This is a genomic window from Teichococcus coralli, from assembly GCF_009829925.1.
Lineage (GTDB): Bacteria > Pseudomonadota > Alphaproteobacteria > Acetobacterales > Acetobacteraceae > Pseudoroseomonas > Pseudoroseomonas coralli.
Genome location: NZ_SNVJ01000023.1, coordinates 1 through 52,183, shown reverse-complemented (window position 1 = coordinate 52,183; position 52,183 = coordinate 1). Strand labels below are relative to the sequence as shown.

The window sequence follows — 52,183 nt, the reverse complement described above, 5'->3', positions numbered from 1 at the left end:
CGGCCTGATTCCCTGCCGCGGATGCGGCCCGATTCCCAGCCGCGGATGCGGCCCGAACCTCCGCTGCGGAGTGCCCCCCGATGAAAGCTCCCGAATCGCGCCGCGCGATGCGCCCCGTCGAGAAGGCCGATCCCCTGGCCGACGTCGCCGTGCTGTTCATGGCGCTCGACGAGGAGCGCATCCAGAATCTGTTCGACCGGCTGGACGAACCCGAGATCCGCGTCGTCAGCCGCGCCATGGCCAATCTCGGCAAGGTGGACATCGAGCAGGTGGAGCGGGTGATCGGCCGGTTCCGCAACGAGGTCGGACGCACCGGGGCGGTGATCGGCACGGCCGAGAGCACCGAGCGCCTGCTGCGCCGCCTGCTGCCGAACGAGAAGGTCAGCGAGATCATGGACGAGATCCGTGGTCCCGAGGGCAAGACCATGTGGGAGAAGCTGGCCAACATCTCGCCCGAGGTGCTGGCCACCTACCTGCGCACCGAGCTGGCGCAAACCGCCGCCGTCATCCTCGCCAAGCTGCCGGCCCAGCACGCCGCGCGCGTCCTGGCGCTGCTGCCCAAGGCCTCGGTGGACGAGATCATCCTGCGCATGGTGCGGATGGACAGCATCCAGAAGGGCGTTCTGCAGGACATCGAGCAGACGCTGCAGAAGGAGTTCATCACCAATCTCAACCGCAGCTACGAGCGCGACAGCTCGCAGATCGTGGCGGAGATCATGAACCGCGCCGACAAGTCGCTGGTGGATCAGCTGATGAAGCAGATCGAGGCGCGCGAGCCGCATGCCGCCTCGCGCATCAAGCGCATCATGTTCACCTTCGACGACCTGATCCGCGTGGACCGCTCGACCTTCGCCACCCTGGTCGCCGAATGTCCGGTGGACAAGCTGCAGATCGCCCTCACCGCCGCCTCGCCGGACCTGCGCGAGTTGTTCCTCGGCAGCATGTCGGCCCGCGCGGCGACGCTGATGCGCGAGGAGATCGAGAACATGCCGGGCCAGCGCCGCAAGACGGTGGAAGACGCGCAGACCGACATCATCACCATCGCCAAGCGCCTCTCCGATGAAGGCCGCATCTTCATCCTGGAGGAGGATGAGATCGGCGGCGAGTGAGGGGGCACGGTGCCATGAGCTCGGAAAAGGCACTCTCCCCGGTTTCGCCCGTCGCCGCGCCGGCCGAGCGCGAGGCGGGCGCCGGCTATGCCGCCGCCGCCCGCGCGCTGAGTGCCCTGCCGCCGCTCGGCGAGGCGGATGGGCCGCTGCAGCCGGCCGCGCATCCGCGGCTCGACGCGGCGGCGCTGCGCCGGGCCGGGCTGGAGGCGCTGCTGCCGGGCGGCCCCGCCGGCCTCGTGCTGCCGCTGGCGCTGGCGATGCTGCGGCCGGACGTGCGGCGCTGGCTCGGCGCCGGGCGCCTGCAGGCCCTGGCGGAGTTGCTGGGCCAGCCGCCGCAGGAAACCGCGGCGGTGCTCGATACGCCCCCCCTGCCGCCCGCCACGCTGGGCGACCCTTCGCGCTGGAGCGGCCGGCAGGTGCCGCTGCTGACGCCCGAGGGCGGCCTCGCCTGGCTGGACCTGTTCTGGCGGCCGGACCAGGCGCGGCGGCAGCGGCTGCGGGACCGGCACGTGCTGGCGGCGCGGCTGGACCTGCCGGCCAGCGGCCGCGTCGAGATCCGCGCCCGGATGGAGGATGCGCGGCTGGACGCGGTGCTGGAAACCACACGCGCCCTGCCGCGGGTGGTGGCGGCCGACCTTTCGGACGCCTTCGCCGCGCTGCTGCAGCGGCTGCGGCTGCAGGGCAGTCTGACGGTGCGGCACACGCAACAGGATCGTGGCACTTGAAATGCGAAAAATGACGGATGTAAAGATAGGCCTCGCCCCGCAGAGAGGCCAGCCCGCCGCATGAGCGCCGACGACCACCCGAAACGCCCGATCATCGTCAAGCGCCACCATGGCGACCACGACGACGAGCATGGCGGCCAGTGGAAGATCGCCTACGCCGACTTCGTCACGGCGATGATGGCCTTCTTCCTGGTGATGTGGCTGCTGTCCTCCACCACGGAATCGCAGCGCGAGGGCATTGCGCAGTTCTTCACCGCCTCCAGCATCCTCGACCTGCCCGCCGGGAACGGCGTGCTGGAAGGCGGCCGTTCGGTGCTGGTGGCCGGCGAATCCCACCAGGACTCCCTGACCCCGGTGAGCGACGGCGGGCTGCGCCAGGACCGCGAGGGCGGCGAGGCGGCGGGCGAGGGCGAGGCGCCACAGGCCGCGCCGTCCCAGGCGGCGGCGCAGCGCGACCCGATCGAGCGGCAGCGCTTTGACGCGCTGAAGGCCGAGCTGGAGCGGCAGATGCAGTCCGAGAGCCTGCACGAGTTCGCCCAGAACATTCAGCTCGAGATGACGCCCGAGGGGCTGCGGCTGCAGATCTTCGACCGCGACGGCGCGGCGATGTTCCAGCCCGGCGGCGCCGAGCCGACGCCGCGCCTGTCGCGCATCCTGGAGGTGGTCGGCAGCGTGCTGGTCAGCGTGCCGAACGAGGTGGTGGTGGCCGGCCATACCGACGGCCAGTCCTTCTCGCGCGGCAGCTACGGCAACTGGGAACTCTCCGCCGACCGCGCCAACAGCGCCCGCCGCTCGCTGGAGCGGGTCGGCGTGCCGGCGCGGCGGATGTTCCGCGTCGAGGGCAAGGCGGCGGTGGAGCCGCTGCTGCCGGAGGCGCCGGAGGATCCGCGCAACCGGCGGATCGCCATCACCGTGCTCCGGTCCGACGTGGTGGCCGAGGCGCGCGCGGCAGCACGCCGCAATTCTGGTGAGGCGCGGCGGTGAAGCCCCGCGCAGCCTCCGGTCCGCCGGCAAAAGCCGGCGCCGGTCCCCGACTGAATCTGGCCGGCTCCACGCCGGCCGCTCCCGCATCCTTTCGTTTGCTGAGGGACCGCCGATGACGGCCATCAACGCACTCCGCACCAGCACCTCCGGCCTGAACGCCCAGGCGCAGAAGCTGGCCGGCATTTCCAACAACATCGCGAACAGCTCGACCGTCGGCTACAAGCGGGTCGACACCCAGTTCGAGAGCCTGGTGCTGGAAGGCACCAGCAGCGGCTCCACCGCGCTGGCCGGCACCGCCGCGCACAACCGCGTCGAGATCAGCAAGGTCGGCCAGGTGCAGAGCACCGGCATCGACACCGACATCGCGGTGAACGGCAACGGCTTCCTGGTGGTGAACGAGGGGAGCGCCAGCGGCGGCAAGTATCTCGCCACCCGCGCCGGCTCCTTCCGCCCCGACGCCAACGGCAACCTGGTGAACGCCGCCGGCTACTACCTGCAGGGCGTGCAGCTCGGCGCCGACGGCCTGCCGGTGGGAAATCTCGGTGACAACAACCTGGAAAGCCTGACCACGGTCAACGTCAGCAACACCTCCGTCGCCTCCTCGCCGACGACGAAGATGACCTTCTGGGCCAACCTGCCTTCGACGGAAACCGCTCCGAGCGACATCAAGCCCGACCACAACGCGTTCGTCAGCAGCGTTGACTACTATGACGCGCTCGGCGCCAGCCAGACCCTGACCTACCGCTTCACGCCCGTGGTGGCCGACGCGACGGTCACGCCGCCCGCCACGCCGCCCACCCAGAACTCCAACCAATGGACGCTGGAGATCTTCGACAGCGCGACCGGAACGGGCGACGCGACGGACAGCAGCCGCCTGGTCGGCTCGATCGGCATGGAGTTCTGGAACGAGACGGCCGGCGCCAACAAGGCCGGAACCATCAAGTCGCTGGTTGACGAGACCGGGGCGCAGACCAGGGCGACCGGCACCGTGCTGAGCACCGTGCCCAATCCCGGGGACTACGGCGCCACCCCAACAACCGCCAAGGGGATGTACAGCATCATCGACGGCACGCTGACCGTGAAGGTCGCGGGCGGCGCGGTGGACCTGCCGATCAAGGTCGGCACGCTCGACAGCATCTCCGGCGTCACCCAGCTCGCCGGCAACTACACGCCGGTGAAGGTGGAGAAGGACGGCTCCGCCTTTGGCCTGCTGGAGCGCGTTTCGGTGCAGGATGACGGCAAGGTCGTCGCCACCTTCTCGAACGGCCAGTCGCGGGCGATCTACCAGCTCAAGCTCGCCGTTTTCCCGAACGCCGACGGGCTGAACCCGGTGCGCGGCGACGCCTACGAGATGTCGCGCGAGGCCGGCGCGGTGCGCCTGCTGACGGCGGGCGAGGGCGCGGCCGGCACCACCTCGGGCGGCGCGCTGGAATCCTCCAATGTCGATATCGGCACCGAGCTGACCAACCTGATCGAGACGCAGCGGGCCTACAGTTCCAACGCATCGGTGGTCCGCACGGCCGACCAGATGCTGGAGGAAGCCACCAACCTCAAGCGTTGAGCCCGCCAGGGCATGGCGGCGGCCCCTCCGCCGCCATGCCCTGCGAAAAATAATCGCAGGACCAAGACCAGCCACCGGAAGCCGAGACATGAGCATTCAAGGCGCCCTTTCCAACGCCCTGTCCTCCCTGGCGGCCGAGCAGCGCCAGTCGATGATCCTGGCGAACAACATCGCCAACGCCAACACGCCGGGCTATGTGCGGCGGGAGATGCCGCGCAGCGAGCGGCTGGTCGCCGGGGCCGGCTCGGGGGTCAGCACCGGCGCCACCACGCGCGCCGCCGACGCCGCGCTGGCCGCCACCTCCCGCACCGCCGATGCCAGCGAGGCCTATGCGCTGCGCATGCAGGGCACGCTCGAGGCCTACAACAACGCCATCGGCCAGCCCTCGGACGGGCGCTCGCTGTCCTCGCGCCTCGGCGCCTTCCGCGAGGCGATGACCACGCTGTCCTCCGCCGCCGACAACACCGTGGCGCAGGCGCAGGCGCTCGCCGCCGCGCAGGACCTGGTGGACACGCTGCACGGCATGGACGGCGCCGTTTCCGGCGCGCGCGCAGGCGGACCTCGACATCGCGCGCGATGTGGAGGCGGTGAACACCGCCCTCGACCGCCTGGCCGAGGTGGACCGCAACATGGCGCAGGCCAGCGCCCGCGGCGCCTCCACCGCCGAATACGAGGACCAGCGCGACACCCTGCTGGCCGGGATCAGCGCCAAGCTGCCGGTGCGCGTCTACGACAACGGGCCGGGTCGCCTCGTGCTGATGACCGAGGGCGGCAGCACGATCTACGACAGCACCACGGTCCATCACCTCGACTTCACGCACACCCCCGCGATCCCGGCCGAGGCGCGCCATCCGGCGCAGCTCTCCGGCATCACCGTCGGGGGGCAGACGCTGCGGCTTTCCGACAGCGGCTCCATCGCCGCCTCGCTGAAGCTGCGCGATAAAACCCTGCCGCAGTTCTCCGACATGCTGGACCAGGTGGCGGGCCGGCTGGTGGACGCCTTCCAGGAAGCCGACCCGACGCTTGGCAGCACCGCACCCAAGCCCTTCGGCCTCTTCACCCGCCCGACGGTGTCGAGCTGGGATCCGGCGAGCAGTCCGGTGCTCGGTCTGGCGCGTGACATCGCCCTCAACCCGGCGGCCGATCCGGAGCAGGGGGGCGCGCTCTGGCGCCTGCGCACCGGCATGGGTGCCGCCGGCGCGGGGCTGGCCAGCGACAACAGCGTCATCCTGGGCGCGCTCGACGCCATGGATGCCGACCGCGGCTACGCCGCCGCGAGCGGCCTGCCCGGCAGCATGACGCTGTCGGAGGCGGCCTCGCAGAGCGTCGGCCTGATGCAGGGCACGCGCGCCGTCTGGACCGACCGGGCGGAGACGCGCTCCAGCCTGGCGCTGGAGGCGCGCCAGGACCTGACCAACAAGACCGCGGTGAACGTCGATGACGAGCTGCAGCGCCTGCTGCTGGTGCAGCAGACCTATTCGGCCTCCGTGCAGGTCATCAAGGCCGCCAGCAGCATGCTGGACGAGCTGACGCAGATCCGCTGACGGCGTGGCAAGGGGCAAAGGTGATGGTTGATCGTGTCGCTCCCATGGGGGTTTCGCTCGGGCGCCAGGCCCAGCTGCGCGACCTGCAGAACAACCTCGCGGTGCTGACCGCCGAGATGTCCTCCGGCCGCAAGGCCGATCCGGCGCGCGAGCTCGGGGTCGGCGCCTCGCTGCTCTACAAGCTCTATGACGACGTCCAGCAGGGCGAGGCCATCAAGAACGGCACGGGCCTGGCCGGGCAGCGGCTGACGGCGATGCAGACGGCGCTGACCTCGGTGGGCGGGTTGATGGACCAGATGTCGCCCGAGATCCTCAAGGTGGATGCGCTGAAGGGCAACGGCTACGACATCATCGCCAGCAATGCGCGCGAGATGCTCGCCAGCATGACCAACCTGCTGAACACGAGCTGGAACGGCCAGAACCTGTTCGCCGGCACCGACAGCGCCGCTCCGCCGCTGGCGGATTCCACCCGCCTGACAGACTGGGCGGCGGCGCGGCTGGACGCTGCGGCGAGCGTGGCCGGCGCGCTGGACGGGGCGGAGGCGGCGGCGCTGATCGGCGACTTCGACGCCATGTTCGCCAATGCCGACCGCGACACCGGCGCCGGAACCTCCTTCTACGGGCTGGTCTACCAGTCCACCAGCCGCACCAGCATGGCCGGCAGCAGCGACGCGGAATCCGACGCACCCTCGCTGATCCGCATCGGCGCGGGCGAAACGCTGAGCTACAACATGCGCGCCGACAACCCGGCCTTCAAGGACGCCTTCAAGGCGCTTTCGCTGCTCTCCACGCTGGACGCGCCGGACAGCAAGCTGTCCGGCGAGGCGAAGCAGGCGCTGCTCGACCAGGCCGGCGAGCTGATGCGCGGCGCCCGCGCGCAGCTCACCGTCGCCGCCGGCATCCTCGGCAGCAAGCAGCAGCGGCTCGACAAGGTGGCGGAGATCCAGGACCGCGCCGTCACCGCCGCGACCGCGCAGATCAACGATCTGGAAGGCGTCGACTACTACACCGTCTCCGACCGGATCAGCACGCTGCAGATCCAGCTGCAGGCGACCTACTCGATCACCGCCCAGCTCTCGAAGCTGAGCCTGGTGAACTACCTCTGATCCCTCATCCCGAACGGAGAAGCCGGACATGAACACGCTCCCCGCCCAGGCCCCCGAGCAGGCCTTCGTTCCCCTGGCGCTGGAGGTGGACGACATCGCCGTCTATGCCAGCATCGGCGCCGCGCTGGACTGCGGCACCGAGGCCTGCGCGGAGGCCTTCATGCTGGCCACGCCGGCGGCGCGCGACACCGCCGTGCGGCTCTGGCAGGCGATGCAGCGGCTGAACGCGTCGCGCCCGAGCGCTCCCGGCCTGCGGGCGCAGTGGCAGCTGCAGGCGCGGCAGGCGCTGGAGGCGATGCGCGCGCTGCTCGGGCTCGATCCCGAGCGGATGCCGACCGCCGCCCTCGCCGCCGCCGGCCTGCGCTACAGCGCCTGAAGGGGGGGTGGCCATGCCTCGCCCCTCTCGCGCCGCGCTGCTGCTGGCGGCGGCGCTGTCCTTCGGGGTCCTGCTCCCGGCGGGGGCGGCGCTGGCCCAGGTCCGGCTCAAGGATGTCGTCACCATCGAAGGCGTTCGCGGCAACCAGCTGATCGGCTACGGGCTGGTGATCGGCCTGCAGGGCACCGGCGACCAGCTGCGCAACACCCCCTTCACCCAGCAGAGCCTCGCCGCGATGCTGGAGCGGATGGGCATCAACGTGGCGGATGCGCGGGTGCAGACCCGCAACACCGCCGCCGTCATCGTCACCGCGACGCTGCCGGCCTTCGCGCGGCAGGGCACGCCGATCGACGTGCAGGTTTCCTCCCTCGGCGACGCCAAGAGCCTCAACGGCGGCACGCTGATCGTCACGCCGCTGATGGGCGCCGATGGCGAGGTCTATGCCGTGGCGCAGGGGCCGGTGGTGGTCGGCGGCTTCCAGGCGGCCGGCCAGGCGCAAAGCATCTCCAGCGGCGTCACCACCCAGGGCAAGGTGCCCGGCGGCGGGCTGGTGGAGCGCGAGGTGCCGGTCAACCTGCGCGACTTCGAGACCATCCGCCTGGCGCTGCGCGCCCCGGACTTCACCACCGCGGTGCGCATCGAGGAGGCGATCAACGGCCGCTTCGGCACCGGCGCCGCGACGGCGCTCGACCTCGGCACGGTGGAGATGCGGGTGCCGCCCGGCTTCCGCGACCGGCTGCCGAACCTGGTGGCGCAGATGGAATCCCTCACCATCCGGCCGGAGACGCCGGCCCGCGTGGTGGTGGACGAGCGCACCGGCACCATCGTCGTCGGTGCCCAGGTGCGCATCGACCCGGTGGCCATCACCCATGGCAACCTGGTGATCCGCGTCACCGAGAGCCCGATCGTCAGCCAGCCCGCGCCCTTCTCCAACGGCGAGACCACCGTGGTGCCGCGCACCCAGGTGGAGGTGGACGACCAGCGCGGCAAGCGCCTCGTCTCCCTGCCGCGCGCCACGACGCTGAAGGACGTGGTGGACGGGCTGAACGCGCTGGGCCTCGCCCCGCGCGACCTGATCTCCGTGCTCACCGCGCTGAAGGCGGCCGGCGCGCTGCACGCGGAGCTGCAGTTCATCTGAGCCGGCGCGGCGCCCGGCCGTTCATCCCCAGGCGGCCAGCATTGGCCGGTCAGCGTTGGCCGGTCAGCATTGGCCGGCGGGGCGCTTCCAGCCCGGATGCGCCAGCTCGCCCAGATGCGCCTCCAGCCCGGCGGCGCGCAGGGCGGCGATGCTGGCCCAGCCGCCGGGGCGGTCAATGGTGACGGGATGCAGCACCAGCTCCGCCTGCGCGTCGTCCTCCGGCCAGCCGCCTTCCCACAGCTCGACATGCCACCGGGCCAGCGCCTCGGAGGGGAAGGTGGCGACCGCGTCCCGCCCGCCGGCGTCCAGCTTGGACCAGTAGGACAGGCTCGGCGTGCGGCCGACATACAGCCCCAGGGCGGCGTGCACGACCACGAACCCTTTTCCATAGACCTGCGGCATTCCGTCTCCCCTGACGCGTAAGGACCGGGGCCGATCCGCGCCGGCCCGGCAACCCGTGCCATATTGGCGGCAGCAGGGCGGAGCAGAAATAGAGACAGTGTCTCAAATTTTGTATTGTCCGCGCGGCATCCGGCTCGGCACGGAACCCCTTTCCCGCCCGGCGGCCCCTCCAGCCTGTTGCGGCTCAGCGCAGGCTGCCGAAGCCGTCCCGGGTCCAGCCGTTGCTGAACATTCCCGCGGCCTGGCCAGGCGTGGCGCCCACCGGCCCGGCCCCCGGCAGCGCTGCCAGGATTGCCTCCTGATGGCTTTCCTGTTCCGTCTTGCGCGGCGCCTCCCCGGCTTTCGGCGTGGCCGAAGCGATCGCCGGGGATCGGACGGCCGGCATGCCCAGCGGATCAAAGGCGCGCACGTCGAAGCTGTCGGGACGGAGCGGGATGGAGGCGACGGGCGGCAACTGGTGCGGCACTTCCGGCCCCTGCGCCCAGGCGCTTCCCGTTGTGGCCAGCAACAGGGTGGCCACGGCGGCCCGCAGGCCATGGGTCGGAACGAAAGGAGGGGTCACGCGGGGCATGATCGGCAGTTGCTCACTGGGTTGGTCGGCGGCAAGGCGCGCTTCCGCGGCCCCCTGCAGGTTGGAAAAGGCAACGCCCATGGTCCGCCTCTCGTTCCGGCACCTCACACGGCTTTGTGCCGGCCTGCGCGACCCGCGAGGATGATCAGCCTTTGTTAAGGCTTGTTGGTCATACTTCCATCATTCGCTGAAAGCGGATGAGCAAGCCAGAACGGCGGCATACCCGGCCCCTCTGCGCCCTCTTTCGCGTCAGGCATGGAGGTGATGATGCCGCTCGGTCTGAACCTGTTGCTGAACGCTGCCAACAGCGCACTGGACCAGCTCTGGATGCTTCGGCTCGGGCGCGACATCGGTGTGCTGCTGCCGGACTACCTCGATCCGGGCCGGGTTTGCCCGGTGGAGGGTCCGGCCTCGGCCGAGGAGGCGGCGCTGCGCGACACGCTGCTGCAGATCGGCCGGCAGATGCGGGCCGTCGGCGTGGCCGCCGCGGCGCGGGCCGTGCTGCAGGCGCCGCTGGCGGAACGGCGGCGCGCCGCGCTGCTGGCGCTGGCCGGCAGCGCGGCCTGGCAGGAGGTCGAGGGGCAGCCAGGGCTGCAGCAGCGCCACGCGGCCGGCGGGCGGCGCTACCTGATGTCCAGCCGGGCCGGAGGCGGGGCGGCCCATGCGCCGCATGCCATCCGCGCCTATCGCCAGGAACTCTGGGTCCTGCACGATGCCGCCGCGCCCGCCGGCCCGCCGCGTTCCGCACCCTGCCTGTCGCGGGAGGACGCGCCGGACTGCCTGTCGCTCGACCTGGCGCTGCAGGAGGTGGCCCTGGCCCTGCGCGAGGCGGGCGAGGACGGGCTGGCGCTGCAGGTGACGGCGCTGTGCGGGCGTGCCGGAACGCTGGCCCTGCCGGCCCCCGCGCCCAGCCTGCCGGACCGCCGCGAACCGGCCGCCGCCTGAGCGGCCCTCGCCGCTCCGCCTCAGCACGAGATGCGGTGCGTCGCCTGCGCGGCCCGCGCCTGCACGGCCTGCCAGTCCGGCGCCGCCGCCGCGGTGCGGAACAGCGGCGCCACGCCGGCACGGGCCAGGAACTCGCGCAGGTCTTCCAGCGGCACGGCCGAGGTGAGGCCGCGCGCCCCGGCATAGACCACCCCGACCACGTTGCCCGCCGCGTCCAGCACCGGGCCGCCGGAACTGCCGCCGCTGGAGGGCGCGTCGATCTCCAGCCGCCAGCGCAGCCGGTCCGCCTTGTCGGCGCCGAAATAGCGCAGCCCATCCTCCCAGCGCGCGGGAACCTCGTGGCCGCTGCGGTCGGTCATGACGAAGCTGATGGCGCGGCCGGTCTCGGGGTCGTGCACCGTCAGCGCGGCGCGGCGGATCTGGCCGGGCCTGGCCTGCAGGGCGCCGGGGTTGCCATCGCGGAGGGGATAGCCCAGCACCAGAACGGGCAGGCCGGGCGGCAGGCGCTGCGCGGCGGAAAGGGACAGCGGCGAACCGCCCAGGCCAGGGCCGGCGAGCAGGGCCAGGTCGGTGCTGGAATCCTCGGTCAGGACCCGCCAGGCGCCCGGCTGGCCTGCAACTTCCAGGGAGCGGCCCTGCGCGCGGCAGCGCAGCGCCACATGGGCATTGGTCACCAGCAGGCCGGGCGCCACCAGAAAGGCCGAGCCGCCGATCCGCTCGGGGCCCTCCGCCTGCGGCAGGGCCATCGGCCGGGCGGCACGGCCCGGTCCCGCCAGGCCAAGCGCAATGGCCGCGACAACCATTCCCCCCACGCCCGCAACCAGCCAGCGCAGCCAAGCTCCCATTCGGCCTCGACCTTCTTGCGAAAAACGCATATTACCTACCATGACATTTCGCGCAGGGCTAGGGCTGCCCTGCGGCCCGCACGCCGAAAGGGTTTTCGCATGCGCAGCTTTCCCCTGCTGATTCGCCTGGCCCGCCAGCGGGCCGACGAGCGCCGCCTGGTGCTGGCGGCGGCCGAGCAGGCGCGGCTGACGGCGGAGGCGGCGCTGGCGGAGCAGGATGCCCGGCTGGCGGCGGAGCGGGCACGCGCGGCGGGCGACCCCGAGGCCATGGCCGGCTGGGCGGCATGGTCGCGCGCCGCGGCGCGGCAGCGGCGGCGTCTGCTGGAGGAACTCGGCGCGCGGCAGGAGCGCGAAGAAGCGATCCGCGCCGCCCTGGCGGAAGACTTCGCCGCCTTGAAGCGACTGGAACTCGCGTTGCAGGCGCAGCGGCACGGCGAGGCGCGCGAGGCGTCGCGCAAGGCGGAGAGGGCCGCGGAAGACATGGAGTTGCGGCGGCTCCGCTGAGGCGGGCCGGCGCCGGCTCCGCTGCCCCGTCAGGCCGTCGCGCTCAGCCGCTCCAGGTCCGGCTTCTCCTTGAACCGGCTCCAGGCGCTCATCAGCTCGCGCAGCTGCTCCTCCTGGCTGGTCCGCTCGCGCCGCAGGATCTGCATGCGGCGGCGCAACTCCAGGATCAGGTGGCCGCGCGGCAGGTCGGCGCCGCTCTCGAAGCGCTCCAGGAAGATGCGGCCGAGCTCGGGGTCGTCGCGCTCGATGCAGTAGGCGGCATAGGTCAGCACCGAGCCGCGGCCGAACTCGATCATCTTGCGGCCGAAGGTGCGCAGCTCCAGCAGCCGCGGGTGCTGCTCGACGATGCGCATCACCTCCGCCGGCGTCGGCTTGGCGTTGCGCGTGCCGGCCGGCTTCAGCTCATGCTTCCACAGCAGCACGGCGGCGGCGGCGATCAGCGGCTTGTCGCCGAAGCTGTCGAAGGCGGCGCCGAGCTGCGGCCCCTTCTTGGCGTGGATGTCGTAGGTGTCGTAGGCCTCCTCGGGGAGGTTGCGCATCACCGGCACCTCGATCGCCTCGCCCGCCTGGATCACGGCGGAAAGCCGGTGCTGGCCGTTCAGCAGCCGGCCCGAGCGGCTGAAGCAGATCGGCTGCGCGTTCATCATCCAGTTGCCGGCGCGGATGTCGCGGGCGATGGCGTCCACATGCGCGGCGACGATCTTGCGGTTGCGCGTGTTGTGGCCGAGATAGGCCTCGGCCGTCTGCGGCGCGATGGTCTCGATCACCAGCGGATAGACGTTCTCCTCCTGCGCCAGCCGCTCCACCGCGTCGCGCAGCTTGCGCGCGGTTTCCTCGGTGTCGTCGGCATGGCCGGGGTCGTTCAGGCCGGAATAGCCCAGCAGCGCCGGGAACTCCTCGCCCTTGGTCGGGTTGGCGGTCCGGTCGATCCAGGTGTAGGAGCGCGGGTGCTCGCCGCTGAAGGTGGCGTTCAGCGCCTTGATGCAGAGGGCGAAGAGCATCACCGGCTTGAGCCGGGTCGCCGGGTCGCCGCGGGTGATGTCGATCAGGTCGCGGATGCGCGCGCCCGGCTCCATCGGCGAATACTTCTCCGGCCAGGCGATGGCGTCGAGAAAGCGGCGCGTCGCCGTCTTGTCCACCCGGAAGCCCATGAACAGCAGCGGCGTGCGCACCGCCTCGGAGAGCACGGTGGCCTCGCTCTCCAGCGACATCTTCACCGCCTGCTCGAGGTCGGGATTGGCGCGCAGCACGCGGTCCATGCGCGACCAGGAGGCGGTGCCGGCGCCGCGCAGCATCTTGCCGTCGTCGTAGCGGATCAGCTTCACCAGGGCGGACTGCAGGGCATGCGCGTGCGGCACGCCGCGCGCCTCCAGCACGCCGGCGAAGGAGCGGCGGCGCTGCTGGTCGATGGTGTGCAGCACGTCGTCGGGGATGTTCTGCGCCAGCACGGTGAGAAAGGGCACGCCGGCCTTGATGCAGGCGCGCAGGCGCTGCACGCCGTCCAGCAGCACGCCGGTGCGGGAGAGGATGAGCGGCATGCCGTTGAGGATCCAGCGGCCCTCCCCCATCGCCTCGGCATAGGCGTTGATGGCGTTGAGGTTCTCGGCGGCGCTCGGGCGCTTGCGCTGCAGCAGCTCGGTCGCGCCCGCCGGCGTCACCAGCTCGATCGAGAAGGCGGGACCGTCCGGGTTCTGGCCCTGCACCTGCACGATCCTGCCGCTCTGCATGCGTGTCGCGGCCTTGGTCTTGCGTGCCGCCCCGTTTGCCCGTGCCATGGGTGTTCTCTCCGTCCGCTACACTTGTCCGGTCAGGCCCCTGGGCGGGGCCGGCTGGTGGATGTTCGCCTGATGGTCACCGGCAGCCTGCTGCCCGTTTAGAATTTTTTCGCTCTTTAATCTAGATGCAAAAATCCTCGCCGCGAGAAGTTTCCCGCGTAAGTGATTTTCGCACCTTGGCGGCGCCGCTCCTGGACGAGGCAGCAAGATCAAGGGGTAACCCACTCGTATCGGCGGGCGCCGAAAGGAATCCTTCACCATGTTCTCAAACCCCGGAATGGCGAGGCGGCTCCGGCTTTGCTAAACATCACAAGCTTTGTGGCGAAAAATGCATCGCGCGCAAGGCAGGCCCCGTGCGCGCCCCGCGCCCCATTTTCCCGTTCCCGCAGGAAGGAGAATCCCTCCCGATGACCGGATCCGCCCCCTTCTTTGTCAACCACACCATTCGCCTGAGCCGGGCGGAGGTGCTTGAAGCCCTGCGCGGCGCGGCACTGGCCCGCGCGCGCGAGGCGCTGCGCCTGGTCGAGCCCGCACCGCGCGGCGTGGAGATGGAGACGCGCCTGCTTTCCGGCTCGGTGGTCGAGATCGACGGCGCGACCATTGTGATCGAGGGCCGCCTGCCGGAGGATCTCGCCGCGCTGCTGCGCACGGCGCCCGCGATCACCGTGCCGGCGGCCACTTTGCCCGCTGCCGGCGTGGAGATGGCGGACGAGCCGCTGGTCGCCGCCTGACGGCATGGCCCGGCCGCGCCCGTCCTGACGGGCGCGGCGGCCTTCCAGCCTGTTTGCATAACGCCGGCGGTGCTGTGCGTTGGCGATCATGGTTATGCGAAATACTACAGATTGACGATCTGCGCGCCTCCTGCTGGGGCTCGGCCGTGTTTTGCGGTGCTGATCGCATAAGCCTCTTGCCTTGGCGCATCCGGACCGGTCTTCTGCTCGCGGTAATGTGAGGTTGCGCCATGCTGACGCGCGTGCGTCCGGGACAGGATGGAGGCTGGCAGGTCCTGGTGGGTCAAGGCGCCACGGGCTTTGGCCGTGACGGCTTTCCCGACCGCGCCGCGGCGGAGGATTGGGCGGGGCGAGCCGGCCTGGCGGCCCGTCAGTGCACCATCCGCATCAGCAGCAAGCGCTTTCTCGGAACCGCCGGCGAGGCGCTGCGCCGCTGGGCGATCGACCAGGGCACCTTGCCGCGCGCCGAGGGCGGCACGCAGGTCGCGCCGCTGCAGCGCCTGATGCCGCTGCTGGAGGAGCCGGATTGCGCGCTTCCCCTCGCCGTTCTGTCGCCCGAGGATCTGGCGGCCCTGCGCGGCCGGCGCCGGGCCGCCCTGCCAAGTCCCGGCGCCGCGCTGGCCGAGCAGGCCGCGCTGGCGGCGGCGCTGGAGCAGTTCCGCGACTTCCATCTGCCGGCGCTGGACGATCCCTTTGGCGAGATCGCGCCGGACGGGTTCTGCGTCCTGGACGAGGCAAGCTGCGCCCAGGCCATCGGCTGGGCCGGGCAGATGAGCGAGGCCTGGGGCCGCCTGGTCGCCCTGGTGCTGACCACCGGCGCGCCCGTGGCCGCGCTGCTCGCCGCCTGCTGCGGACATGCGGATATCCGGGCGGGACGCCTGCACCTGCCGGGCGGGCCGGTGCTGACGCCGCCGGCCGACCTGCTCCCCGACCCCGCCGCATCTCCGGAAGCGCCCCTGCTGCCCGGGCTGCGGGAGGCGGGGGTTGTTGCCGCCGGAATGCGGGAGCTTGGCAGCCGCCTGCGGCGCCCGGGGTTGCAGGCGGACGCGCTGCAGCTGACGGCCTTGGTGGCTGCCCTCAACCAGGGGCAGCACCTGGATGAGATCCTTGTTCTTGCCGGCGCGCTGGAGGCGCGACGGTGAGGGGTGTTTTGTCGCCATACACTGTGCGAAAAAGTTTGCGTACGGTCTGCGAAAAAAGTAGAAGGACGTGACGGTGCAGCCCACCTGCGCCGGGCCTCCTAGAACGGGATTGCAGATGAGCCTCTTCGGAAAGCCCAGCGGTGGAGAGCCGCGCATCACCTACGAGCGCATCGACCTTGCGGCCGAGCCGTTCGGCGAACAGGCGGAGCCGCTGCCCCTCGGCGGCATGCGCAGCCCGGTGGAGCGGCTGGAGCCGCGCATCGAGCGCGCGAAAGGCGGCCCTGATGCGCGCGCCGAGGCTGCGGTGATGCTGGTGGCGGCCGACAGCGAGATGGAAGGCGTGCTGCGCAGCCGTGGCGTGGTGCGTGTCGAGGGCGTGCTGCGCGGCACGCTGCACGCGCCTCTGCTGCTGCTGGAGCCGGGCGGGCTGGTCGAGGGCACCGTGCATGTCGAGCGCGCGCGTATCTGCGGCACGCTGCGCGGCAGCGTGACGGCCCGCGAGGTGGAGGTGGTCCGCACCGCTGCGCTGGATGCTGAGCTGGTTTATGACGAGATCAGCATCGAGCGCGGCGCGCGGGTGCGGGGCCTGCATCGGCAGCGCGACCCGGAGCCGCCGGCCGCCCGGGCGGTCACGCCGCAGCCGGAGGCCACGCCCGACATGCCGGATCCGGCGCTGCTGGCGGCCGCGGCCGCCAGCACGGCGGCGCTGGTGGCGGAAGCCGAAGCCGCCCTGCAGGAACTCGCGCAGGCCACCCAGGCCGCCGCGGGCGCGGTGACCGATCTGGCGCAGGACGGCATCCAGGAACTGGTCGAGCTGGAAGCCGAGCTGCGCGACACGCCCGAGGCGATCCTGCGCGACACGCTCGCCGCCTGAGGTCGTTGCGGCTTTGGGCGAGGCCAAAGGCGCCGTGGCGATGCCCCGGACGCCTTTGGCTTTTTCGCCGCCGGGCGGTTCAGCGGTACAGCGGGGTCAGCCCGGGATAGGGGATCTCCGCCAGACCGCGCTCCCGCAGCAGCCGGTTGGCCGCGCGCGCCACTTCCTTCGGCCCGGCCTGGAAGCCGTCCAGCACATAATAGCCGTTGCGCAGCGGCCGCACGCGGCTGCCCAGCAACCCGCAGGCATACTGCAGCGGCGTCATGTCCTCGTCCGCCTCCTTGGCGCCGCCGATGAACGGCGACTGCTCGCTGCCCTGGCTGGCGCGGCTCAGCACGCGCTTGGCGCGGCGCTGGGCGTACCAGGGCTCGATGCCGAAAGCGCGCGCCAGGCTATTCACATCCTCTCCGGACAGCAGGCGGCGATCAAATTCGCCGCGCAGCTCGACTGCCAGCGCACGCCTGCGAATCTGGTGGCGCCGCCTCGGCCCGGACTCCATCAACAGACCTTCTTCCTCGCCCACGGCGTCGGTTCCTCATTTCCGCATTTCGCGGCTGGGTCTGCTCCTTCTGGAGACGCAAGGAGCCATCGCTTCTCGAGGCCGGTTCAATGCGCGACGTTATGCGAAAATTTGCTGATGGCTCGCTAAGATCGGGGCGGGACGCAGCGAAATCATGCTGCCCCAGGCAGGAGGCCGGACCCGATGGAGCCCGTAACCCTTTCCCCCCCGCCACAGGCGCGGAAGCTGGCGCGGCAGCTGGAGACGAGCTTTGCGGCCGAGCTGCTGCGCGCGGCGCGTCCGCAGCAGAAGGCTGGCGGCCTCGCCGGCCGCGGTGCCGGCGGCGACGCCTTCGACAGTTTCATGGATGAGGCGCTGGGCGCCGCCATGGTGGCCCGTGGTGGCCTTGGCCTGGCGCCGATGCTGGAAAAGGCGATTGCCGGGCGCGCCGCGGGAGCGCCGCGATGAGCGCGCTGCTGGACGCCGCCAACCGGCTGCGGATGGTGCTGCTGCAGGAGGCGGCGGCGGCACGCCAGGCGATGTTGCCCGAACTGGTGCAGCTGATCGGGGAGAAGCGCGTGGCGCTCTCCGATCTTGCCGCGGCCGGCATGCCGCGGAGCGAGGCCGAGCGGCAGGCCCTTGCCGCCATGATGCGCGCGGCGGAGGAGAATGCGCTGGCGCTGGGCGCCGTGGCGGGGGCGTTGGAGGGCGTGCGCGACCGGCTGCGGCGCGACGTCTCGGAGGCGGCGGACCCTGGCGTCTATGGCCCCGCCGCCGCACGCCGGCGGCCGCTGCGCCACACCCTGGCGGCCAGCCTCGACCAGCAGGCGTGAGACGCTGATGCGGCCTGCGGTGTTCCCCTCGGCGCGGTTGAGGCACCGACCGGCTTGCGAAAAATTTTGCCGCGACGCTAGAAATCCTTGCCGCAGTCGGACCGACCCTGGGCCCTGCGCAGCGAGATCCGCGTCAGAAGGCGCTCCCCAGAACCGGAACCCTTGAAGGGCGCAATTATGGTCAGCTCGATCCTCACCAATAACGGCGCGATGACGGCGCTGCAGTCGCTGAAGGCGACCCAGAAGAACCTGCTCGACACGCAGAACCGCATCTCCACCGGCCTCAAGGTGGGCACGGCGAAGGACAACGCGGCGACCTGGGCGGTCGCGACCTCGATGCGCGGCGACATCGCCAACTTCAAGCAGGTCAGCGAGAATCTTTCGGTCTCCTCCGGCGTGGTGAAGACCGCCTCGACGGGCACCGAGCAGATCGCCAGCCTGATCTCCAAGATCCGCGAGCAGGTCACCTCCGTTCAGGACGGCGTGAAGAACGCGGCGACGGTTCAGGCCACCATCGACGAGTATGTCGGCCAGATCGAAGGCATCATCGGCAGCTCGTCCTACAAGGGCGTGAACCTGATCAACAACAGCAAGAGCGGCAACACGCAGGTCCTGGCCTCGGTCAACGCCGATGGCGACAAGCTCAACCCCGCCTACATCAGCATCGCCTCGCAGAACCTGACGATGGAGGCCGGCGGCGCGCTGGAAGGCCTCAGCCGCCTGACGGTGGACCGCGCGAAGGACAGCTACAGCTACGCGCCGGCCACCGGCGTCGCGGTGAGCGACAAGGTGAGCTTCACCTTCAAGCTGAACGGCGTCGAGAAGCTGGCCAGCTTCACCGCCGCCACGACCTCCGCCTCCGACCTGATGACCGGCCTGAAGGACGCCATCAACGCGCAGGCCGGTGCGGGCAACGCCTTTGCCGACATCGACGTCAACGGCAAGCTGGTGGTGAACGCCGAGATGGCCACCGATGTGGTGACCTTTGACGGCGAGACGGCGCTGGCCAAGGTGTCCGGCTCCCTGACGCTGGGCGCGGCGACCAACAACGCTCCCCCGGCGCCGAAGTATTCCTACGGCCTGACCGCTGCCCCGGCCGCTGGCGACGTTTACTCCTTCAACTTCAAGGTTGATGGGCAGGACAAGGTTGCCACCTACACGGCGCTGACAGGCGAGTCCCGGTCGGACGTGCTGACCGGGCTGAAAAACGCGATCAACTACGCTGCCGGAACCGGTAATGAGGTTGCCTCGGTTGATCCGAACACTGGCAAGTTGGTGGTCGACGCTGCGCTCGGCGGGAGTGCAATCGAGTTCGACGGAGCAACTGCTCTCTCTAAGGTGAACAGCACGGCTGGTACTGGCACGCCTTCTTTGAACGGGCTGTACGTCTACTCGGCTGTTACTGGCACCGCTTCTGCCAACGACACTCTGAGCCTGAGCGTGACGCTGAATGGAAGCACGCAGACGCTGACCACGGGGCCACTTGCGGCAGGTGTTACTGCCGATGCGGCCCTCGGAAACCTCGCCTCGCAGCTGAACACTTTGGCGAATGGCGCGGTGGCCACCGTGTCCTCCGGTGTGCTGACCATCGACACCTCGAAGTCCGCCGGCGGTGTGCTGCTGACGATGGGTGGACTTGCGGCTGATATTACCGCAAGCGGCGGCTTCACCGTGTCGGGCACCGCGCCTACCAATACCGATGCGACGACGCTTACCGGTAACCTGAACCGGCAGAATTTTGACTTCAACACCACCAACGCGGTGAACGACGTTGTTTCCTTCTCCTTCAAGCTGAATGGGGCGGACAAGGTCGCCAAGGTGACTGTCGAGGCTGGTGAGACGCATGCCGACGTCATGACCAAGCTGGCCAATGCAATCAATGCGGAGGCGGGCAGCACGGTCGCTTCGGTAAAGGGTGCATCCGGCAGCGAGGTTCTTTCCGTTGCGGGTTCCAACACCGCGAACACGGGCGTTGAGTATACTGCGGCTTCCGCGATCTCTGTGCAGACGCATGACGAAACCGCGGTGGCGGCAGACAAGAAGACCCCCACCACCAGCACCGACTACAAGGAGCTGCTCGGCCGCCTGAAGACGATCGAGTCCGCGGTGCTCGCCGCCGGTGCGGCCTTCGGTGCCGCGCAGACCCGCATCGACCTGCAGAAGGACTTCATGGACAAGCTGGTCGACACCCTGACCAGCGGCGTCGGCGCCCTGGTGGATGCCGACATGTCCGAGGAGGCCGCCCGCCTGCAGGCCCTGCAGGTGCAGGAGCAGCTCGGCACCCAGGCGCTCTCGATCGCCAACCAGGCGCCGCAGAGCATCCTGTCGCTGTTCCGCGGCTGATCCCGATGGGGGCGCGGCCGGTGCCGCGCCCCCGTTCCGGAAGGCAGGTCCCGGCCGCGCGGCCGGGGCCGCTTTCCGAAGCATTGCCCAAGGCACCCGCGCCCGGCCGCATCTCGGCCCCGGCGTGACTGAGGAAGAATCCGATGCTGAGCGTCGTCCAGGACTCCCCCTTGCCCGCGCCCGTCATGCGGCCGCGCGGCATCGCCGCCGCCTACAGCTCCGTCATCCGCGGCACCGAAGACCCGCGCGAGATCGAGTACCGCGTGCTGGCCCGGGCCACCGCGCTGCTGGAAAGCGCCAGCTTCCCGACCGCCGGCCCCGCCGAGCTGCCCACCGCCATCCACGAGAACCGCATGGTCTGGACCGCCTTCGCGGCCGATCTCGCGACGCCGGAGAATGGCTGGGAAGTGGCGGCCAAGGCCCGCCTGCTCTCCCTGGCCCGCTGGATCTTCGCCGAGAGCGACCGGGTGATCCGCGAGAACAAGCCGTTGCAGGCGCTGATCGACGTCAACCGCGCTGTGATGGCCGGCCTGAAGCCCGGCGCCGCGGCGCAGCCGGAAGCCAGCTGATGTCCCTGATCCTGAAGCTCGCTCCCGGCGAGCGCCTGTTCATCAACGGTGCCGTTGTCACCAACGGCGACCGCCGGGCCTACCTGATGGTGGAAACCCGGGCGCAGATCGTCCGCGAAAAGGACGTGATGCTGCCGGAGGACGCCACCACCCCGGTGCGCCGCGCCTATTTCGCCGCGCAGAACGTGCTGCTGAACGCGCAGCCGGCGCTGGGCTCGATGGAAGCCTTTCACGAGCACATGGCGCGGCTGCGCACCGTCTTCATCAAGCGCGAGCACGTGCAGCAGCTCGACGAGGCGGAGCAGCACATGCGCGAGGGCAACACCTACCGCGCCCTTTCGGCGCTGCGCGACCTGGTGCTGTACGAATCCGCGCTGCTCGACATGGAGCCGCCGCCGCGCTTCCGGCGCAACATGCCTGCGGCGCGAGCGGAGGCCAGCGAGGCCGTGCCGATGCGCAGCAGCACGCTGCGCCTGCCCGCCAGCGGGAGTGAGGCACACTCAGGCTGACGCGGGCCCCTCGGTCTGCGCTAGAAACGGATCGCATCCGATGCGCCCATCGGGCTGTGCGAAAGGCAAGGAACACCGGCGATGATCGATCCCACTCCGGCGCTGAAGCCGCGCCATGGCGGTCCCGAGGCGCCTGCCGTGTCCGCTGGGCGCTCCGAGGCGGAGGACCCCAGGGCGCCGGCCAGCCCCGCCGGGGTGCAGACCGCGGAGCGGCAGAAGCAGGTTGTTCCCGCCGGGCCGACCTTTGACGTGCGCCTGGATGGCGAGACCATGCGGCTTTACTCCGAACTGCGCGACCCGGTGACCAACCGCGTGCTGATGCGCTTGCCCGCCGGCTACGAGCCGAGCGAGGACGCGGCGGCGGGCGCGCCCGGCGTCTCGACCGAAGCATGAGCATCAGCCTTGTCGGCGTCGGGCTGCCGACCGGCATGGCCGGCTGGAAGCTGCTGCAGAACAAGACGCCGGCCGACTTCAAGGCCTTCAGCAAGGACCCGATCCTGCAGCGCGACGTCGGCTATCTGCGCGAGAAGCTGCCGTCCAAGCTGAGCTCGAAGGAGCTGCTCGCCGACCGGCGCCTGCAGGAGATGGTTCTCAAGGCCTATGGGCTGGATGCGCAGGTCGGCATGAACGCCCTGATGGGCAAGGTGCTCGACAGCGACGTCACCGATACCGGCTCGGTCGCCTACCGCATGACGGACAGCCGCTACCGGCAGATCGCCAGCGATTTCAACTATGGTGGCCTGGCGGTGCCGGAAGTCCCGGCGGTGCCGAGCACCGCCCGGGTGATGGTCGAGGGGCTGCGCGCCGGTGCGGGCTTCGCCACGTTCAGCGGCAGCTTCGGCGGCATCGCCGTGAAGGATCTTCCGCTGCGCGACGTGCAGAGCTATTCCCAGCTCGCCGAGCGCCTGCAGGCCGCCTTTCGCGCCGCCGACGGCGGCAACGGCGACATCCGCGTCGTGGCCGCCGGGCCCGAACTGGTCTTCACCGACGCGAAGGCGCGCGCGCAGACCCCCGCGTTGGGCTTCGTGCCGGCCAGCGGCAGCCGCGCCGCCGCGACGGTGATCGAGAGCACCCGCGGCACCCCGGGCAGCGCCGCCCAGGGCGGCCCCAACGTGGCCAAGCCGGATTTCATCGAGCAGATCGTCCAGCGCTACACCCAGGCGCGCTTTGAGGAATCCCTCGGCGACACCTCCGGGACCTTGCGCAAGGCGATCTACGCCAAGCGCAGCCTGCCGCAGATCACCAGCTGGTACAGCATCATCGCCGACCGCAACCTGGCCGAGGTGGTGCAGTCGACCCTGGGGTTGCCGGACAGCTTCGGCCGGCTCGACGTGGACCGGCAGAAGCAGATCCTGGAGAGCCGCATGCCGCTCTCGGACTTCAAGGATCCGGCGAAGCTCTCCAGGCTGCTCGACCGCTATGTGGCGCAGACCAGCGTGGCGGAGGCCCGGGCACTGAGCAGCAGTTCGGGCGTCGTGTCGCTGGTGCAGCCCGTGAGCTGGGGGCAGGACAGCGTCTCCGGCGCCAGCGGTGCGGCCATATTCTCCATCCTGAGCGGCCGCTGACCGGGCCTTCCCGGGGCCTTCCCCGAGGCCTTCCCCGAGGCCTTCCCCGGGGCGCGCGGCCGGCCGCCCCGGGTGGCGCCGGCCTCAGCCGGCCCGCAGGATCTGCCCGAGCTGGGCGAAGGCGTCCGGCGCGGCGCTGCGCTCCTCCAGCCCCTGGTTGAGGAAGCCCTCCAGCGCCGGCTGCAGCCGGATCGCCGTGTCCACCTGCGGGTCGCTGCCGCCGCGGTAGGCGCCCAGCCGGATCATCTCCGCCATGTCGGCATAGCTGGCGAGGTGCCGCCGCGCTTCGGCCAGCAAGGCGTTCTGCGCGGCGTCATGACAGCGCGGCAGGGCACGGCTGACCGAGCGCAGGATGTCGATCGCCGGCCAGCGCCCGCGTTCGCCGATGCGGCGGTCGAGCACGACATGGCCGTCCAGGATGCCGCGCACCGCATCGGCGATCGGCTCGTCGTGGTCGTCGCCGTCCACCAGCACGGTGAAGATGGCGGTGATGTCGCCCTCCCCTTCCGGCCCCGGGCCGGCGCGCTCCAGCAGGGCCGGCAGCTCGGTGAAGACGGAGGGCGTGTAGGAGCGTGCCGTGGCCGGCTCGCCGGCCGCGAGGCCCACCTCGCGCTGGGCATGCGCCAGGCGGGTGACGGAATCCAGCAGCAGGAAGACCTGCTTGCCCTCGGCGCGGAAATGCTCGGCCACGGCGAGGGTCGCCTGCGCCGCGCGGCGGCGCGACAGCGCCGGCTGGTCGGAGGTGGAGACCACCACCACGGTGCGCCGCCGCCCTGCCTCCCCCAGCGTGTGGTCGAGGAACTCGCGCACCTCGCGGCCGCGCTCGCCGATCAGCCCGACCACGATGACATCGGCCTCGACGCCGCGCGCCAGCATGCCCATCAGGGTGGACTTGCCGACGCCGGAGGCGGCGAAGATGCCGAGGCGCTGGCCGCGGCAGATCGGGGTGAAGACGTCGAGCGCGCGCAGGCCGGTCTGCAGCTTGGCACCGACCATGCGGCGGCGCATCGCATCCGGCGCCGGCCGGCGCAGCGGCACGCCGCGCTGCCCCTGCGGCAGCGGGCCCAGGCCGTCCAGCGGCTGGCCCGTGCTGTCGATCACCCGCCCCATCCAGGCCTCGCTCGGATGCAGCATCAGCGGCGGTTCCAGCCAGACCCGGCCGCCGGGGCGCAGCCCCTCGGTGCCGCCCTCCGGCATGCCCAGCGCGGCCTCGGCGGTGAAGGCGACGAATTCGCCGAACACGGGTGACGCCCGCCCCGGGCGCTGCACCCGCATGCGGTCGCCGATCGAGACGCCCTCGCCCAGCCCGCTGACCGCGAGCGCCGCGCCGCGCACGCTGGCCAGCGTGCCGAAGCGCTGCCAGCGTGGCAGGCGGCCGAGTTGCGCGGCCAGGTCGCCGCGCGGCGGAGCCGCGGAGGAAAGGCAAGAAGAGGTCATGCGAAAATTTTTCCTCCTGATGGCGGTACGGTTGCTCGTTCCGGGTCAAGCCCTTTCCCGGCAAGGGCATTCTCCCGCGTCCGCATCCGGAATGCTATGCGAAAAATATCGACATCAGGCGCGGGGAAGGCTATTGCTGCGGCAGCACAGCCAGAGGGGCACCGAAATCCCATGCTCGACGGCATCGACGTCTTCCGCATCACCGGCGCGCGCATGCGCCAGCTGGCGGAGCGGCAGAATGTGCTTTCGCAGAACATCGCCAATGCGGACACGCCGCACTACCGCGCGCGCGACGTGAAGCCGTTCAGCTTCGACAGCACCCTGCTGCGCCAGCAGCCCGGCCTGCCGTCGCTGCGCCTGTCGGCGACGCGCCCGGGCCATCTCGGCCTTCCGTCCGGCGCCGCCGACGTCACCGCCGGCCGTGCCCGCTCCTACAGCGAGGACCCGGACGGCAACACCGTCAACCTGGAGGAGCAGATGGTGAAGCAGGCGGATGTGGCGAAGGCCTATGACCTCGCCACGCTGGTCTACAAGCGCGGCTCGGCGCTGCTGCGCACCGCGGCGGGAGGCCGCTGATGCTGCGCATCGCCCCCGTCAGCGGCGCGGGGCCGCTGGTCCAGGCCATGGCCACCGCCGCCTCCGGCATGAGCACGCAGGCGACGCGCATGCGCGTGGCGGCGGAGAACATCGCCAACGCGCAGTCCACCGCCGCCGTGCCGGGCGGCGACCCCTACCGCCGCAAGCTCGTCACCTTCGGCCAGATGGTCGATCGCGGCACCGGCGCCGAGCTGGTCCGGCTCGACAACGTCCGCAGCGACCCGCGCGGCTTCCGCACGGTCTACGACCCCGCCCATCCGGCGGCGGACGAGCGCGGCTACGTGAAGCTGCCGAACGTCGACCCGCTGATCGAGCAGGCCGACATGCGCACCGCCGCGCGCAGCTACGAGGCCTCCATCTCGGTGATGCAGCAGGCCCGCACGCTCTACAGCAAGACACTCGACATCCTGAGGTCCTGACCGCATGCCCGAGTCCATCGCCGCCATTCCCCCGCTCTCCGCCGCGGTCCGCGCCTATGGCGCGGGCGGCGCCGCCTCCGTCGGCGACTTCGGCGCCATGGTGGGCGATGCCGCCCGCGCCTCGCTGGCCACGCTGCGCACCGCCGAGGTGACCGCCGCGCGCGGCGTCGCCGGCATGGCGGACGTGCAGGAGGTGGTGCAGGCCGCCGCCAATGCCGAGCTGACCGTGCAGACCATGACGCAGCTGCGCGACAAGGTCGTCGGCGCCTACATGGACGTGCTGCGCATGGCCGTCTGAGCCGCCCGCCGCGCCGGAGAATCCGCGATGAATGAAGGCGATGTGGTCGAGGTGCTGCGGAGCGGCTTCATCACCACCATGATGGTGGCCGGGCCGCCGCTGCTGGCGGCGCTGCTGACCGGCGTCACCGTCTCGGTGGTGCAGACGCTGACGCAGATCCAGGAAGTGACCCTGTCCTACGTGCCGAAGATCGTGGTGACGCTGGTCGTCACCATGCTTTCCCTGCCCTTCGGCTTTGCCGCGCTGCGCTCCTATACGGAGGAGATCGCGCAGCTGATCGTCGGGCTTTAGCCGATGGAACTCCTTCGCAAGCTGCGCGCCGGCCTCGGCCACCAGGACCTGCTCTTCGCCGCCGGCCTGGTGGTGCTGCTCTCGGTGCTGGTGCTGCCGATGCCGAGCTGGCTGGTCGATCTCGGCCTGGCCACCTCGATCACCCTCTCCGTGCTGATCCTGATGGTGGCCATCTGGATCGAGCGGCCGCTCGACTTCTCCGCCTTTCCCACGGTGCTGCTGGTCGCCACCATGCTGCGCCTGGCGCTGAACCTGGCCACCACGCGGCTGATCCTGGCCGACGGGCACCGCGGCCTGGATGCCGCCGGCAGCGTCATTCACGGCTTCGCCTCCTTCGTGGTGGGCGGCGACTTCGTGATCGGCGTGATCGTCTTCGCCATCCTGGTCATCGTCAACTTCATCGTCGTCACCAAGGGCGCCGGGCGCATCGCCGAGGTCGCCGCGCGCTTCAGCCTGGACGCCATGCCGGGCAAGCAGATGGCGATCGACGCCGATCTCGCCGCCGGCTCGATCGACGATGCCGAGGCGAAGCGCCGCCGCCGCGAGCTGGAGGACGAGAACGGCTTCTTCGGCGCCATGGACGGCGCCTCGAAATTCGTCCGCGGCGATGCCGTCGCTTCCATCATCGTCACCGTCGTCAACGTGCTGGGCGGCATCGTCGTCGGCACGCTGCGGCACGACCTGTCGCTGGCCAATGCCGCCGCCAACTACGTCACCCTGGCCGTCGGCGACGGCATCGTCTCGCAGATCCCCGGGCTGATCGTCTCGATCGGCGCCGGCATGCTGGTCTCCAAGGGCAATGTGCGCGGCTCGACCGACAAGGCGCTGATCGGCCAGCTCGGCGCGCAGGCGAAGCCGCTCTACCTGGCGGCCGGCCTCGCCGGGCTCTTCGCGGTGCTGCCGGGCCTGCCCTTCCTCCCCTTCATGGCGCTGGGCGCCGCCGCGGCGGGCGCCGGCTGGCTGGCCAGCCGCGGCGCCAGGCGCGCCGCCACGGACGCCGACGCCGCGCCGGCCGAGGCGCCGCCGCGCGAGGAAACCATGGCCGAGCTGATCCGGGTGGACGATGTCCGCCTGGAGCTGGGCATGGGCCTGGTCTCGCTCACCGCCGGGCGGCAGGGGGGGCTGTCGGAGAAGATCAAGAAGCTGCGCCGCGCCTTCGGGCTGGAGTTCGGCTTCGTGCTGCCGGCCGTGCGCATCAAGGACAACATGGACCTCGGCTCGGGCGAGTATTCAGTCCAGGTGCAGGGCGTCGAGGTGGCGCGCGAGACGCTGATGCTCGGCCGCCTGCTGGCCTTCGCCCCCGGCGGGCAGGAGATCGCCGTGCCCGGCGTGGACACGCAGGAGCCCTCCTTCCACATCAAGGCGCGCTGGATCGAGCCGGCGCTGCGCGAGACGGCGATGGCGCAGGGCCTCACGGTGGTGGACATCGAGACGGTGCTGACCACCCACCTTTCCGAGGTGCTGAAGGGCTACATGGCCCAGCTGCAGACCTATGCCGCCACGCAGAAGCTGCTGGACGGGCTGGAAAAGGAGCACCAGCGCCTGATCGGCGACCTGATCCCGGCGGTGCTGCCGCTGGCCACGGTGCAGAAGGTGCTGGCGGCGCTGCTGGCCGAGCGCATCTCGATCCGCAACCTGCCGCTGATCCTGGAGGCGCTGCACGAGGCGGCGGGCTTCACCCGCAACGTCTCGCTGCTGGCCGAGCATGTGCGCCAGCGCCTGTCCCTGCAGATCTGCCGCGGCCTGACGCAGGAGGACGGCTACATCACCGCCCTGCTGCTCTCGCCGGAATGGGAGCAGGAGGTGGGCGGCGCCATCCTGGAGGAGGGCGACCAGCGCTCCTTCGCCATGGCGCCCTCCAGGGTGCAGGAGCTGGTCAGCGCGACCCGCGCGCGCATCGCCGAGGCCGCCGCCCGCGGCGACTGGCCGGCGGTGCTGACCTCGGCCGTGGCGCGCCCCTTCGTGCGCCACCTGGTGGAGCGCATCAACCCCACCATCGCGGTGATCAGCCATGCCGAGGTGCACCAGCGCGCCAAGCTGCGCACCGTCGGCCAGATCTGAGCGGGCGGCGATGCAGGCGGCGCTGAACCTGGACGGCTGGCTCTCGGCCGAGCTGTACCGGCTGTTCCTGGTGTTCTGCCGGGTCTCGGCGGCGCTGCTGCTGCTGCCGGGCACGGGCGAGACGCAGGTGCCGGCGCGCATCCGCATCCTGGCCGGGCTGGTGGTGGCCTTCTGCATCGCCCCCCTGGCCGGGCCGGCCCTGCCCTCGCCCCCCGCCTGGGCCGCCGCCGCCGCGGTCGGCACCGAGGTGGCGGCCGGGGCGCTGCTCGGCACCCTGGCGCGGCTGCTGCTCTCGGCGGTGCAGACGGCGGGCCAGCTGATCGGCCAGAGCATGGGCATCAGCAACGCCTTCGTCTTCGGCATCGGCATGGACAATTCGGCGGTGATCGGCACCGCCATCTACGCCGCCTGCCTGGCCGCGCTCTTCGCGGTGGATGGCCACCATCCCGGCCTACGCGCGCTGGTGGACAGCTACACGCTGGTCCCGCTCGGCGGCCCGCTGCCCGCCGGCGCCGCGGCGCGGGTGACCACCGAGGGCATGGCCACCGCCTTCCGCCTGGCCATGCAGCTCGCCATGCCCTTCCTGTTCCTGGCCATGCTGTTCAACGTGGTGCTGGCCGGGATCAACCGGGCCATGCCGGCCCTGCCCGTCTTCATGATCGGCGCGCCCGCCCTGCTGATGGCCGGGCTTTCCCTGCTCGGCGCCACGGCGCCGGGGCTGGTGAGCGAAGTGCTGGGCGCCTATGGCGCCGTCTTCACGCTGCCGCGCTGAGGCCACGCCATGGCGGAGGAAAGCGGCCAGGAAAAAACCCTCGACGCCTCGCCGCGCAAGCTGCAGGAGGCCCGCGCGCGCGGCGACGTGCCGGTCTCGCGCGAGGGCTCCAGCTTCGGCGTCTATGCCGCGCTGCTGCTGGCGCTCGGCCTGGCGGGCGGGCTGGTCGCCCGGCGCTTCGCCGAGGTCCTGCTGCCGTTGATCGAGCAGCCGGACGCCTTTCTGGAACTCACCGAGGAAGGCTATCGCCAGGCGGGAGCGGCGTTCATCGAGGCGCTGGCGCTGGCGCTGCTGCCGGTCTTCGGGTTGCTGCTGGCCGGCAGCCTGCTGCCGCACCTGCTGCAGAACACCCTGGTGGTGGCGGGCGAGCGGATGAAGCCGAAGCTTTCCCATCTCTCGCCGATGGCCGGTCTGAAGCGCGTGTTCGGCCTCAAGGCGCTGTTCGAGTTCGGCAAGGGCCTGCTGAAGGCGCTGGCCGTGGGGGGCGCCTGCTGGGTGGTGGGCAAGCCGCTTTATGAGCATAGCGGCCGGCTGGTGGCGCTGGACCCTGTGGTCTTCCCCGTCCTGGCGCATGAGCTGCTGGTCAAGGTTCTCTTCGCCGTCACGCTGGTGGCGGCGGTGGTGGCGGTGATCGACATCAGCTTCCAGCGCTTCGAGTACAACCGCCGCCAGCGCATGACCCTGCAGGAGATGCGCGAGGAGATGCGCAACACGGAGGGCGACCCGCATGTGAAGGCGGCGCTGCGCAAGAAGCGGCGGCAGATGTCGCAGCGGCGGATGATGGCCGACGTGCCAACGGCGACGGTGGTGATCACCAACCCCACCCATTTCGCCGTCGCCTTGCGCTACGAGCGCGGCAAGGACGAGGCGCCGCTCTGCGTCGCCAAGGGCGTTGACAAGATGGCGCTGCGCATCCGCGAAATCGCCGGGGAAGCGGGCGTGGTGGTGATGGAGGACCGGCCTCTCGCCCGCGCCCTGCATGCCTCGGTGGAGGTGGGAGAGGTCATCCCGCCGGCGCATTTCGAGGCGGTGGCCAAGATCATCGGCATTGTCTGGGCGCAGAAGCGGCAGCGGCCGGCCGCGCGGGCCTGACTCCGGCTGCGTCGCAAAAATTGTACGATTCGCTTGACGCGCGACGGCGCGGTTGCGAAACAAAGGGCCCGCGCAACCCGGAGGCCTCCCCCGATGACCCTTCCCGCCTTTCGCCGTGCCATGCTCGGGGCCGGTGCCGCTGCGATGATGGTGTCGGCGCTGCTCGGCTCCACCCTGCCCGCCCGCGCGGAAGAGGCGCCCAAGAAGGAGTTCGAATACGTCACGCTGGGCGACTTCACGGTCAACCTGCCCTCCAGCAGCCGCCGCATGTCCTATGTGGTGGTGTCGGTGACGCTGGAGACCAGGGCGGAGCAGACGCAGCAGTTCAAGGACCTGTCGCCGCGCCTGAAGCAGGCGGTGCTGCAGCGGCTGATGGCCATGTCGGTGCGGCATGAACTGCGCCCCGGCCGCACCGATCCAGGCGTGCTGCGCGACAACCTTTTCGACAGCCTGGCCCAGCTGCGGGAGGAAGGGCTCAAGGACGTCGTCATCACCCGCCTGCTCTACAGCTGAGCGGGCGCGGCCGGCTCAGCCGGCGCCGAGCCGCGTGACGTCGGCGGCGCTCACCTGGGCGCCGTTCTCCAGCATCAGCGAGACGCCGCCGTCGCTGCCGCGACGCACCTCCGTGACCTTGCCGGAATTGCTGACCGTGCCGGCGCTCTGCCGGGCGCCGCCGGCATCATCGCCCACCACGCGCACCTTGTAGGTGCCCGCCGCGAGCGCCATGCCGTTGCCGTCCTTGCCGTCAAAGGTCAGCGCGGTGGTGCCGCCGCTGAGGCTGACCTTGCGCACCACGTTGCCCGAGGCGTCCAGCACCTCGAGCCGGGTACCGGCGAGGGTGGCGGCATTCACCTGCGCGGTGAGCGGCACCGCGGCGCCGGCGCTGGAGAGGGTGATCTGCGAGAGCTGCGTCTGCACCGTGCGGCCGAGCAGCGCGGCGTTCTCCGTCAGGTTGGCGCTGCCGCTCACCGCCTCCAGGATCGACTTCAGGTAGGTGTTGCTCTTGGTCTGCTGCTCCACCTGGGAGAACTGCGCGAGCTGCGCCACGAACTGGGTGGGGTCCGTGGGCTGCATCGGGTCCTGGTACTTCATCTGCGCGGTGAGCAGCTTGAGGAAGCGGTCATAGTCCTCGCTGCTGTTGCCGGACAGCTGCGTCGTGGCGGCGGCGTTCGCACCGGCCAGCGCACTGGCCGTGCCGACGCCGCTGATGCTGGAGGTGGTGGCCATCGGGGTTCTCCGTTCGCGCGGGGGGGCTCAGGTGATGATGTCGATCAGGCTGTCGGAGGCGGCGCGGCGCGGCGCCGCGGCGGCACCGGCCTGCGCCTCGGCCTCCGGCCCGGGGTCGGCCACCATGGGCCGGGCGCCGGCGGATGCCTGCTCGGGCGGCGGCTTGGGATGCGGCAGGGGGCCATGCTGCAGGTCCAGCCCGCTGCCGCCGAGCTGCAGGCCGGCCTGCTCCATCTGCTGCATGAGGTTGTGCCGCTCGTGCCGCAGCGCCTCGAAGGTGTCGGCCTGCTCGGCCCGCATCACCACCTGCACCGTGCCGTCGCGAAAGGTCATCTGCAGTTCGACGCGGCCGAGCTCCGGCGGGCGCAGGTCCACCGAGATCGTTTCCACGCCTTCCTTTCGGGTGGCCTGCGCCATGCGCAGCACGAGCTGCGGGGTGGCTTCGGCGGCCAGGCGGCCCTGCGGCAGCGGCGCCGGCATGGCCGCGGGCGCGGGCGCGGGCGTGGAGGAAGCGGCGCCCAGGGCCTGGCCGTGGCCGGCCGGCGGAAGGATCGCTTCCGGCGGCAGTTCCGCCAGGCGCAGGCCTGCCCCCGGCTCCGGCGGCGGAACGGGGCTGCCCGGTTCCGTTGCGGCCGCCCGGCCCCAGGGCGCCGCCGCATGGGAAGGGGTGGCAGGGTGCGGCGCCCCTTCGCCGGGCGGCGCAACAGGGGTGACGGCGGAGAGCGGCAGGGCGGGCGCCGCCTGGGATGGCGCATCGGTTGCGGCGGCGGGCGGCGCCGCGCTCGGCGCGGGACGGGCCGCCGGCGCACCGGGGCGGGGTTGTGGCTGCGGGTTCGCGGCGCCGAGCCGCATCGCTGGCGGGAAGGACCAGAGGAGCGATGCCGCCTGCTCCGGTGGAAGGCCGGCCGGGGGAGGTTCGGCCGAGGGGGCGGCGACCGCCGGCGCAGGAGGTGTGGCCGCCGCCTGCCGCGTGCCCTGTTCGGGCGGAACGGACGGTGGCGCGCCGGGCTGGGCGCGCTCCATCACGGGCGGCAACCCGCCCGGCGCGGGTGCAGCGCCCTCCCGCCTGGCGGGAAGGGAATCCGGCAGGAGCGCCGGAGCCTCGGCCGGCAGCGTCTCCGGCGGCTGTTCCTGCGGGCCGGCGGGCGACGCCGCCGCCGGAACGGCCTTCATGGTCGCTTCCATGGGCAGGGTGGCAGGCTGGAAGGGAACGGCGGCGGATGGTGGCGTGGAAACCGGATGCGGGGCCAGGCTGAGGGGCGCAACGCCGGGCTGTGGCGGCCCCGGCGGCGAGCCGTCCGGGTCCGGCAAGGTCGGCGCGGCGTCGGGCAGTGCGGTGTCGGCCAGCGCGGCGTCGGCCAGCGCGGTTTCGGGCAGCGCGGTTTCGGGCAGCGCCTGGCCGGAAACGGCCGGCGGAAGCAACGCGGCCTCCGCCGCCATTGCCGTGGCCGGGACGCCCAGCGGCATCTGGAAGGCCGCAGCCAGCCGGCTGGCTTCCTCGGCGGCGGCGGCCAAGGCGTCCCAGGGCAGGGCGCCGGCCTGCCGCGAGGGCGCCGGCCCGGAGGCGGCCTCGGCCGTCGGCCCGGGCGGCGGGCCGGCCGCCGGGGGGACGGCGAGCAGGCCCGCCAGCATCATGGCAAAGCCTTCTGCCGGCATGGCGGCGGGATCGGTGCCGCGGCGCGGTTCGATGCCTTGCAGCATGCCGGGTTGCGGCAGGGCAGCCTCGCCGCCCACCGGTTTGGTCATGGGTTTCTCCCGCTTCCCTGCGCCTGCGGATGTGCGCCGCTGCAGGGCCGCCACAGGATCGAAAATGTTCTGCGCGGCACGCCTCAGCCGAACAGGTCGTCCACCGCGCTCTGCCCCAGCCCACCCTCGGCGGCGGAACTCGGGCCGTTCAGCAGGCTGGCCTCGCCGGCCGGGGCGGTCGCGGCCTGTTGCGCCCGTGTTTCTTCCGGGCGGATGCCCATCAGCTCGACCAGCGCGGACACCCGGGCCTCGATCTGGCGCATGGTGGACAGCACCTTGCGCACCCGCTGGCCCGTGATGTCCTGGAAGCCGCAGGCCAGGACGATGGCGGTCGCGGCCTCGTTGACCGCCTCCAGATCGTGCTTCGGATCGGCGGAGGTGCCGTCATGCAGGCGGCCCGCGGCGGCCTGCGCCCGCTCCGCCTGCCGCAGGATCTCGAAGGCGGCCTTCTCGGTCTCAACAACCACCGCGTCCAGCACGTCGCCGAGATCGGTCGAGGGAGGCGCGAGGCCGACCACCTCCGCGCGCGTCTCGGCCAGCAGCTGCGACATCGCCCACATCTCGTCGAGGGCCCGGCCCAGCCGGTCTGCCGCCTTGCGCTCGGGCACCAGCCCGAGGCCCAGCATCCGCTCGATCTCGCCGTTGATGGCGGCGAGATGCCCGGCGATCCGGACCAGCCCGAACTGCCCTTCCGCCGAAGAGGTCGCGGTCACGGCACCTCTCCCTGCGGCTCAGTTGATGACGGACGCGATTTTCGCCTTCAGCGTCTCGGCCGTGAAGGGCTTCACGATGTACTGCGACGCTCCCGCCTGCTTGGCGGCGACGACGTTCTCGGCCTTGCTCTCGGCGGTCACCATGATGAACGGCGTCTTCGCCAGGGCGGCGTCGCCGCGCACGTTCTTCAGCAGCTCCAGGCCGGTCATCGGCTCCATGTTCCAGTCGGAGATCACCAGGTCGTAGCGGTGCCCCTTGATCTTCTCCAGGGCCTCCACGCCGTTGCCGGCCTCCTCGACATCCTTGTAGCCGATCTGGTCCAGCAGATTTCGCACGATGCGACGCATCGTCGGATAGTCGTCGACAACCAGGATCTTCACGCGCCGGTCCCCCTTTTGCGTCTCTCCCTATTTTTCGCATTTCCAGGATTTTCGCAAGCCCGATCGTGCCTCATCGCACGCCTTCCGCGAAATCCTGCCCGCCGATGGCATGAACGCTGCGCCTAGAAAACGTCTTCCAACTCCTCAAGCCCGCCGCCGAGGCTGTACCAGCCGCCATTGCCGGCCTCCAGGCGGGCCTGCGGGTCGCAGCGATGCCACAGGCCCCAGCACGGCGCAGCCAGTTGGACCGGCCCGCCGCATCCCTGCGCCACCCGCCGGCCGAGCAGCAGAAGGTCCAGCGGAGTGGCCGGCAGCGGCAGCAGAACCGCCAAGGCGGCCACGGCCTGCCGCGCCGTGCGGTCGGCGCCGATCTCCGCCAACGGCACGGGCATGGCCGCCGCCCCCTCGGCGAGCAGCACGGCCGCATCGGCCGGAACGGCCCGCCGGACCTGGCGCAGAAAGGCCTGCCGTGCCTCCGCCTGCCAGCCCCAGGACCAGTCCTGCGGCGCGATGCCCAGCAGCGCCATGGGCGCCGCGCTGGCGGCGACGGCCGCCGCGGCCCGTGGCCAGTCCTGCAGCGCCGCCAGCCCCGCCGGCTGCTCGGCAGGCACCGCAAAGCAGGAGGGCAGCAGACCGAGCCCGTCGGCCAGCAGGCTGGCCAGGCTTTCCTCGCCATCGGTCCAGTGGTCCGCCAGCTCGAAGCGCAGCAGATCGCTCACCTCGTTGCCCAGCAGCTCGTCGAGATAGGCAGCCAGGCCGGTGGCAAGCAGCTGGTAGCGGTCATCCCCGGTCGGGGCATCCCAAAGGTCGCGCGGCAGCGGCTCGCCCACTGCGAGCGGTTCGCCCACCACGCTGGCGCCCAGGGCCAGCGGCGCGGGTGCCGGGACCATCTCCCAGGCCACGGCGCCTCCCTGCCCCCAGCGCAGCAGCGCGGGGCCGCGCCAGCTCGCGGCCTGCGGCCAAAGGGGGGCCAGCAGGCCGGCAGGCTCCACCAGGGTGATGGCTTGCGCCGCCTCCATGGCCGGCAGGCCGCTGCGCAGCAGAAGCCCCCCGGGCGCATGCGCCACGCTCTGCAGCGGCAGGCCGGCCAGTTGCGCGCGCAGGCCTGTCGCGGCGGGACCGGCGGCCGTGCAGGCGGAGGCGGGATCGCAGACCAGCACCGTCTCCTCCCGCCGCAGCGCCAGGGCTCCGCCCGGTAGCGCCAGCAGCCCGGTGGCACGGCTGGAGAGCGGCGCCCGGCAGGACAGGCGGCGCACCGCCGCCCGCTGCGCATCGGCATCCCCGATCAGCCGCAACTGGGCGTCGAAGCGGCGCAGCAGCGCCATGCCGGTGGTCGTGGAAAGGTCGAAGCTGGCGATCGCCCCGAGGGGGGTATCGAGCGGGGGGCGGGCCGGATCTGCGGAGAACGTCATCAGGCTTTCTCGCGCCTGGGTTGAAGAGCACCTATCCCCGCTCCTGGGGCCGGCGTCAATTCTCTTGCGCAACCGCCGCGCGGGCAAGTTTTGCGAAAAATATTGAAAGGACGGCGACGGCATGGCACCACGCCGGGGTTGATCGATTCAGGAGAAGCCGAATGCAGATCATCCGCCGCGGCCCGGGCGAGGCCAGCCTCGCCCAGGAGGGCCGTGACCTGCTGGATCTGGTGGCGGTGAACGCCACGGAAGCCGAGTTCGACCAGATCATTGACCGCCTGGCCGGGCTGCTCGCGCCCTGCGGCGCCGCGCCGCGCGTCGTGCTGCGCTATCGCGAGGGGCTGCTGGAGGCGGTGCAGGCGGAGGCGCCGGTCGCACTCACCGTTATCGAGGAGGACCCCCATGACGTGCCGCCGCTGCGGCTGGTGCGGCGCATGGTGGAGGCCGACCCGGCGGCGCTGGCGGTGACGCTTGAACAGGCCGAGCGCCGGCTCGCGCGGAGGCCGGCATGAGCCCCGTGCCGCGCCAGGCCCGGCTGGAGCTGGACGCCGCCCTGCGCTGTCCCCTGCCCCGGCCGGAAGCGGAGGCGCTGGTGGCCCTGCTGACGGGACGCCGCCCCGCCGCCCCGCCCCCGCATGCGCTGTTCCACCACCCCGAAGCCGTCACGGTGCTGACCGGCGAAAGCCTGGACCATGCCACCACCGGCTCGCGCATCCTGCAGGAGGAGGCGGTGCCGCAGCTGACAGTCTCGGCCAGCCTGCCGCCGCGGCCCGGATTGCTGGAAGCCGCGCTGGACTGGCTGGGGGGCCTGCTGCAGGCCACGCCCGGCGACCTGCTGGGCTTCATCGTGCCGCCCGGCAGCCACCGGCATGACCTGCGGCTGCTGGTCTGGGACGGGTCGCGGCCGCGGCCGCTCGGTCCCCTGCCGGAGACGGCGACGCTGGCGGGCGGGTGCAGCATGGCCGCCTTTCAGCGGGCCGCCGGCCTGCCGGAGCCGGATGCGCCGGCGGCGGAGCTGGTGCCGGCGATGCGGCGCGTGGCGCTGGCACAGCTTCAGCGGCGGACGCTGCCGGTTGCGCAGGCGCTGCTGGACGGTCCCTTCGACGGGCAGGTCCTGTTCCGGACCTGGCTGGCGGCGGCCGCGGCACAACGGCAGGGCTTCAGCACGCGCCCTTCTCCCCTGGTCCTGGACGCCTGCGAGGCGGCGTGGTGACGATGTCCCTTTGCGTGGCGCCGAACGCAAAATGTCTTGCGAAAAATTCTGATGCGGACTAAACCAGGAACACCCGCAGGAGGCGGGCGCAGCCGCCAGGAAGCGAAAAATCCTGGTGGCGCCGGCAGAAGGCAGGCGTGATGAGGCATGAAACCACCTGGGAGACGGCCGCGCAGAGCCCCATTCGGCTGCGGGGCCGCTCCCACCCTTTCCTGACGCTGGAAATCACCGAGCATGACCCGGCGGCGCTGGAGCAGGCCCTGGCGGCCCGGCTGGCCGGCACCGCGAGCTTTTTCCGCCACGCGCCGGTGCTGCTGGACCTCGCCGCCCTGCCGCCCGCCGCCGAGGCCCAGGTCGCCCCGCTGGTGGAGGCGGTGAGGCGGTTCGGCCTGGTGCCGGCCGCCTTCCGGGCGCGCTGGCCGGAGATCGAGCGCGCCGCCCTGGCCTGCGGCCTCGGCCGCATGCTGGAGGCCGAGCAGGACTGCGCCACCCCCTGCACCCGCCGCCCCTCGGTGATCGTCAGCCAGCCGGTGCGCTCCGGCCAGCGGATCTATGCCGCCGAGGCCGACCTGATCGTGCTGCACTCGGTCTCCCCCGGGGCGCAGCTGCTGGCCGATGGCTGCATCCATGTCTATGGCGCGCTGCGCGGCTCGGCCAGCGCCGGCATCAGCGACGATCCGCACGCCCGCATCTTTGCGAAAATCATGGACGCGGAACTGCTCTCCATCGCCGGGCTCTGGCTCAGCGCCCAGGAGATCCCGCCCGAATGGGTGAAGCGCCCGGCGCAGCTCAGAATGAGCGACGGCTGGCTGCGCTTCGCCCCCCTGCCCTGATCCCCTTCTCGACCGCACGCTCCGACAACAGGGAGAACCCGATGTCCGCGACCGTCATCACCATCACCTCCGGCAAGGGCGGGGTCGGCAAGACCACCACCACCGCCGCCTTCGGCGCCGCCCTCGCTTTGCGCGGCAAGCGCGTCTGCCTGGTCGACTTCGATGTCGGCCTGCGCAACCTCGACCTGGTGCTCGGGGTGGAGAAGCGCGTCGTCTACGACTTCCTGCACGTGGCCAACGGCCAGGCCAAGCTGCATCAGGCGCTGATCAAGGACAAGCGGGTGGACAACCTGTTCATCCTGGCCACCTCGCAGACGCACGAGAAGGACGCGCTGACGCTCGACGGCGTCTCCCGCGTGATGGAGCAGCTCAAGCAGGAGTTCGACTTCATCCTCTGCGACAGCCCCGCCGGCATCGAGCACGGCGCGATGATGGCGCTCTACCACGCGGACCATGCGATCGTGGTGTGCAACCCCGAGGTCAGCTCGATCCGCGACGCCGACCGCATCCTCGGCTTCATCGCCTCCAAGTCGCGGCGCGCCGAGGATGGGCAGGAGGCGGTGCGGGAGCATCTGCTGGTGACGCGCTTCGACACCGACCGCGCGCAGAACGGCGAGATGATTTCCCTGCGCGAGATCCAGGACATCCTTTCCGCCGAGCTGCTGGGCGTGGTGCCGGAAAGCAAGGCGGTGCTGAAGGCCTCGAATGCCGGCGTGCCGGCCAGCCTGGACGCCGAAACCGATGCCGGCCGCGCCTACCGCGACGCCGTCTCCCGCTTTCTGGGCGAGGCGCGCAACCCGATCCGCCTGCCGAGCGCGGCGGCAATCGAAGCGACCCTGGCGGTTGGAGCGGAACAGCCCGGCTTCCTGCGCCGCCTGTTCCGCTTCAGCTTCGCCTGAACCGATGGAACCGAGACCATGCCCCTGATTGCCCTGATCCAACGCCGCCGCAACACGGCGGGCCTCGCTGCCTCGCGGCTGCGCCAGCAGGTCAGCGCTGACCGCCTGGCGGTGCTCGGGGAGGATATCGCCCAGCGCATCCAGGAGGCCTGCCTGCGCGAGATCCGCAAGCTGGCCCGCGGCGGCCTCGTGCGGGTACGGATCGGAACCTCCCCGGCCCTCGAGGTCCGGGAGATCGATATTGACCTGACGCCGGGCCGCTAGGAGGCGCGATGCTGATCTCCGCTGCCCAATGCCGCATGGCACGCGCGGCGCTGGGCCTCAGCCTGCGCGAACTGGCCAAGGTCGCCGGCGTGTCGGTGAACACGCTGAGCCGGGTCGAGAGCGGCGGCAACGTCACCAGCCGGACGCTCGCCAGGGTGCAATCCATTCTGTCCGGGCAAGGGGTGGTGTTCCGGCGGGACGGCTCGGTGGGCATGGCGGCGCCGCGCGCCGGGCCAAGAGCATGAAGGGCCGGGGGAGAAGAACCTCTCCCTCAGGTCCCCACCGCGGCTTTCCCTTCGTTTTTGCCCTGCCGGCTGGTGCGCCGGCGCCGGAAACCGCGGCAGCCCTGGCGGCGGCGGCCGAAAGCTTCCGGAAAAGGGGAGCGGCCTGGCGAGGTTCGCCGCCGCCGCCTTCCCTTCGGCAGCGCCTTCACGCCGCGCGTCGCCGGCCCTTCGGCGGTTCAAGGGCCAGCTCGGGCGCCGGCTCGGCGTCATCCTCCTCCAGCAGCGGCATGCATTCCACCGGCATCAGGCTGGTGACGTTGCTGGTGGGATAGAACGCCACCAGCCAGCCCCTGAGCGGCGTATGGCCCACCGGCTTGGGAAAGCCCTTGTCCAGCGAGCGGCGCAGCCGGGGATCGACCAGGGCGATCCCATAGTCCGGCAGGCTGCGCCTGTGGCGGGCATAGGCCATCAGCTCGGCCTTGAAGCGGCGCAGGTCCTGGGTGGTGCCGACGCGGCTGCGCAGCTTCTCCAGGTTCATCCGAAAGCCGCCCGGCGGGCCGCTGCGGGCGATCTCGTAGAGCCGCTTGGCGACCGGCGGCAGCTCGAAATACTTCGGCGTGTAGGTGAGGAAATGCTTGTCCTGCACGATGGCGCGGAACAGCCAGGCGCAAAGGGTGAGCTCCACCGCGCGCATCTGCTTCGAGCCGTCGCGGCCGCGGCGATAGAGGATGCGGTACTCGTCGAGCCAGCCGAAGCCGCGGTCCTCGCCCTCCCCGCCGGTCTCGATGTTGGTGCGCACAAAGGTGGATTTCAGCCGCGCCAGGGATTCCTCAAGCCGCTCATAGGCCGAGCCGCCCGTGGCGCTGCCGGTGGTGACGAAGAAGTCGTGCGCGGTGAAGGTGATGCGCGCCGAAGGGGTTTCGCCGCGGTTGATCTTGTCGGCGATCAGCGAGGCCGAATAGACCAGCAGCTCCTTGTCCCAGATCGAGGCGACACCATGCTTGGTGCCGACCACCTCGATCCAGGCCTTGCCGTCGTCGTAGCGAGGCAGCTCGGTCTCCTTCTCCCGCCGCAGCGAGAAGAAGTTGTAGACCATGGTGTTGCGGTCGCCCTTGACCTTGCCCACCAGGGGACTGTCGGTCGCGTTGAACTCGAAAGCGTGCTGCTCGTCCATCGGCACTGGCGCATCCTGCTGCGCAAGTTTTGGCTGAGGCCGCGCCGGGATGCCAGTGCGCAGAGCGGGATGTCGGCGTCACGACGAGTCTTTTTCGTCCCTGACTCGTCGTGACGCCGACATCCCGCGAAAGACGGCCTCCGGCCGGAGCCGGCGACTTATCCACAGGCCTGACTCGTCGTGACGCCGACACCCCTTCCGCCACTCGTCGTGACGCCGACAAATCCTCGTCGTGACGCCGACGCAGACTCGTCGTGACGCCGACAAATCCTCGTCGTGACGCCGACGCAGACTCGTCGTGACGCCGACAAATCCTCGTCGTGACGTCGACGCAGGCTCGTCGCGACGCCGACGCAAAGCACCCGTAAGGTCCTGTTTGATATAATGTTTTTCGGCCCCATAACCTTATAACTTTATGACTTGTTTGACTCTTTGACTCAAAAAAAGAGCAAAGCGCATCGAGCAAGAAGGCAGTGCGTGAAACCCCTGGAAAGACCGGGCGGCATTGTCGGCGAAAGGACGAGTCGAAATGGAAAATATCTTACCAATGGTTGCTACCGCAGGTTGTTCTGATGCTTGGCGAGGGGAATTTGCTGACCCGGTGCGGCAAGCACCTGCGCCACTCGCCCTTTGACCGACATCTTCTTGGAAACCCTAGAATCACTATTCTGTGAATATAGCCGGCGTGGCATTTCGACTTTGCCTTCCCGCACACGCAACCTGCTCCCGGCCGTTGCGGCGAGCGACCAGCAGGGCGGAAGGCTATGCGAAAAATCTTGATGAAACGGCATGCCAACCCTATGATGGGCGTGACGGCACAGCAAAGCTGGCCCTGAGCGAAAAGGAAGAATCCCGGTGCGCAACAGCAAGCTTCTTGGTCCTTTCCTTTTCCTGGCCGCGGGTGCCGCGCTGGTCCTGCCGAAGACCCTGGAGCTGCGGACGGGCCTCCATCTGCCAAGCGCGGAGGCAGGCTACGCCAGCCTGGCGCTGGCAGGGCTGGTCATGGCCGCACGCGGCTGGCGCTCGGATCTGGCCAGGGCCTCCTCCCACGGCTTGTCAGCATTGCGGCGGGCGACAAGCGGATCCGCCGGGATCAGGCCTGCCAAACGGATGAAAATCCGCATACGTTGCGCGCGCTGACAGGGCAGGGCAGGAGATTGCCGGAACGTCCTGCGATCGCTGCCCTTGCCTCCAGAATGGAAGGACGAATGATGAGTGATCCCCTGAACGGCCGCGAGATCTGGGTGGTCTGGGGCGGGATCTTCCGCGATACGAGCTTTGCCGAGCTCGAACCCGGCACCGAGGAACTGCACGGCCCCTTCCACACGGCGGAAGCCGCCGAAAAGGCGTGGCTGGAGCGGATGCGCCGGATGGTGGACATTGCTTCCCACCGGCTCTTCGTGTTGCGGGCCGTGCCGGCGCCGGGCAAGCCGTGACCGTCAGGGGCGCTTTGGCATTCCTGATGCCGATCACCGCGCCGCGCCTCTGGGCAGCGCGGCGCGCCAATACCTGGCGGCATCGGTGCCTTGCCCTGGAGCAAACCCTTGAGCAGCTTTCAGAGCGGCTCGCGCGCACCGAGGTTGCCCTGTTGCGCGAGGAGCAGGCCAGCCTCAAGGCCAAGCTCCGGCTGGCCGAGGCGGAGGACGCCCTGATCAGGATGCAGTCCGCCCTGGACGCGCTGCGCCAGCTCCCAGGCGGCGCTTCGCGACCTATTCCGGGCAGGGCAGCGTAGGGCTACTCGCGAAAAACGCGCGCGAAACGCTCGGCCCGTTCCGCCGGCGGAAGCATGTTGCTCCGCCCGCCCGCGCAGGCGGAGCCGCAGGTGGCAGGTTGTACGGGCGCATCAAGCGATGCGTAGCCGGCCAGCAACAGAACGCCACCGGCACTTCCCAGAACCAGCAGGAAAAACAGGGCGAGAAGCCGAAAAGGCATGGCAGGGGGGCCTTAGGTTCAGGCCTTCTGGCCGATGGATAAAAAATAAACTACAAAGTCTAAAATTAACTTTCAATAAGCAATTTTCCGACAAATACAAAGAATGAGGCACCGTGAAGGGCGCCATAGCGGGTCAGGGCGGCTAACCTCCTGGCCAGCAGCCTGGGTCCCTCCTTTCATGCCGGCATTGATCCTCCTTCCCGTCCGCCGTCCCGCCGCTTCTTTCCCCTGGGCGGAAGCCGCGCGATGAGCGAACTCCAGACCCCCCGCTTCATCGCCCCTCATTTCATTGAAATTGAAGGCGGCGTGGATGTGCCGGGTCCGGTTCGCCGCGCCTGCGCCTTCACCACTGCAGCGCCCGGATGGCCCCGTGACGCCAGCGGGGCGACCCATCACCATCTCTGCGTGCTGCTTTCCGAAAATGGCCGCTGGCACGAGACGGGCGCGGTCCAGTGGCGCACCGAAGGCCGCGCCCTTTCCTCCGGCGAGCCGCCGGCCGTTGCCACCGGGCGCGCGCCGGACTTGATGCGCGGCATCGTGGCAGCGCTGGGAGCGGCGCATGCGCCGGTGCATCCGCGCGGCGACGCGACGCCGCCGGCCGGAACGGTGCTTTGCGTTGCTCCGGCCTTTGTTCCCATCGCGCGCGAGCCCGGCCTGCCGGGCATCTGGGCCTGCAGCCACCTGAGCGCAGCCGGCCCGGTTTCGGCGGAGCATCCCTGGACCCATCTGCAGACCGCCTTCATCCGGGCCTGGCCAGGCGGCGAGGGCCCCGCTTTCCGCTGCGAACTGGAGACGCTGTCCTTTTCCGCCGTCATGTCAGGCGCGGCACGGGCGGGAACGGCGGCGCGTGAAACCGCCTTCTGGTCCGCCGCCAGCCTGGAGGAGGCGATGCAGAGCTGCCAGGCACGCATCTTCGCGCCCCGCACGGCGGCGGCGGAGGACAGGCGCTAGAGCAGATCCCGTTCCGACGGCATCATCGGGACGGGTGAAGATGCTCGCCAAAACAAACGGCTAGAGCATTTCCCGTGAGCCAGGGCGAACGAAAAATGCCCTAGAGGAGCCTTGCGCCGCAGGGACCGGCAATCTCCGCGGCTGCTCGGGAGGCGCCTCGCCCTTTTCCAATGATGCGGGGCAGCAGCCCCGCAAACGGCTTTCCGGGTTGCCGCCCGGCTCGGGCGGCAACCCGCCTGTGGCCGCGTCCCCGGCCTTGTTCCCCTGCGCGGCAGAGCCGCTTTCCATGGCCCGGCTTGCGGACCGCGCGGCCGGCCACGCCCTCGGGTAAAGTCAACCGTCAACGGTGAAAGTTGACGTTGACGGAATGCCTGGAAGTCGGCAGCCTGCCCGCGTGTTCTGACAACAGAGCACGCGGGGGTCAGAGGGGGGACGAGCCGCATGGATGGGGAAGCGCTGCGCATGCTGCGCCAGCAGCTCCGGCAAAGCCAGTCGGAGCTGAAGGATGCTCTGAACCGGGCGCTGGGGCGCTCCTACGACAAGCCGCGGATCTCGCGCTGGGAGAATGGGCGCGAGCCGATCCCGGAAGAGGTGGCGCGCGCCATGCAGGCCTTGGCCAGCGGCCAGCCGCGCCACGCCCGCATCCTGGTGCTGGCCAACCAGAAGGGCGGCGTCGGCAAGACCACCTCCGCCCTCAATCTCGCCTGCGGGCTGGCGCGCCAGGGCCGGCGGGTGCTGCTGGCCGACCTCGACCCGCAGGCCACCGCCTCGGTCGCGCTGATGGCGGGCAACACCGTCGAGGCCTACCGGCAGGGCCGCACCATGGCGCAGGTGATCCTGCGCGACCTGCCGCTGGAGCAGGCGATCTTTGACCGCGCCGATCCGCTGCTGGTCGGCCGCGGCGGCTTTGACCTGGTGCCCAGCCATATCGACCTCGCTGAAACCGATGGCCGGCGCGAGCCGGGCTTCGACGTGGCGCTGCGCGAGGCGCTGGAGGCCGTGCGCGACCGCTACGACATCGTCGTGCTGGATGCGCCGCCCAACCTCGGCATGCTGACGGTGATGGGCCTCGCCGCGGCGGATGAGGTGATCATTCCCGTTCGCACCGAGCCTTATGACAGCATGGGCGTGGGGCTGATCCTGGCCACCATCGGCAAGGTGCAGCGGCGGCTCAATCCGGCGCTGCGCCTGGGCGGCATCCTGCCCACCCAGTTCGGCCCGCGAAAGTCAGTGGACCGCGAGGTGCTGGAGCAGCTGGTCGGCGTCATGGCGGGAAAGGCACCGGTGCTGGAGCCGGTGCCGGCCAGCGCCGTTTTCGGCCACGCCGCCCGCAACGGGCGCATCGCGCTGGAGGCCTCGTCGAGCACGGCCGCCGTGGCGGTCTACGGGCGGCTGGCCGCGGCGCTGGCGGCAGGGCAGCCGCTGCCGCAGGCCGAACTGCTCGCGCCCGCCGAGGAGGGCTGAACCATGCCGCCTTCCCGCAGGCCCGCCTCGCCGGTGCTGGGCGCGGCCATGTCGGCGATCGGTGCCGCCAGCGACGGGCTGGTGCCGGGCGACAGCCGCTTCCGCCATTCCTTTGAGGCGCCGCTGGCACGGATCCGCCCTGATCCCGACCAGCCGCGCAAGCGCTTCGAACCGGCCGAGATCGCCGCCCTGGCCGCCACCATGGCGGCCGAGGGACAGTTGCAGCCGGTGCTCCTGCGGCGTGACCCGGAGCAGCGCGGCGGCTGGATCCTGGTTGCCGGCGAGCGCCGCTGGCGCGCCGCGCGGCACAATGGCTGGGCCAGCCTGCTGGCCATCGAGCATGGGGGCGATGCCGCGCTCGCCGCCCTGCTGGAGAACCTGCAGCGCGTGGACCTGACCCCCGCCGAGGAGGCGCGCGGCCTGCAGCGCCTGCTAGACGAACGCGGCATGAGCCAGGCGGCCGCCGCCGCCCTGCTGGGCCGCAGCCCTGCGGAAGTCAGCGCCACGCTGCGGCTGCTGACGCTGCCGGCGGAGTTCCTGGAGCGGGCGGGCACTCTGCCGCGCAACCTGCTGGTGGAGCTGGCGCGGCTGGAAGCCGGGCCGCTGCGCGACCGGCTGTTGCGTCAGGCCGAGGCCGGCAGCCTGACCGTGCGCGCGTTGCGGGCGGCCCGCGCCCGGCCGCCCGCGGGGCCGAGGCCGCCATCCGCCTTGCGCATCACGCTGTTGCGGGCCCTGGCGGGAAGGCTGGAACGGCGAAAGGCCGAAGGACGGCCCTTGGCAGAGGAGGAGCGCGACCATCTCCTCGCGCTGCGGCGGCGGATCAACGCCCTGCTGGACTTCTGACGTCAGAAGTTTCCGGGCGGGACCGAAGGGGGGGTGTCACCCTTCTTTGAAGATCCCCGCCCGGGCGGCGACGGCCGCCCCGGACCGCGCGGCAAGGCAACCGCGCGGCAAGGCGAGGGGCAAAGTTCTGACGTCAGAATACCTCAGGCGGCTGTCGGGGGGGTGCCGCCGGCTGCCGCATGCAGATGGCGGATATTCTCCTGCATGGCCTGCAGCAGCTTCGCGGCGCGGCTGGCGAAGGCGGGCGGAAGCGGCTGCTGCGGCATGGCCGCAGCCTCCTGCAGCAGCTGCGCCGCATCGGCTTCCATCATGCCAAGCTGCTCCAGCGTCACGTGCCGCGCCGCGGGAAGGGCGCGCGCGTCGTCCAGGCGATGGCGGAGCATCTCCAGGCTTTCGGTCAGCTCCGCCATGCTGGCCGCCTGTTGCCGCAGGGTGGCCAGCGCCTCGTGCAGCGGCGCGGCCTCCATCTCGCGGTTGCCGGCAATGCTGATCATCGCCTGCAGCCGCACCGCATGGCTTTCCAGCGCCGCCAGGCCACCGGCGAAGCGGTCCGTCGTTTCGGTCAGGTAGCGCGCAGCGTCGCCCAGCGTCGCCTCGTTGCGCAACACACGCTCGACATGCCCGCCCAGGCCGTGAACCAGCACCTCCAGCTGCTGCCTTGTCTGCTCCGACTGCCGGCGCGCCGCATCGCCCTGCTCCGTCAGCGCCTGCGCGGCCAGGATCAAAGGCCGGGTGCTGTCCGGCAATGCGTCAAGCACCCGCACGGACGCCTCCAGCCGCTCCGCGGCAGCAGGGAAGGCCTGCAGCATGCCCGTCGCCTCCGCCGCGCCTTGCTGCAGGCGCAGGATGCCCTCCTCCATCTGGCGCAGAACGGCGGAAGGCGCCAGCAGGCTCTCGGCCGCCGCTTCCACCTGCCGCGCGCTGGCCTCGAGGCGGGCCAGCCTCGCCTCGGCCTCCCCCCTCTCCGGATGGTCCGGCCGGGTCATGAGGGCGGCGGCAGGGCTGGCCTGCTCCAGCGTCTGCCGGAACTGCTTCTCGACATGGCCGGCCAGTCCCGAGAGCTGGGCAGCGGTGGCCACGGCGCGGCTCGCCGCGCCGGTCGCCTCATGCACCTGTTGCTGCTGCTGCTCCAGAAGCTGGCGCAGCCCGCGAACCAGGTCCTGCGCTTCCGCTGCCTCGAGGCTGGGCTCCTCGGCCGCACGGCGCAGCAAGGCGCGCAGCGCGTGCAGGCTGCCGCCAAGCGCGATCACGGCCGCGGCGGCGATGCAAGCCAGCGCGGCCCCGCCGTTCCACGTCGAAAGCCCGGGATCCACAAAGCCGCTCGGGGAGGTCCACAGCAGGGCCGGGCCACACACAACCAGCGCCAGGGCCAGCTTCCAGGGCCAGCCCATGAGGGTGATCAGTTCCCCCCAGCCGGGTTCTTCTTGCCGCACCGCTTCTGCGCTCATCATTCCGGCCTCCTGCCGAAGGTGGTCATGGAGCCGCGCTGCGGCCCCGGTCAGGGATGCCTGGCTTTCTCCAGGCGGAGGGAAGGCGCCGCCATCGGATGGCCCGCCTTCGGCCAGGTCTTGCAGATCCCCGGGACGCATAATGCGAAAAAACACCAAATAGGCAAGCTGAATGCGCCTTCGCGGCAGGCCCGTGCCGCCGGAATCATGGTGCGGCCAGCCAGTAGGCCAGCCAGGGGGAAAGCTCGCCTGGGAGGCCGGCGGGCGGCGGGGCGGCTTGCCGGCGCCTGCTAGCCCGGCTTTGCGAGAAATTTCGCCTTGGCACGCCCGGCTGTTCGCGGGGGCCTTCTGATTGGCCGGCGGCGGCGGGGCGGCGTAGAAGCAGGGAGCAGGACGGGCTGGACGCTTCCGCGCGGAAGGCGGCTTTTGCGCCGGCAGCATCGGAACAGGCAGGAGAGGACGGAATGGAGCGCATTCTCGTCACCGGCGCAGCGGGCTTTATTGGCCATGCGGTTTGCGCGCAGTTGTTGCGGGACGGCTTCACCGTCTTCGGCCTCGACAACTTCACGCCGTACTACGATGTCCGGCTGAAGCAGGCGCGGCTGCAGCAGCTTGAGGGCCGCGCGGGTTTCCGCTTCGGCCGGATCGACCTCGCTGACGCGGCCGCCGCCCGGGAAGCCTTCGCAGCCTTCCGGCCGGATGCGGTGGTGCATCTCGCGGCGCAGGCCGGGGTGCGCTACTCGCTTGAGAATCCCGCCGCCTACACCGCCGCCAACGTCGATGGCTTCCTTTCGGTGCTGGAGGCCTGCCGCGCCCATCCGGTGCAGCACCTGGTCTATGCCTCCTCCTCCTCCGTCTACGGCGCCAACACCAAGGTTCCCTTTTCGGAAAAGGATCCGGTGGACCGCCCGGTCTCGCTCTATGCCGCGACCAAGCGCGCCAACGAGCTGATGGCGCAGACCTACAGCCACCTGTTCCGCATCCCCGCATCGGGGCTGCGCTTCTTCACCGTCTATGGTCCCTGGGGCCGGCCGGACATGGCCTACTACAAGTTCACCAACGCGATCTTCGCTGGCCAGCCCATCGATCTCTACAATCACGGCCGCATGGCGCGCGACTTCACCTATGTCGACGAGGTGGTGGAGGCGATCCGCCGGCTCACGCTGCAGCCGCCGGCCGACCGCGTTGCCGGCGAGGAGCCGGGCCGCATCGATCCCGGCGTGCCGCATCGCGTCTTCAACATCGGCAACCACACGCCGGTGGAACTGGAGCGCTTCATCGCCGTGCTGGAGGCGGCGATCGGCCGCAAGGCGGAGCGGCGCCTGCTGCCGATGCAGCCGGGCGATGTCGAGCGGACCTATGCCGATGTGGAGGCGCTGCGCCGTGCCGTGGACTTCGCGCCGCGCACCTCGATCGAAGACGGCCTGGCGCGCTTCGTCACCTGGTATCGCACCTTCCACAAGCCCGGCTGAGGAAAGGTGGCAGCCGGGCTCCGGCCAAGGCTGTGGAGCGGATGGGCTGTTCGCCAAAGCCGCATGCCGGCGCCCGATCGCCCGGAGCGCGCGGCCTTTCCCATGGCGCGGCTGAAGCGCCTCATGCTGGCTGTCCTCGCCAGCGTCGTACCTGCCAGGGTCGCATCTGGCAGGGGCGCATCTGGCATTGCCGGCGCGCGCTTCCCCGGGAAGCCGCGGGCCCACCCCACCTGCATCCTTGATCCGCAGACGCTGCGCCGCGCGGTGGTCCAGTACGGCGACGACGAAAGGCTGTGGGAGGTGCTTCGCCGGGCCGAAGCGGGCCGGCCCATCGTGATCGCCGCCATCGGCGGCTCGGTCACCCAGGGTGCCTGGGCCACGACGCCGGAGCGGACCTATGTCAACCGCGTCTTCGGCTGGTGGCGGGCCGCCTTTCCCAACGCGCCGATGACCCTGATCAACGCGGGGATCGGCCGGACGGATTCGCTCCACGGCAACAAGCGCCTGGAGCGCGACCTGCTGCGCTGCCGGCCCGACTTCGTCATCACCGAGTGGGCGAACAACGATGCCATCACGCTGGAGATGCGCGCCAGCTACAGGCGGCTGCTGACGCGCATTCTGGCCGCGCCGTCGCGCCCGGCCGTCCTCATGCTGTTCGCCATGGGGCGCGACGGGTCCAGTTCGGAGGACAACCAGGTTCCCGTCGGCCGCGAGCTCGGCCTGCCCATGGTCTCGCTGCGCGAGGCCATCCTGCCGATCGAGCGGAGTGGCCGGATGGATCCGAAGCACCGCACGGCCGATGCCGTGCATCCGAACGACCTGGGGCACCGGATCATCGCCCGGCTGGTGGTTCACCGCCTGCAGTCGGGCCTGGACAGCCTGCGGGCCGGGGAAGCGGCGCCTTCCGGCAAGGATCCTGGTGGGCGGGCGGGAGCGCGCGGCTGAGCCGGCGGCCCGCTGCTCCGGCGGCGGGCGAGGCGCGGGCCGCCGGCCGGACCGCGCGCCACGCGGAAGCCGGGCGCCTTGCCCGGCCGGGAAGCGCGGCAGGGGCTCGCCGGCCGCGGAACAAGGCCTGCTGATCGCCGACGTCCCGCATCCCGGTGGACCTACGCCGCCCGTCCTGCCGCGCCCTTCGCGCTCCTGGCGTGAGGCCGCCGGGCGGCTTCACCAGTCGAGGCCCAGAAGTTCCGCCAGGATCTCGACCGCCACAATCTCCTCGAAGGTCGCCGCAATGTGAGCCTCGATGACCTGCTTTTCCTCGGCATCGGCGGCACGGTGCACCGGCACCATCGCATCGATGCGCGCATAGGCTGCGGCGACGAACTGGCAGACTTTTTCCTCGGCACAAAGCGCCATTCCAGCAGCTCCTCCGGTGGTTGCGCTGCTGCCTTCCTGGCCTGCCGGCTGTGGCCTGAACGCGGCCGCGGCCGCCACCCTTCGACCCCATCTGTGGCAAGGCGCGGCGCCATCGCCCGGCGACGGAACCCGGCGGGCCACCGTTGCAGGCCGCGCTCAGGACCGCCGAGGCGAGGGGAGGGCCGTGGGGAAGGCCTGGAATGCGGCGGCGCCCGGCCATGCCCGGCGATGACGCCGGCGCCCTGCGCGAAGCGGGGATGAGCCGCGAGGCGCCGCGCAGCCCCCCGCTCGCCCCGCTGCCGGCCCGGCGCGGCCCTGCGGCGCGCTTCCCCGCGGGGTCACGGGCCCGAAAGGGCCAGCGCGACGGCAGCCTCCGCATGAATGGCTGTGGTGTCGTAGAGGGGAACCGCGCTGTCCTCCGGCCGCACCAGCAGCATGATCTCCGTGCAGCCCAGGATCACCGCTTCGGCGCCGCGCTCCACAAGCCGCGCGATCACCTCGCGGCAGGCCTGCCGGGAAGCGGGCTCGACGCGGCCCTGAACCAGTTCGTCATAGATCACCCGGTGCATCACGGCGCGGTCGCCGTCCTCCGGCACCAGCACCTCAAGCCCATGCCGCTCGGCAAGCCGCCCCTTGTAGAAGGCCTGCTCCATGGTGAAGGCCGTGCCGAGCAGCCCGACCTTCCGCAGCCCGGCCGCCTTGACGCGCTCGGCCGTGGGATCCGCGATGTGCAGCAAAGGCAGGCCGATGGCCGCCTGAACCTGGTCGGCCATGCGGTGCATGGTGTTGGTGCAGATCACAACGAAGTCCGCCCCCCCACGCTCCAGGCGCGCGGCGGCGGCGATCATCTCCGCCGTCGCCTCATCCCAGCGCCCGGCGTGCTGCAGCGCCTCGATCTCGCCGAAGTCGAAGGACCACATGAGGCAGCGGGCCGACCGCAGTCCACCCAGCCGGTTCCGCACCTGCTCGTTGATGATGCGGTAGTACTCGGCCGAGCTTTCCCAGCTCATGCCGCCGATGAGGCCGATGACCTTCTGTGACACCTTGCTCTCCTTTCCGGCGCTCTCCTTTCCGGCGCCGCATGAAGGCCGATCGTCAGAGGAACGGCAAGACCCGTTCGCCGCCCTGCCCAGATCCGCCGCGGAAGTGCATCATCATCATCCAAAACTGATGCCTGATCTTTGCAGGCCACCCCCGGCGTCTTGTGTGAAGCGGGTGGCCGGGGGTGAAGCGCCGCAATGCCCCTCCGGGCTGCTGTCGACCTGACCGGGACGCTCGGCCCGCAGGCCGCGAGGCCCGGTTGTCAGCCTTGTCCCTCTGGCCGCTCGGAGGCTGGTCCGATCGGGCGGCCCGGGCGCATCGCGCTCTCGATGATCGCTTCCCACGACTTGCCCTTCGCCCGCAGGAACTCGATCGAGGGGCCGCCCGCGCTGCCATAGACCCTGACCGTCCGCTCATCGATGCGGGTGCGGTACGGCTCCGGCGTCAGTTCCTTGAAGCGAGCGGCCAGTCGCCTGCGCTCCGCATGCAGGGCCCGCGCGATGGCTTCGGTGGACGCCCCCGCCCGCCGCATCTTGTCAGCGCGCGCATGCAGATCACGTACGGCTTGCTCGTAGCGAGAACGCAAGGTCATCGACGGGGCATCCTGCATGGTCGGGCGCAACTGAACGATCCTGGACCGCGCAACGCCGACTTCCCACCCATTCAGGCCGCCGCGGCCACCGTTTCCGGGCCGGCCGCCCGGCTTCGCCCGCCTCAGCAGTCGGGCTCCCGCCTTTCCGGAGGACCCCGTCCTGTGACGTCTCTTCGCTTCCTTGTCGCCGAGAGCGAGACACCCGAGGCGCGCGCAGCCCGTCGCGCAAGCGTCGGCCGCAGCAGCGGCGAGACCTATCTCGGCATACTCCGTGCCCTCTCGCCAGGCGCGGCCCTCGACCTCATCCGCCCCGCCGAGGAGGGCGCCGCGGTTCCGGACCGTGCGGGGCTCGAGGGCTACGACGCGGTCTTTCTGACCGGATCCCCGCTTCACGTCTATGAGGACACCCCGGAGGTGCGCCGCCAACTCGACTTCATGCGCGCCGTCTTCGCCTCCGGCACGCCCGCCTTCGGCTCCTGCGCCGGCCTGCAGGTCGCGACGGCCGCGGCAGGGGGCACGGTGCGGGCGAACCGGCGCGGTTGCGAGGCGGGCTTCGCGCGCCGGATCACCCGCACGGCCGCCGGCCAGGGCCACCCGCTCCTGGCCGGCCGGCCCGAGGCTTACGACGCCCCGGCCGTCCACTCGGACGAGGTCGAGCAGCTGCCGGAAGGGGCCGTGGCGCTCGCCGGCAATCGCGTCACGGCGGTGCAGGCGGCGGAGATCCGCTCCGGCAGGGGCGTGTTCTGGGGCGTGCAGTACCATCCCGAACTGCCGCTGTCGGAGATCGCGGCGGCGTTGCGCCGGCAGTCCGCGGCGCTGATGGAGGCCGGCCTGGCGCGCGACGAAGGGGAAGTCGAGGCTTACGCGGCGCGCGTTGACGCGCTGCACCGCGATCCCCGGCGGCGTGACGCGGCATGGCAGCTCGGCCTGGATGCGCAAGTCGCCGATCCGGCGCAGCGGAGCATCGAGTTGCGGAACTTCGTCGAGCACCTCGTGGGCCCGACGCGGGGCCAGCGCGGCCGGGAATAAGCCGCGGCGGAGCTACCGCCCCCTCATTCAGCCGGACGCCGGAACGGAGCCCCACCCGAGGCGCGCCGGGCCGTCAATCGCGTGCGGCGGGGGGATCGGCAGCGAGGCGCCACCCTGTCGGCCCGGGATGCTGTTGTTCTGGAGCAGCCGTTCCTGGCCAGCACAAGCGAGCCCGCAGCCGCAGGGACGGGGGCGGGGGCCGGGGGCGGGGCCGGCCGCGTCAGCCGCGCCGCGCCGCCTCGATCGCGGCGATATCGATCTTTCTCATCCCCATCATGGCCTCGAAGGCGCGCCTGGCCGCCGCTGGGTCGGGATCGGCGACGGCGGCCGTCAGGGCGCGTGGCGTGATCTG

General features: G+C 71.0%; 61 protein-coding genes and 1 pseudogene (1 of these 62 cut by a window edge). 45 read left to right on the top strand and 17 right to left on the bottom strand.

All coding sequences use genetic code 11. The features are described from left to right. From E0493_RS19825 to E0493_RS23565, 6 genes and pseudogenes are all read left to right on the top strand, one after another. Positions 1-84: the end of a hypothetical protein gene (locus tag E0493_RS19825; RefSeq protein ID WP_160938994.1), read on the top strand. Its footprint begins 285 nt before the window's first position; only the last 84 of its 369 coding nucleotides appear in the window; the start codon falls outside the window, past its left edge; its stop codon occupies positions 82-84. Further along, entirely contained in the window at positions 81-1,109 is a 1,029-nt protein-coding gene (locus E0493_RS19820; protein WP_160938993.1) for a flagellar motor switch protein FliG, read from the top strand. Before E0493_RS19825 ends, E0493_RS19820 begins: the two co-directional genes overlap by 4 nt. A 14-nt stretch (positions 1,110-1,123) precedes the next feature. Then, entirely contained in the window at positions 1,124-1,834 is a 711-nt protein-coding gene (locus E0493_RS19815) for a hypothetical protein (RefSeq protein ID WP_160938992.1), read from the top strand. Positions 1,835-1,894: 60 nt separating this feature from the next. Further along, the gene (locus E0493_RS19810; RefSeq protein WP_160938991.1) at positions 1,895-2,818 is read left to right on the top strand and encodes a flagellar motor protein MotB; all 924 of its coding nucleotides are present in this window, start codon (positions 1,895-1,897) and stop codon (positions 2,816-2,818) included. A 112-nt stretch (positions 2,819-2,930) separates the two neighbouring features. After that, complete coding sequence (locus tag E0493_RS19805) at positions 2,931-4,379, top strand: flagellar hook protein FlgE (RefSeq protein ID WP_160938990.1); 1,449 nt, start codon at positions 2,931-2,933, stop codon at positions 4,377-4,379. Between the two features lie 88 nt (positions 4,380-4,467). After that, positions 4,468-4,536 (top strand): annotated as a pseudogene (locus E0493_RS23565) (hypothetical protein); the annotation flags it as partial. Between the two features lie 203 nt (positions 4,537-4,739). Here E0493_RS23565 and E0493_RS23560 read toward each other — a convergent pair. Beyond that, on the bottom strand, positions 4,740-4,904 hold the full coding sequence (locus E0493_RS23560; RefSeq protein WP_235913907.1) for a hypothetical protein: 165 nt from the start codon (positions 4,902-4,904) through the stop codon (positions 4,740-4,742). A gap of 62 nt (positions 4,905-4,966) precedes the next feature. On the opposite strand from E0493_RS23560, the gene E0493_RS23960 reads away from it, so the two are divergent. The 4 genes from E0493_RS23960 to E0493_RS19785 are packed head-to-tail and all read left to right on the top strand — an operon-like array spanning position 4,967 to position 8,543. Then, on the top strand, positions 4,967-5,923 hold the full coding sequence (locus E0493_RS23960; protein ID WP_367614554.1) for a FlgK family flagellar hook-associated protein: 957 nt from the start codon (positions 4,967-4,969) through the stop codon (positions 5,921-5,923). A 23-nt stretch (positions 5,924-5,946) separates the two neighbouring features. Continuing rightward, a complete protein-coding gene (locus E0493_RS19795) occupies positions 5,947-7,029 on the top strand; it encodes a flagellin (RefSeq protein ID WP_160939020.1) in 1,083 nt (360 codons plus the stop codon). 28 nt (positions 7,030-7,057) lie between these two features. After that, positions 7,058-7,405, top strand: a complete 348-nt coding sequence (locus tag E0493_RS19790) for a polysaccharide deacetylase (RefSeq protein WP_160938989.1) — start codon at positions 7,058-7,060, stop codon at positions 7,403-7,405. 13 nt (positions 7,406-7,418) lie between these two features. After that, positions 7,419-8,543 (top strand): flagellar basal body P-ring protein FlgI, encoded by a 1,125-nt coding sequence (locus E0493_RS19785; protein WP_160938988.1) that lies wholly within the window; start codon positions 7,419-7,421, stop codon positions 8,541-8,543. A 63-nt stretch (positions 8,544-8,606) separates the two neighbouring features. Here the strand turns inward: E0493_RS19785 and E0493_RS19780 are convergent, their stop codons facing one another. Together E0493_RS19780 and E0493_RS19775 are read right to left on the bottom strand one after the other, a co-directional pair. Next, complete coding sequence (locus E0493_RS19780; RefSeq protein WP_160938987.1) at positions 8,607-8,945, bottom strand: hypothetical protein; 339 nt, start codon at positions 8,943-8,945, stop codon at positions 8,607-8,609. Between the two features lie 184 nt (positions 8,946-9,129). Further along, on the bottom strand, positions 9,130-9,516 hold the full coding sequence (locus E0493_RS19775; RefSeq protein ID WP_160938986.1) for a hypothetical protein: 387 nt from the start codon (positions 9,514-9,516) through the stop codon (positions 9,130-9,132). Positions 9,517-9,783: 267 nt separating this feature from the next. On the opposite strand from E0493_RS19775, the gene E0493_RS19770 reads away from it, so the two are divergent. Then, on the top strand, positions 9,784-10,461 hold the full coding sequence (locus E0493_RS19770) for a hypothetical protein (RefSeq protein ID WP_160938985.1): 678 nt from the start codon (positions 9,784-9,786) through the stop codon (positions 10,459-10,461). Positions 10,462-10,481: 20 nt separating this feature from the next. Here the strand turns inward: E0493_RS19770 and E0493_RS19765 are convergent, their stop codons facing one another. After that, positions 10,482-11,306 carry a S1 family peptidase gene (locus tag E0493_RS19765; protein ID WP_160938984.1) on the bottom strand — a complete coding sequence of 275 codons (825 nt, stop codon included), beginning with the start codon at positions 11,304-11,306 and terminating at the stop codon, positions 10,482-10,484. Positions 11,307-11,405: 99 nt separating this feature from the next. Between E0493_RS19765 and E0493_RS19760 the strand changes: the two genes are divergently transcribed. Next, on the top strand, positions 11,406-11,810 hold the full coding sequence (locus E0493_RS19760) for a hypothetical protein (protein ID WP_160938983.1): 405 nt from the start codon (positions 11,406-11,408) through the stop codon (positions 11,808-11,810). Positions 11,811-11,839: 29 nt separating this feature from the next. Here E0493_RS19760 and E0493_RS19755 read toward each other — a convergent pair whose 3' ends face one another. Next, positions 11,840-13,585 (bottom strand): hypothetical protein, encoded by a 1,746-nt coding sequence (locus tag E0493_RS19755; RefSeq protein WP_160938982.1) that lies wholly within the window; start codon positions 13,583-13,585, stop codon positions 11,840-11,842. A 407-nt stretch (positions 13,586-13,992) separates the two neighbouring features. Here E0493_RS19755 and E0493_RS19750 point away from each other — a divergent pair, with 407 nt between their 5' ends. From E0493_RS19750 to E0493_RS19740, 3 genes are all read left to right on the top strand, one after another. After that, on the top strand, positions 13,993-14,316 hold the full coding sequence (locus E0493_RS19750) for a methionyl-tRNA synthetase (protein WP_160938981.1): 324 nt from the start codon (positions 13,993-13,995) through the stop codon (positions 14,314-14,316). A gap of 230 nt (positions 14,317-14,546) precedes the next feature. Further along, positions 14,547-15,458: a hypothetical protein gene (locus tag E0493_RS19745; protein ID WP_160938980.1), complete on the top strand. Its 912-nt coding sequence runs from the start codon at positions 14,547-14,549 to the stop codon at positions 15,456-15,458. A 115-nt stretch (positions 15,459-15,573) separates the two neighbouring features. Beyond that, positions 15,574-16,332 (top strand): bactofilin family protein, encoded by a 759-nt coding sequence (locus tag E0493_RS19740; protein ID WP_160938979.1) that lies wholly within the window; start codon positions 15,574-15,576, stop codon positions 16,330-16,332. Positions 16,333-16,411: 79 nt separating this feature from the next. On the opposite strand, the gene E0493_RS19735 is transcribed toward E0493_RS19740, so the two are convergent. Then, on the bottom strand, positions 16,412-16,855 hold the full coding sequence (locus E0493_RS19735; RefSeq protein WP_160938978.1) for a hypothetical protein: 444 nt from the start codon (positions 16,853-16,855) through the stop codon (positions 16,412-16,414). Positions 16,856-17,035: 180 nt separating this feature from the next. Between E0493_RS19735 and E0493_RS19730 the strand changes: the two genes are divergently transcribed. The 7 genes from E0493_RS19730 (at position 17,036) to E0493_RS19700 (ending at position 22,650) form a co-directional block, all read left to right on the top strand. Further along, positions 17,036-17,299: a rod-binding protein gene (locus E0493_RS19730; protein ID WP_160938977.1), complete on the top strand. Its 264-nt coding sequence runs from the start codon at positions 17,036-17,038 to the stop codon at positions 17,297-17,299. Further along, positions 17,296-17,664 (top strand): hypothetical protein, encoded by a 369-nt coding sequence (locus tag E0493_RS19725; RefSeq protein WP_160938976.1) that lies wholly within the window; start codon positions 17,296-17,298, stop codon positions 17,662-17,664. Before E0493_RS19730 ends, E0493_RS19725 begins: the two co-directional genes overlap by 4 nt. A 177-nt stretch (positions 17,665-17,841) precedes the next feature. Beyond that, complete coding sequence (locus tag E0493_RS19720) at positions 17,842-20,007, top strand: flagellin N-terminal helical domain-containing protein (RefSeq protein ID WP_160938975.1); 2,166 nt, start codon at positions 17,842-17,844, stop codon at positions 20,005-20,007. A gap of 143 nt (positions 20,008-20,150) precedes the next feature. Beyond that, a complete protein-coding gene (flaF, locus tag E0493_RS19715; RefSeq protein ID WP_160938974.1) occupies positions 20,151-20,576 on the top strand; it encodes a flagellar biosynthesis regulator FlaF in 426 nt (141 codons plus the stop codon). After that, positions 20,576-21,085 (top strand): flagellar biosynthesis repressor FlbT, encoded by a 510-nt coding sequence (locus E0493_RS19710; protein WP_160938973.1) that lies wholly within the window; start codon positions 20,576-20,578, stop codon positions 21,083-21,085. The genes flaF and E0493_RS19710 overlap by 1 nt, the downstream gene beginning before the upstream one ends. A gap of 81 nt (positions 21,086-21,166) precedes the next feature. Beyond that, the gene (locus E0493_RS19705) at positions 21,167-21,478 is read left to right on the top strand and encodes a hypothetical protein (protein WP_160938972.1); all 312 of its coding nucleotides are present in this window, start codon (positions 21,167-21,169) and stop codon (positions 21,476-21,478) included. Continuing rightward, complete coding sequence (locus E0493_RS19700; RefSeq protein ID WP_160938971.1) at positions 21,475-22,650, top strand: DUF1217 domain-containing protein; 1,176 nt, start codon at positions 21,475-21,477, stop codon at positions 22,648-22,650. Before E0493_RS19705 ends, E0493_RS19700 begins: the two co-directional genes overlap by 4 nt. Before the next feature lie 84 nt (positions 22,651-22,734). Here E0493_RS19700 and E0493_RS19695 read toward each other — a convergent pair whose 3' ends face one another. Continuing rightward, entirely contained in the window at positions 22,735-24,087 is a 1,353-nt protein-coding gene (locus tag E0493_RS19695) for a FliI/YscN family ATPase (protein ID WP_160938970.1), read from the bottom strand. A 171-nt stretch (positions 24,088-24,258) separates the two neighbouring features. Between E0493_RS19695 and E0493_RS19690 the strand changes: the two genes are divergently transcribed. The 8 genes from E0493_RS19690 (at position 24,259) to E0493_RS19655 (ending at position 30,130) form a co-directional block, all read left to right on the top strand. Further along, positions 24,259-24,663 (top strand): flagellar basal body rod protein FlgB, encoded by a 405-nt coding sequence (locus E0493_RS19690; RefSeq protein ID WP_160938969.1) that lies wholly within the window; start codon positions 24,259-24,261, stop codon positions 24,661-24,663. Beyond that, positions 24,663-25,103, top strand: coding sequence for a flagellar basal body rod protein FlgC (gene flgC / locus E0493_RS19685; RefSeq protein WP_160938968.1), 441 nt, complete (start codon positions 24,663-24,665; stop codon positions 25,101-25,103). Before E0493_RS19690 ends, flgC begins: the two co-directional genes overlap by 1 nt. Positions 25,104-25,107: 4 nt before the next feature. Beyond that, positions 25,108-25,401: a flagellar hook-basal body complex protein FliE gene (locus E0493_RS19680; RefSeq protein WP_160938967.1), complete on the top strand. Its 294-nt coding sequence runs from the start codon at positions 25,108-25,110 to the stop codon at positions 25,399-25,401. 27 nt (positions 25,402-25,428) lie between these two features. Beyond that, positions 25,429-25,692 carry a flagellar biosynthetic protein FliQ gene (locus tag E0493_RS19675; RefSeq protein ID WP_160938966.1) on the top strand — a complete coding sequence of 88 codons (264 nt, stop codon included), beginning with the start codon at positions 25,429-25,431 and terminating at the stop codon, positions 25,690-25,692. A gap of 3 nt (positions 25,693-25,695) precedes the next feature. Then, positions 25,696-27,753: a flagellar biosynthesis protein FlhA gene (flhA, locus tag E0493_RS19670; protein ID WP_160938965.1), complete on the top strand. Its 2,058-nt coding sequence runs from the start codon at positions 25,696-25,698 to the stop codon at positions 27,751-27,753. Between the two features lie 10 nt (positions 27,754-27,763). Next, on the top strand, positions 27,764-28,525 hold the full coding sequence (locus tag E0493_RS19665; protein ID WP_160938964.1) for a flagellar biosynthetic protein FliR: 762 nt from the start codon (positions 27,764-27,766) through the stop codon (positions 28,523-28,525). A 9-nt stretch (positions 28,526-28,534) separates the two neighbouring features. Continuing rightward, entirely contained in the window at positions 28,535-29,617 is a 1,083-nt protein-coding gene (locus E0493_RS19660) for an EscU/YscU/HrcU family type III secretion system export apparatus switch protein (protein ID WP_160938963.1), read from the top strand. A gap of 93 nt (positions 29,618-29,710) precedes the next feature. Next, the gene (locus E0493_RS19655; protein WP_160938962.1) at positions 29,711-30,130 is read left to right on the top strand and encodes a flagellar basal body-associated FliL family protein; all 420 of its coding nucleotides are present in this window, start codon (positions 29,711-29,713) and stop codon (positions 30,128-30,130) included. Positions 30,131-30,145: 15 nt separating this feature from the next. On the opposite strand, the gene E0493_RS19650 is transcribed toward E0493_RS19655, so the two are convergent. The 5 genes from E0493_RS19650 to E0493_RS19630 all read right to left on the bottom strand — a co-directional run bounded on the left by E0493_RS19650 (position 30,146) and on the right by E0493_RS19630 (position 35,096). Beyond that, entirely contained in the window at positions 30,146-30,844 is a 699-nt protein-coding gene (locus tag E0493_RS19650) for a flagellar hook assembly protein FlgD (protein WP_160938961.1), read from the bottom strand. A gap of 27 nt (positions 30,845-30,871) precedes the next feature. Then, positions 30,872-32,590: a flagellar hook-length control protein FliK gene (locus E0493_RS23785; RefSeq protein ID WP_160938960.1), complete on the bottom strand. Its 1,719-nt coding sequence runs from the start codon at positions 32,588-32,590 to the stop codon at positions 30,872-30,874. An 83-nt stretch (positions 32,591-32,673) separates the two neighbouring features. Continuing rightward, positions 32,674-33,303, bottom strand: a complete 630-nt coding sequence (locus E0493_RS19640) for a protein phosphatase CheZ (protein WP_367614553.1) — start codon at positions 33,301-33,303, stop codon at positions 32,674-32,676. A gap of 18 nt (positions 33,304-33,321) precedes the next feature. Next, a complete protein-coding gene (locus tag E0493_RS19635; RefSeq protein ID WP_160938959.1) occupies positions 33,322-33,684 on the bottom strand; it encodes a response regulator in 363 nt (120 codons plus the stop codon). Positions 33,685-33,806: 122 nt separating this feature from the next. Next, entirely contained in the window at positions 33,807-35,096 is a 1,290-nt protein-coding gene (locus E0493_RS19630; RefSeq protein WP_160938958.1) for a hypothetical protein, read from the bottom strand. Positions 35,097-35,257: 161 nt separating this feature from the next. On the opposite strand from E0493_RS19630, the gene E0493_RS19625 reads away from it, so the two are divergent. The 6 genes from E0493_RS19625 to E0493_RS19600 all read left to right on the top strand — a co-directional run bounded on the left by E0493_RS19625 (position 35,258) and on the right by E0493_RS19600 (position 38,550). Further along, positions 35,258-35,608 (top strand): hypothetical protein, encoded by a 351-nt coding sequence (locus E0493_RS19625; protein WP_160938957.1) that lies wholly within the window; start codon positions 35,258-35,260, stop codon positions 35,606-35,608. After that, positions 35,605-36,309 (top strand): hypothetical protein, encoded by a 705-nt coding sequence (locus tag E0493_RS19620; protein ID WP_160938956.1) that lies wholly within the window; start codon positions 35,605-35,607, stop codon positions 36,307-36,309. The genes E0493_RS19625 and E0493_RS19620 overlap by 4 nt, the downstream gene beginning before the upstream one ends. 140 nt (positions 36,310-36,449) lie before the next feature. Continuing rightward, positions 36,450-37,142: a septum site-determining protein MinC gene (minC, locus tag E0493_RS19615; protein WP_160938955.1), complete on the top strand. Its 693-nt coding sequence runs from the start codon at positions 36,450-36,452 to the stop codon at positions 37,140-37,142. A gap of 41 nt (positions 37,143-37,183) precedes the next feature. Continuing rightward, a complete protein-coding gene (gene minD, locus E0493_RS19610) occupies positions 37,184-38,041 on the top strand; it encodes a septum site-determining protein MinD (protein WP_160938954.1) in 858 nt (285 codons plus the stop codon). An 18-nt stretch (positions 38,042-38,059) separates the two neighbouring features. Continuing rightward, positions 38,060-38,305 (top strand): hypothetical protein, encoded by a 246-nt coding sequence (locus E0493_RS19605; RefSeq protein ID WP_160938953.1) that lies wholly within the window; start codon positions 38,060-38,062, stop codon positions 38,303-38,305. Positions 38,306-38,313: 8 nt separating this feature from the next. Beyond that, positions 38,314-38,550 (top strand): helix-turn-helix domain-containing protein, encoded by a 237-nt coding sequence (locus tag E0493_RS19600; RefSeq protein WP_160938952.1) that lies wholly within the window; start codon positions 38,314-38,316, stop codon positions 38,548-38,550. A 184-nt stretch (positions 38,551-38,734) separates the two neighbouring features. Here E0493_RS19600 and E0493_RS19595 read toward each other — a convergent pair whose 3' ends face one another. Next, positions 38,735-39,703, bottom strand: a complete 969-nt coding sequence (locus E0493_RS19595; RefSeq protein WP_160938951.1) for a replication initiator protein A — start codon at positions 39,701-39,703, stop codon at positions 38,735-38,737. 855 nt (positions 39,704-40,558) lie between these two features. On the opposite strand from E0493_RS19595, the gene E0493_RS19590 reads away from it, so the two are divergent. The 6 genes from E0493_RS19590 to E0493_RS19565 all read left to right on the top strand — a co-directional run bounded on the left by E0493_RS19590 (position 40,559) and on the right by E0493_RS19565 (position 44,893). Continuing rightward, complete coding sequence (locus E0493_RS19590) at positions 40,559-40,843, top strand: hypothetical protein (RefSeq protein ID WP_160938950.1); 285 nt, start codon at positions 40,559-40,561, stop codon at positions 40,841-40,843. 71 nt (positions 40,844-40,914) lie between these two features. Continuing rightward, on the top strand, positions 40,915-41,139 hold the full coding sequence (locus tag E0493_RS19585; protein WP_235913900.1) for a DUF4170 domain-containing protein: 225 nt from the start codon (positions 40,915-40,917) through the stop codon (positions 41,137-41,139). Between the two features lie 26 nt (positions 41,140-41,165). After that, the gene (locus E0493_RS19580; RefSeq protein WP_160938948.1) at positions 41,166-41,435 is read left to right on the top strand and encodes a hypothetical protein; all 270 of its coding nucleotides are present in this window, start codon (positions 41,166-41,168) and stop codon (positions 41,433-41,435) included. Between the two features lie 446 nt (positions 41,436-41,881). Further along, positions 41,882-42,586 (top strand): hypothetical protein, encoded by a 705-nt coding sequence (locus E0493_RS19575; RefSeq protein WP_160938947.1) that lies wholly within the window; start codon positions 41,882-41,884, stop codon positions 42,584-42,586. 441 nt (positions 42,587-43,027) lie between these two features. Then, positions 43,028-44,050: an AAA family ATPase gene (locus E0493_RS19570; RefSeq protein ID WP_160938946.1), complete on the top strand. Its 1,023-nt coding sequence runs from the start codon at positions 43,028-43,030 to the stop codon at positions 44,048-44,050. Positions 44,051-44,053: 3 nt separating this feature from the next. Beyond that, entirely contained in the window at positions 44,054-44,893 is an 840-nt protein-coding gene (locus E0493_RS19565) for a ParB/RepB/Spo0J family partition protein (protein ID WP_160938945.1), read from the top strand. Positions 44,894-45,036: 143 nt separating this feature from the next. On the opposite strand, the gene E0493_RS19560 is transcribed toward E0493_RS19565, so the two are convergent. After that, entirely contained in the window at positions 45,037-46,341 is a 1,305-nt protein-coding gene (locus tag E0493_RS19560; protein ID WP_160938944.1) for a hypothetical protein, read from the bottom strand. A 464-nt stretch (positions 46,342-46,805) separates the two neighbouring features. On the opposite strand from E0493_RS19560, the gene E0493_RS19555 reads away from it, so the two are divergent. Beyond that, positions 46,806-47,813: an NAD-dependent epimerase/dehydratase family protein gene (locus E0493_RS19555; protein WP_160938943.1), complete on the top strand. Its 1,008-nt coding sequence runs from the start codon at positions 46,806-46,808 to the stop codon at positions 47,811-47,813. A gap of 63 nt (positions 47,814-47,876) precedes the next feature. Beyond that, positions 47,877-48,758: an SGNH/GDSL hydrolase family protein gene (locus tag E0493_RS19550; protein WP_202397235.1), complete on the top strand. Its 882-nt coding sequence runs from the start codon at positions 47,877-47,879 to the stop codon at positions 48,756-48,758. Between the two features lie 219 nt (positions 48,759-48,977). Here the strand turns inward: E0493_RS19550 and E0493_RS19545 are convergent, their stop codons facing one another. The 3 genes from E0493_RS19545 to E0493_RS19535 all read right to left on the bottom strand — a co-directional run bounded on the left by E0493_RS19545 (position 48,978) and on the right by E0493_RS19535 (position 50,832). After that, positions 48,978-49,169, bottom strand: coding sequence for a hypothetical protein (locus tag E0493_RS19545; RefSeq protein WP_160938942.1), 192 nt, complete (start codon positions 49,167-49,169; stop codon positions 48,978-48,980). A gap of 338 nt (positions 49,170-49,507) precedes the next feature. After that, positions 49,508-50,212 (bottom strand): aspartate/glutamate racemase family protein, encoded by a 705-nt coding sequence (locus E0493_RS19540; RefSeq protein WP_367614552.1) that lies wholly within the window; start codon positions 50,210-50,212, stop codon positions 49,508-49,510. A 260-nt stretch (positions 50,213-50,472) separates the two neighbouring features. Further along, positions 50,473-50,832: a hypothetical protein gene (locus E0493_RS19535; RefSeq protein WP_202397234.1), complete on the bottom strand. Its 360-nt coding sequence runs from the start codon at positions 50,830-50,832 to the stop codon at positions 50,473-50,475. 132 nt (positions 50,833-50,964) lie between these two features. On the opposite strand from E0493_RS19535, the gene E0493_RS19530 reads away from it, so the two are divergent. Further along, positions 50,965-51,831: a type 1 glutamine amidotransferase gene (locus E0493_RS19530; protein ID WP_202397233.1), complete on the top strand. Its 867-nt coding sequence runs from the start codon at positions 50,965-50,967 to the stop codon at positions 51,829-51,831. The last annotated feature ends 352 nt before the right edge of the window (positions 51,832-52,183 follow it).

What these genes read in the sequence shown, in the direction of transcription:
- E0493_RS19820 (WP_160938993.1), top strand. Translation starts at nt 81, where the DNA reads ATGAAAGCTCCCGAATCGCGCCGCGCGATGCGCCCCGTCGAGAAGGCC.
- E0493_RS19815 (WP_160938992.1), top strand. Translation starts at nt 1,124, where the DNA reads ATGAGCTCGGAAAAGGCACTCTCCCCGGTTTCGCCCGTCGCCGCGCCG.
- E0493_RS19810 (WP_160938991.1), top strand. Translation starts at nt 1,895, where the DNA reads ATGAGCGCCGACGACCACCCGAAACGCCCGATCATCGTCAAGCGCCAC.
- E0493_RS19805 (WP_160938990.1), top strand. Translation starts at nt 2,931, where the DNA reads ATGACGGCCATCAACGCACTCCGCACCAGCACCTCCGGCCTGAACGCC.
- E0493_RS23560 (WP_235913907.1), bottom strand. Translation starts at nt 4,904, where the DNA reads ATGCCGTGCAGCGTGTCCACCAGGTCCTGCGCGGCGGCGAGCGCCTGC.
- E0493_RS19795 (WP_160939020.1), top strand. Translation starts at nt 5,947, where the DNA reads ATGGTTGATCGTGTCGCTCCCATGGGGGTTTCGCTCGGGCGCCAGGCC.
- E0493_RS19790 (WP_160938989.1), top strand. Translation starts at nt 7,058, where the DNA reads ATGAACACGCTCCCCGCCCAGGCCCCCGAGCAGGCCTTCGTTCCCCTG.
- E0493_RS19785 (WP_160938988.1), top strand. Translation starts at nt 7,419, where the DNA reads ATGCCTCGCCCCTCTCGCGCCGCGCTGCTGCTGGCGGCGGCGCTGTCC.
- E0493_RS19780 (WP_160938987.1), bottom strand. Translation starts at nt 8,945, where the DNA reads ATGCCGCAGGTCTATGGAAAAGGGTTCGTGGTCGTGCACGCCGCCCTG.
- E0493_RS19775 (WP_160938986.1), bottom strand. Translation starts at nt 9,516, where the DNA reads ATGCCCCGCGTGACCCCTCCTTTCGTTCCGACCCATGGCCTGCGGGCC.
- E0493_RS19770 (WP_160938985.1), top strand. Translation starts at nt 9,784, where the DNA reads ATGCCGCTCGGTCTGAACCTGTTGCTGAACGCTGCCAACAGCGCACTG.
- E0493_RS19765 (WP_160938984.1), bottom strand. Translation starts at nt 11,306, where the DNA reads ATGGGAGCTTGGCTGCGCTGGCTGGTTGCGGGCGTGGGGGGAATGGTT.
- E0493_RS19760 (WP_160938983.1), top strand. Translation starts at nt 11,406, where the DNA reads ATGCGCAGCTTTCCCCTGCTGATTCGCCTGGCCCGCCAGCGGGCCGAC.
- E0493_RS19755 (WP_160938982.1), bottom strand. Translation starts at nt 13,585, where the DNA reads ATGGCACGGGCAAACGGGGCGGCACGCAAGACCAAGGCCGCGACACGC.
- E0493_RS19750 (WP_160938981.1), top strand. Translation starts at nt 13,993, where the DNA reads ATGACCGGATCCGCCCCCTTCTTTGTCAACCACACCATTCGCCTGAGC.
- E0493_RS19745 (WP_160938980.1), top strand. Translation starts at nt 14,547, where the DNA reads ATGCTGACGCGCGTGCGTCCGGGACAGGATGGAGGCTGGCAGGTCCTG.
- E0493_RS19740 (WP_160938979.1), top strand. Translation starts at nt 15,574, where the DNA reads ATGAGCCTCTTCGGAAAGCCCAGCGGTGGAGAGCCGCGCATCACCTAC.
- E0493_RS19730 (WP_160938977.1), top strand. Translation starts at nt 17,036, where the DNA reads ATGGAGCCCGTAACCCTTTCCCCCCCGCCACAGGCGCGGAAGCTGGCG.
- E0493_RS19725 (WP_160938976.1), top strand. Translation starts at nt 17,296, where the DNA reads ATGAGCGCGCTGCTGGACGCCGCCAACCGGCTGCGGATGGTGCTGCTG.
- E0493_RS19720 (WP_160938975.1), top strand. Translation starts at nt 17,842, where the DNA reads ATGGTCAGCTCGATCCTCACCAATAACGGCGCGATGACGGCGCTGCAG.
- flaF (WP_160938974.1), top strand. Translation starts at nt 20,151, where the DNA reads ATGCTGAGCGTCGTCCAGGACTCCCCCTTGCCCGCGCCCGTCATGCGG.
- E0493_RS19710 (WP_160938973.1), top strand. Translation starts at nt 20,576, where the DNA reads ATGTCCCTGATCCTGAAGCTCGCTCCCGGCGAGCGCCTGTTCATCAAC.
- E0493_RS19705 (WP_160938972.1), top strand. Translation starts at nt 21,167, where the DNA reads ATGATCGATCCCACTCCGGCGCTGAAGCCGCGCCATGGCGGTCCCGAG.
- E0493_RS19700 (WP_160938971.1), top strand. Translation starts at nt 21,475, where the DNA reads ATGAGCATCAGCCTTGTCGGCGTCGGGCTGCCGACCGGCATGGCCGGC.
- E0493_RS19695 (WP_160938970.1), bottom strand. Translation starts at nt 24,087, where the DNA reads ATGACCTCTTCTTGCCTTTCCTCCGCGGCTCCGCCGCGCGGCGACCTG.
- E0493_RS19690 (WP_160938969.1), top strand. Translation starts at nt 24,259, where the DNA reads ATGCTCGACGGCATCGACGTCTTCCGCATCACCGGCGCGCGCATGCGC.
- flgC (WP_160938968.1), top strand. Translation starts at nt 24,663, where the DNA reads ATGCTGCGCATCGCCCCCGTCAGCGGCGCGGGGCCGCTGGTCCAGGCC.
- E0493_RS19680 (WP_160938967.1), top strand. Translation starts at nt 25,108, where the DNA reads ATGCCCGAGTCCATCGCCGCCATTCCCCCGCTCTCCGCCGCGGTCCGC.
- E0493_RS19675 (WP_160938966.1), top strand. Translation starts at nt 25,429, where the DNA reads ATGAATGAAGGCGATGTGGTCGAGGTGCTGCGGAGCGGCTTCATCACC.
- flhA (WP_160938965.1), top strand. Translation starts at nt 25,696, where the DNA reads ATGGAACTCCTTCGCAAGCTGCGCGCCGGCCTCGGCCACCAGGACCTG.
- E0493_RS19665 (WP_160938964.1), top strand. Translation starts at nt 27,764, where the DNA reads ATGCAGGCGGCGCTGAACCTGGACGGCTGGCTCTCGGCCGAGCTGTAC.
- E0493_RS19660 (WP_160938963.1), top strand. Translation starts at nt 28,535, where the DNA reads ATGGCGGAGGAAAGCGGCCAGGAAAAAACCCTCGACGCCTCGCCGCGC.
- E0493_RS19655 (WP_160938962.1), top strand. Translation starts at nt 29,711, where the DNA reads ATGACCCTTCCCGCCTTTCGCCGTGCCATGCTCGGGGCCGGTGCCGCT.
- E0493_RS19650 (WP_160938961.1), bottom strand. Translation starts at nt 30,844, where the DNA reads ATGGCCACCACCTCCAGCATCAGCGGCGTCGGCACGGCCAGTGCGCTG.
- E0493_RS23785 (WP_160938960.1), bottom strand. Translation starts at nt 32,590, where the DNA reads ATGACCAAACCGGTGGGCGGCGAGGCTGCCCTGCCGCAACCCGGCATG.
- E0493_RS19630 (WP_160938958.1), bottom strand. Translation starts at nt 35,096, where the DNA reads ATGACGTTCTCCGCAGATCCGGCCCGCCCCCCGCTCGATACCCCCCTC.
- E0493_RS19625 (WP_160938957.1), top strand. Translation starts at nt 35,258, where the DNA reads ATGCAGATCATCCGCCGCGGCCCGGGCGAGGCCAGCCTCGCCCAGGAG.
- E0493_RS19620 (WP_160938956.1), top strand. Translation starts at nt 35,605, where the DNA reads ATGAGCCCCGTGCCGCGCCAGGCCCGGCTGGAGCTGGACGCCGCCCTG.
- minC (WP_160938955.1), top strand. Translation starts at nt 36,450, where the DNA reads ATGAGGCATGAAACCACCTGGGAGACGGCCGCGCAGAGCCCCATTCGG.
- minD (WP_160938954.1), top strand. Translation starts at nt 37,184, where the DNA reads ATGTCCGCGACCGTCATCACCATCACCTCCGGCAAGGGCGGGGTCGGC.
- E0493_RS19605 (WP_160938953.1), top strand. Translation starts at nt 38,060, where the DNA reads ATGCCCCTGATTGCCCTGATCCAACGCCGCCGCAACACGGCGGGCCTC.
- E0493_RS19600 (WP_160938952.1), top strand. Translation starts at nt 38,314, where the DNA reads ATGCTGATCTCCGCTGCCCAATGCCGCATGGCACGCGCGGCGCTGGGC.
- E0493_RS19595 (WP_160938951.1), bottom strand. Translation starts at nt 39,703, where the DNA reads ATGGACGAGCAGCACGCTTTCGAGTTCAACGCGACCGACAGTCCCCTG.
- E0493_RS19585 (WP_235913900.1), top strand. Translation starts at nt 40,915, where the DNA reads ATGAGTGATCCCCTGAACGGCCGCGAGATCTGGGTGGTCTGGGGCGGG.
- E0493_RS19580 (WP_160938948.1), top strand. Translation starts at nt 41,166, where the DNA reads ATGCCGATCACCGCGCCGCGCCTCTGGGCAGCGCGGCGCGCCAATACC.
- E0493_RS19575 (WP_160938947.1), top strand. Translation starts at nt 41,882, where the DNA reads ATGAGCGAACTCCAGACCCCCCGCTTCATCGCCCCTCATTTCATTGAA.
- E0493_RS19570 (WP_160938946.1), top strand. Translation starts at nt 43,028, where the DNA reads ATGGATGGGGAAGCGCTGCGCATGCTGCGCCAGCAGCTCCGGCAAAGC.
- E0493_RS19565 (WP_160938945.1), top strand. Translation starts at nt 44,054, where the DNA reads ATGCCGCCTTCCCGCAGGCCCGCCTCGCCGGTGCTGGGCGCGGCCATG.
- E0493_RS19560 (WP_160938944.1), bottom strand. Translation starts at nt 46,341, where the DNA reads ATGAGCGCAGAAGCGGTGCGGCAAGAAGAACCCGGCTGGGGGGAACTG.
- E0493_RS19555 (WP_160938943.1), top strand. Translation starts at nt 46,806, where the DNA reads ATGGAGCGCATTCTCGTCACCGGCGCAGCGGGCTTTATTGGCCATGCG.
- E0493_RS19550 (WP_202397235.1), top strand. Translation starts at nt 47,877, where the DNA reads ATGCCGGCGCCCGATCGCCCGGAGCGCGCGGCCTTTCCCATGGCGCGG.
- E0493_RS19545 (WP_160938942.1), bottom strand. Translation starts at nt 49,169, where the DNA reads ATGGCGCTTTGTGCCGAGGAAAAAGTCTGCCAGTTCGTCGCCGCAGCC.